General features: G+C 71.6%; 44 protein-coding genes and 2 tRNA genes (2 of these 46 cut by a window edge). 18 read left to right on the forward strand and 28 right to left on the reverse strand.

Annotation, left to right across the window (positions count from 1 at the left end; all coding sequences use genetic code 11):
- Positions 1–252, reverse strand: partial view of a valine--tRNA ligase gene (locus ACQEU8_RS30060; RefSeq protein ID WP_433106612.1) — the start only. 2,382 nt of this gene lie to the left of the window's left edge; only the first 252 of its 2,634 coding nucleotides appear in the window; the start codon lies at positions 250–252; its stop codon lies off the left edge, out of view.
- Between the two features lie 132 nt (positions 253–384).
- Here ACQEU8_RS30060 and ACQEU8_RS30065 point away from each other — a divergent pair, with 132 nt between their 5' ends.
- From ACQEU8_RS30065 to ACQEU8_RS30075, 3 genes are all read left to right on the forward strand, one after another.
- Positions 385–1,404, forward strand: coding sequence for a hypothetical protein (locus ACQEU8_RS30065; RefSeq protein ID WP_433106614.1), 1,020 nt, complete (start codon positions 385–387; stop codon positions 1,402–1,404).
- A gap of 253 nt (positions 1,405–1,657) precedes the next feature.
- The gene (locus tag ACQEU8_RS30070; RefSeq protein ID WP_433106616.1) at positions 1,658–2,539 is read left to right on the forward strand and encodes a hypothetical protein; all 882 of its coding nucleotides are present in this window, start codon (positions 1,658–1,660) and stop codon (positions 2,537–2,539) included.
- Positions 2,540–2,546: 7 nt separating this feature from the next.
- A complete protein-coding gene (locus tag ACQEU8_RS30075; protein ID WP_433106618.1) occupies positions 2,547–3,329 on the forward strand; it encodes a hypothetical protein in 783 nt (260 codons plus the stop codon).
- A 106-nt stretch (positions 3,330–3,435) separates the two neighbouring features.
- Here the strand turns inward: ACQEU8_RS30075 and clpX are convergent, their stop codons facing one another.
- From clpX to ACQEU8_RS30100, 5 genes are all read right to left on the reverse strand, one after another.
- Positions 3,436–4,719, reverse strand: coding sequence for an ATP-dependent Clp protease ATP-binding subunit ClpX (clpX, locus tag ACQEU8_RS30080; protein ID WP_433106620.1), 1,284 nt, complete (start codon positions 4,717–4,719; stop codon positions 3,436–3,438).
- Between the two features lie 182 nt (positions 4,720–4,901).
- Positions 4,902–5,561 carry an ATP-dependent Clp protease proteolytic subunit gene (locus ACQEU8_RS30085; RefSeq protein ID WP_433106622.1) on the reverse strand — a complete coding sequence of 220 codons (660 nt, stop codon included), beginning with the start codon at positions 5,559–5,561 and terminating at the stop codon, positions 4,902–4,904.
- 70 nt (positions 5,562–5,631) lie between these two features.
- The gene (locus ACQEU8_RS30090) at positions 5,632–6,237 is read right to left on the reverse strand and encodes an ATP-dependent Clp protease proteolytic subunit (RefSeq protein ID WP_209238803.1); all 606 of its coding nucleotides are present in this window, start codon (positions 6,235–6,237) and stop codon (positions 5,632–5,634) included.
- A gap of 246 nt (positions 6,238–6,483) precedes the next feature.
- Positions 6,484–7,884: a trigger factor gene (gene tig / locus ACQEU8_RS30095; protein WP_433106624.1), complete on the reverse strand. Its 1,401-nt coding sequence runs from the start codon at positions 7,882–7,884 to the stop codon at positions 6,484–6,486.
- Between the two features lie 101 nt (positions 7,885–7,985).
- A tRNA-Pro gene (locus tag ACQEU8_RS30100) sits at positions 7,986–8,062 on the reverse strand.
- 69 nt (positions 8,063–8,131) lie between these two features.
- Between ACQEU8_RS30100 and ACQEU8_RS30105 the strand changes: the two genes are divergently transcribed.
- A tRNA-Gly gene (locus ACQEU8_RS30105) sits at positions 8,132–8,202 on the forward strand.
- A gap of 188 nt (positions 8,203–8,390) precedes the next feature.
- On the opposite strand, the gene ACQEU8_RS30110 is transcribed toward ACQEU8_RS30105, so the two are convergent.
- Positions 8,391–8,585, reverse strand: coding sequence for a hypothetical protein (locus ACQEU8_RS30110; RefSeq protein WP_209238784.1), 195 nt, complete (start codon positions 8,583–8,585; stop codon positions 8,391–8,393).
- Positions 8,586–9,213: 628 nt separating this feature from the next.
- On the opposite strand from ACQEU8_RS30110, the gene ACQEU8_RS30115 reads away from it, so the two are divergent.
- Positions 9,214–10,413: an acyltransferase family protein gene (locus ACQEU8_RS30115; protein ID WP_433106627.1), complete on the forward strand. Its 1,200-nt coding sequence runs from the start codon at positions 9,214–9,216 to the stop codon at positions 10,411–10,413.
- 208 nt (positions 10,414–10,621) lie between these two features.
- Here the strand turns inward: ACQEU8_RS30115 and ACQEU8_RS30120 are convergent, their stop codons facing one another.
- Positions 10,622–11,785, reverse strand: a complete 1,164-nt coding sequence (locus tag ACQEU8_RS30120) for a PP2C family protein-serine/threonine phosphatase (RefSeq protein ID WP_433106629.1) — start codon at positions 11,783–11,785, stop codon at positions 10,622–10,624.
- 148 nt (positions 11,786–11,933) lie between these two features.
- Between ACQEU8_RS30120 and ACQEU8_RS30125 the strand changes: the two genes are divergently transcribed.
- Positions 11,934–13,187: a GNAT family N-acetyltransferase gene (locus tag ACQEU8_RS30125; protein ID WP_433106631.1), complete on the forward strand. Its 1,254-nt coding sequence runs from the start codon at positions 11,934–11,936 to the stop codon at positions 13,185–13,187.
- A gap of 6 nt (positions 13,188–13,193) precedes the next feature.
- On the opposite strand, the gene ACQEU8_RS30130 is transcribed toward ACQEU8_RS30125, so the two are convergent.
- Both ACQEU8_RS30130 and ACQEU8_RS30135 read right to left on the reverse strand, forming a co-directional pair.
- Positions 13,194–14,027: an Fpg/Nei family DNA glycosylase gene (locus ACQEU8_RS30130; protein WP_433106634.1), complete on the reverse strand. Its 834-nt coding sequence runs from the start codon at positions 14,025–14,027 to the stop codon at positions 13,194–13,196.
- Between the two features lie 3 nt (positions 14,028–14,030).
- Positions 14,031–14,516, reverse strand: coding sequence for a ribose-5-phosphate isomerase (locus tag ACQEU8_RS30135; protein ID WP_433106636.1), 486 nt, complete (start codon positions 14,514–14,516; stop codon positions 14,031–14,033).
- Between the two features lie 205 nt (positions 14,517–14,721).
- Between ACQEU8_RS30135 and ACQEU8_RS30140 the strand changes: the two genes are divergently transcribed.
- Positions 14,722–16,269, forward strand: coding sequence for an amino acid permease (locus ACQEU8_RS30140; RefSeq protein ID WP_433106638.1), 1,548 nt, complete (start codon positions 14,722–14,724; stop codon positions 16,267–16,269).
- 62 nt (positions 16,270–16,331) lie between these two features.
- On the opposite strand, the gene ACQEU8_RS30145 is transcribed toward ACQEU8_RS30140, so the two are convergent.
- Positions 16,332–16,937: a biotin transporter BioY gene (locus ACQEU8_RS30145; RefSeq protein ID WP_433106640.1), complete on the reverse strand. Its 606-nt coding sequence runs from the start codon at positions 16,935–16,937 to the stop codon at positions 16,332–16,334.
- Positions 16,938–17,300: 363 nt separating this feature from the next.
- Between ACQEU8_RS30145 and ACQEU8_RS30150 the strand changes: the two genes are divergently transcribed.
- Positions 17,301–18,755, forward strand: coding sequence for an amino acid permease (locus ACQEU8_RS30150; RefSeq protein WP_433106642.1), 1,455 nt, complete (start codon positions 17,301–17,303; stop codon positions 18,753–18,755).
- Between the two features lie 172 nt (positions 18,756–18,927).
- A complete protein-coding gene (locus tag ACQEU8_RS30155) occupies positions 18,928–19,575 on the forward strand; it encodes a superoxide dismutase (RefSeq protein ID WP_433106645.1) in 648 nt (215 codons plus the stop codon).
- Between the two features lie 125 nt (positions 19,576–19,700).
- Here ACQEU8_RS30155 and ACQEU8_RS30160 read toward each other — a convergent pair whose 3' ends face one another.
- The gene (locus ACQEU8_RS30160; protein ID WP_433106647.1) at positions 19,701–20,330 is read right to left on the reverse strand and encodes a mycothiol-dependent nitroreductase Rv2466c family protein; all 630 of its coding nucleotides are present in this window, start codon (positions 20,328–20,330) and stop codon (positions 19,701–19,703) included.
- Between the two features lie 189 nt (positions 20,331–20,519).
- Here ACQEU8_RS30160 and pepN (ACQEU8_RS30165) point away from each other — a divergent pair, with 189 nt between their 5' ends.
- Positions 20,520–23,174 (forward strand): aminopeptidase N, encoded by a 2,655-nt coding sequence (pepN, locus tag ACQEU8_RS30165; RefSeq protein ID WP_433106649.1) that lies wholly within the window; start codon positions 20,520–20,522, stop codon positions 23,172–23,174.
- A gap of 185 nt (positions 23,175–23,359) precedes the next feature.
- Here pepN (ACQEU8_RS30165) and ACQEU8_RS30170 read toward each other — a convergent pair whose 3' ends face one another.
- Entirely contained in the window at positions 23,360–24,334 is a 975-nt protein-coding gene (locus ACQEU8_RS30170) for a LysR family transcriptional regulator (protein ID WP_433106651.1), read from the reverse strand.
- Between the two features lie 244 nt (positions 24,335–24,578).
- Between ACQEU8_RS30170 and snpA the strand changes: the two genes are divergently transcribed.
- Complete coding sequence (gene snpA / locus ACQEU8_RS30175) at positions 24,579–25,271, forward strand: snapalysin (protein WP_433106653.1); 693 nt, start codon at positions 24,579–24,581, stop codon at positions 25,269–25,271.
- Positions 25,272–25,389: 118 nt separating this feature from the next.
- On the opposite strand, the gene pepN (ACQEU8_RS30180) is transcribed toward snpA, so the two are convergent.
- The gene (gene pepN / locus ACQEU8_RS30180) at positions 25,390–28,020 is read right to left on the reverse strand and encodes an aminopeptidase N (protein ID WP_433106655.1); all 2,631 of its coding nucleotides are present in this window, start codon (positions 28,018–28,020) and stop codon (positions 25,390–25,392) included.
- A 187-nt stretch (positions 28,021–28,207) separates the two neighbouring features.
- On the opposite strand from pepN (ACQEU8_RS30180), the gene ACQEU8_RS30185 reads away from it, so the two are divergent.
- Complete coding sequence (locus ACQEU8_RS30185; RefSeq protein WP_433106657.1) at positions 28,208–30,076, forward strand: TIGR03767 family metallophosphoesterase; 1,869 nt, start codon at positions 28,208–28,210, stop codon at positions 30,074–30,076.
- A 34-nt stretch (positions 30,077–30,110) separates the two neighbouring features.
- Here ACQEU8_RS30185 and ACQEU8_RS30190 read toward each other — a convergent pair whose 3' ends face one another.
- Positions 30,111–30,998 (reverse strand): LysR family transcriptional regulator, encoded by an 888-nt coding sequence (locus ACQEU8_RS30190; protein ID WP_433106659.1) that lies wholly within the window; start codon positions 30,996–30,998, stop codon positions 30,111–30,113.
- Positions 30,999–31,072: 74 nt separating this feature from the next.
- Between ACQEU8_RS30190 and ACQEU8_RS30195 the strand changes: the two genes are divergently transcribed.
- Positions 31,073–31,987, forward strand: coding sequence for a DMT family transporter (locus ACQEU8_RS30195; protein ID WP_433106661.1), 915 nt, complete (start codon positions 31,073–31,075; stop codon positions 31,985–31,987).
- Between the two features lie 11 nt (positions 31,988–31,998).
- Complete coding sequence (locus tag ACQEU8_RS30200) at positions 31,999–33,144, forward strand: serine hydrolase domain-containing protein (RefSeq protein WP_433106663.1); 1,146 nt, start codon at positions 31,999–32,001, stop codon at positions 33,142–33,144.
- 17 nt (positions 33,145–33,161) lie between these two features.
- Here the strand turns inward: ACQEU8_RS30200 and ACQEU8_RS30205 are convergent, their stop codons facing one another.
- The 4 genes from ACQEU8_RS30205 to ACQEU8_RS30220 form a co-directional block, all read right to left on the reverse strand.
- On the reverse strand, positions 33,162–34,067 hold the full coding sequence (locus tag ACQEU8_RS30205) for a hypothetical protein (protein WP_433106665.1): 906 nt from the start codon (positions 34,065–34,067) through the stop codon (positions 33,162–33,164).
- A gap of 160 nt (positions 34,068–34,227) precedes the next feature.
- Entirely contained in the window at positions 34,228–34,461 is a 234-nt protein-coding gene (locus ACQEU8_RS30210) for a hypothetical protein (RefSeq protein WP_433106667.1), read from the reverse strand.
- Between the two features lie 185 nt (positions 34,462–34,646).
- Positions 34,647–36,902, reverse strand: a complete 2,256-nt coding sequence (malQ, locus tag ACQEU8_RS30215; RefSeq protein WP_433106669.1) for a 4-alpha-glucanotransferase — start codon at positions 36,900–36,902, stop codon at positions 34,647–34,649.
- Positions 36,902–37,183 carry a hypothetical protein gene (locus ACQEU8_RS30220; protein ID WP_433106671.1) on the reverse strand — a complete coding sequence of 94 codons (282 nt, stop codon included), beginning with the start codon at positions 37,181–37,183 and terminating at the stop codon, positions 36,902–36,904. The genes malQ and ACQEU8_RS30220 overlap by 1 nt, the downstream gene beginning before the upstream one ends.
- 571 nt (positions 37,184–37,754) lie before the next feature.
- On the opposite strand from ACQEU8_RS30220, the gene ACQEU8_RS30225 reads away from it, so the two are divergent.
- Complete coding sequence (locus ACQEU8_RS30225) at positions 37,755–41,057, forward strand: beta-N-acetylglucosaminidase domain-containing protein (protein WP_433108825.1); 3,303 nt, start codon at positions 37,755–37,757, stop codon at positions 41,055–41,057.
- A gap of 119 nt (positions 41,058–41,176) precedes the next feature.
- Here ACQEU8_RS30225 and ACQEU8_RS30230 read toward each other — a convergent pair whose 3' ends face one another.
- Entirely contained in the window at positions 41,177–41,716 is a 540-nt protein-coding gene (locus ACQEU8_RS30230) for an HNH endonuclease (RefSeq protein WP_433106673.1), read from the reverse strand.
- A 274-nt stretch (positions 41,717–41,990) separates the two neighbouring features.
- On the opposite strand from ACQEU8_RS30230, the gene ACQEU8_RS30235 reads away from it, so the two are divergent.
- Entirely contained in the window at positions 41,991–42,974 is a 984-nt protein-coding gene (locus tag ACQEU8_RS30235; protein WP_433106675.1) for a mechanosensitive ion channel family protein, read from the forward strand.
- Positions 42,975–43,150: 176 nt separating this feature from the next.
- Here the strand turns inward: ACQEU8_RS30235 and ACQEU8_RS30240 are convergent, their stop codons facing one another.
- The 8 genes from ACQEU8_RS30240 to ACQEU8_RS30275 all read right to left on the reverse strand — a co-directional run bounded on the left by ACQEU8_RS30240 (position 43,151) and on the right by ACQEU8_RS30275 (position 56,284).
- Positions 43,151–45,022: an FHA domain-containing protein gene (locus ACQEU8_RS30240; RefSeq protein ID WP_433106677.1), complete on the reverse strand. Its 1,872-nt coding sequence runs from the start codon at positions 45,020–45,022 to the stop codon at positions 43,151–43,153.
- A 118-nt stretch (positions 45,023–45,140) separates the two neighbouring features.
- Positions 45,141–46,496: a vWA domain-containing protein gene (locus ACQEU8_RS30245; RefSeq protein ID WP_433106679.1), complete on the reverse strand. Its 1,356-nt coding sequence runs from the start codon at positions 46,494–46,496 to the stop codon at positions 45,141–45,143.
- Between the two features lie 169 nt (positions 46,497–46,665).
- Positions 46,666–48,261, reverse strand: coding sequence for a protein phosphatase 2C domain-containing protein (locus ACQEU8_RS30250; protein WP_433106681.1), 1,596 nt, complete (start codon positions 48,259–48,261; stop codon positions 46,666–46,668).
- A 2-nt stretch (positions 48,262–48,263) separates the two neighbouring features.
- Complete coding sequence (locus ACQEU8_RS30255; protein ID WP_433106683.1) at positions 48,264–51,047, reverse strand: tetratricopeptide repeat protein; 2,784 nt, start codon at positions 51,045–51,047, stop codon at positions 48,264–48,266.
- Positions 51,044–52,342: a hypothetical protein gene (locus ACQEU8_RS30260; protein WP_433106685.1), complete on the reverse strand. Its 1,299-nt coding sequence runs from the start codon at positions 52,340–52,342 to the stop codon at positions 51,044–51,046. The genes ACQEU8_RS30255 and ACQEU8_RS30260 overlap by 4 nt, the downstream gene beginning before the upstream one ends.
- Positions 52,343–52,439: 97 nt before the next feature.
- Positions 52,440–53,504: a glutamate ABC transporter substrate-binding protein gene (locus tag ACQEU8_RS30265; protein WP_433106687.1), complete on the reverse strand. Its 1,065-nt coding sequence runs from the start codon at positions 53,502–53,504 to the stop codon at positions 52,440–52,442.
- Between the two features lie 14 nt (positions 53,505–53,518).
- Positions 53,519–54,979, reverse strand: coding sequence for a hypothetical protein (locus tag ACQEU8_RS30270; RefSeq protein ID WP_433106689.1), 1,461 nt, complete (start codon positions 54,977–54,979; stop codon positions 53,519–53,521).
- Positions 54,980–55,315: 336 nt separating this feature from the next.
- Positions 55,316–56,284 carry a methyltransferase domain-containing protein gene (locus tag ACQEU8_RS30275; RefSeq protein WP_433106691.1) on the reverse strand — a complete coding sequence of 323 codons (969 nt, stop codon included), beginning with the start codon at positions 56,282–56,284 and terminating at the stop codon, positions 55,316–55,318.
- A 71-nt stretch (positions 56,285–56,355) separates the two neighbouring features.
- Between ACQEU8_RS30275 and ACQEU8_RS30280 the strand changes: the two genes are divergently transcribed.
- On the forward strand, positions 56,356–57,084 hold the full coding sequence (locus tag ACQEU8_RS30280; RefSeq protein ID WP_433106693.1) for an ABC transporter ATP-binding protein: 729 nt from the start codon (positions 56,356–56,358) through the stop codon (positions 57,082–57,084).
- On the forward strand, positions 57,081–57,671 hold the 5' portion of the coding sequence (locus tag ACQEU8_RS30285; protein WP_433106695.1) for an ABC transporter permease. It continues 486 nt past the right edge of the window; 591 of the gene's 1,077 nt are visible here — the first part of the coding sequence; the start codon lies at positions 57,081–57,083; its stop codon lies beyond the right edge, outside the window. The genes ACQEU8_RS30280 and ACQEU8_RS30285 overlap by 4 nt, the downstream gene beginning before the upstream one ends.

A 57,671-nucleotide genomic window follows, 5' to 3' on the forward strand; every position in this document is an offset into this window, starting at 1 on the left:
GGTGAGCGCGTCCATGAGGGTGTGCTGGAAGGCGTGCCCGAGGTGGAGAGATCCTGTGACGTTCGGGGGCGGGATGACGATCGTGTACGGCTGCTTGCCGCTCTTGGCGTCCGCCTCGAAGTAGCCCCGCTCTACCCAGCGCTCGTACAGCTTCCCCTCTACCTCGGCCGGCGCGTACTGGGTCGGCAGGTCTGCGGGAATGGCGCTGTTCGGCCCGTTCGCTTCCGGGCTCTGCTGAGTGTTGTCGGTCACGACGGCCAGTGTACGGGCGCCAATGTCCCGGTCTCGAATCGGTTTGAGGACCGGTGCAGCACTCCCGCGCGCCATCCGTCACTATGAGCGGAGCGCATTCGACAACTTGTTCACGGAGGGGAAGCGCCGCTCATGAGTAACAACCAGCCCGGCCCTTACGGCCAACAGCCAGGGCAGCCCGGGCCGTACGGCCAACAGCCGGGCCCGTACGGGCAGCCACCGCAGCAGGGTGGCCCCAACCCGTACGGCGGCGCCCCCGGCCAGCCCGGTTACGGCTACCCGCAGCAGGGCGCTCCGCAGCAGCCCCCGGGTCCGCCGCAGCAGGGCTACGGCTATCCGCAGCAGCAGGGCATGCCGGGCCAGCCCGGCCAGCCAGGGCCCTACGGGCAGCCGGGCCCGCCGATGCCTCCGCAGGGCGGCGGCAAGGGCAAGACCATCGGCATCGTGGTCGGCGCCCTGGTCGTCGTGGCCGCGGTGATAGGCGGCGTCGTCCTGTTCACCGGCGGCGACGACGAAGGCGGCGGTGGCAAGGACGGCAAGGGCGGCGGCTCCTCGGTCGCCGACGACGGCAAGAAGTACAAGCTCATCACGCCCGCCACGGTCGCCGGTGAGTTCGAGAAGAAGCCCGGCACGGAGAACAGCTCTTCCGGAGGGTTCAGCGAGTCGGACAAGCAGAAGTTCGAGCAGTTCGGCGTCAAGGACCCGAAGAACGTCAACGCCGGCTACAAGAGCGGCACCGGGGTGAGCACCAAGCAGCTCAACTTCGGTGGCGTCTACGGCGAGATCGCCAACCCCGAGGCGGTCGTCGACGCCGCGCTGATGATGGTGGCCAAGGAGGCCAAGGACGACCCCAACACCTCGGGCGGCGGCAAGGCCGAACTGGACGGCGAGCCGCAGGAGGTCAACCCCAGCGGCCTGGGCGACGACGCGATCATGAAGTGCCAGAAGGTCAAGTACACCGCGCCCCCCGGTGACACCTCGGGCATCGACGGCTTCACCATGCCGTTCTGCATGTGGGGCGACCACAGCACCATCGGCTTCGTGGTGACCGCCTCCTCGGCGGACGTGATCAGCGGCAAGTCCACCTCGGTCACGGAGGCCGGCGAGACGACCGCCAAGGTCCGCAAGGACGTCCGCGTCCCGATCAAGTGACGCCGCCCGCCCCGCGGGGCGACGGCGACGACGGACAGCAGACGACAGGCGACGGTGCCCGGCGAAGCTTCGCCGGGCACCGTCGACGTTCTGCGCGCGAGAACTTCCGAACATAACCGGACAACTCGCCGAGATTTCTTCACGATTACGTTCCCAGCGGGCTCCGATTCGACGCCCGGTGCGGCGCTCTCGTCGTGCATCCGTCAAGATGTCCGAGCGCGTTCAAGCACATCCACGGAGGGGAAGCGCCACCATGAGCCAGAACCAGCCAGGTCCCTACGGCCAGCAGGGGCCGTACGGACAGCAGCCGCAGCAGCCGGGGCAGCCCGGCCCTTACGGTGGCGCTCCGGGTCAGCCGCAGCAGCCGGGCTACGGTTACCCCCAGCAGGGCCAGCCGCAGCAGCCCGGTTACGGCTACCCCCAGCAGGGCCAGCCGCAGGGCGGTGCCCCGTACGGCCAGCCGGGCCAGCCCGGTCAGCCGGGCCAGCCGGGTCAGCCGGCGGGGCCGGGTCAGCCGCACCCGGGGATGCCGATGCCGCCGCAGGGTGGCGGGGGCAAGGGCAAGACCATCGGCATCGTCGTGGGCGCCCTGGTCGTCGTCGGCGCCATCATCGGCGGGCTGTTCATGTTCGGTGTCATCGGCGGAAGCGAGTACAAGCTGACGACCCCGGACACGGTGGCGAGCGAGTACAAGATCCAGGGCAAGGGCCGGACCTTCAGCGGCAAGAAGGGCTCGTTCGGCCAGAGCAAGGACAAGATCCCCGGCATGACGGCCGAAAAGGGCGTCGCGGCGAGCTACACGTCCGGGACCAAGAAGCTCTCGTTCAACGGCGCTTGGGGCTCGGTCGACGACCCCGACGCGGCGGTCGACTGGGTGCTCGACGAGGCGAGCAAGGGCGTCGGCTCCAGCGGCAAGTCGGGTGAGGCCAAGGACGTCTCCCCGTCCGACTTCGACGGCGACGCGATGAAGTGCCAGAGCTTCTCGATGATGAGCCAGAAGGCCGACCTGTGCGCCTGGGCCGACGGCAGCACGCTGGGCCAGGTCGTCATCATGGACCCGAGCGGCGGCGGCGACCTGGACAAGGCCGGCGAGACGACCGCCAAGGTCTTCAAGGACTCCCGCGCCGAGAAGTGAGCCGACGATGAGTCAGCCTCCCGGACCACCCGGACCCTACGGGGCGGGCGGGTACGGGCAGCAGCCACCGGGTCCCGGTGGCGGTCCCTACGGGCCGCCGCCGGGGCCCGGTTACGGCGCTCCCGGCCCCTACGGCGCCTGGCCGCCCGCTCCCCCACCGCGCCGCCGCGGGCTGGGCGGGGGCGCCATCACGGCCATCGTGCTGGGCAGCCTGGCGCTGGTCGGTGTGGTGGTGTTCGCGCTGGCCGCGCTGGTCAGGGCCGGCCAGCCGCAGGGCACCGAGAAGATCGCGTTCCCGGCCACGCTGGAGGACGGCAAATACCACCGCATGGACGGCAACGCCCAGGTGGAGGCGCAGGAACGGCAGCTGCAGGACGAGCTGCCCAGCGACGGCACCGCCAAGGTCGCCACCTACTCCGTCAGCTCGTCGGGCAGTCCGACGGCGGGCGGCCTGGCGATCTCCGGCGCGTACGGCGACATCGACGTCTCCTCCACGGAGATGCGCGACGACATGCTGGACGGCATGCGGCAGAGCCAGAGCGGCGAGGTCGTCGGGGAGCGCCGGGAGTTCACCCCGGGCTCGGGCGATACGGAGGTGTCCTGTCAGCTGACGCGGATCACCCGCGGCGGCACCTCGGTGTACGCGCCCGCCTGTGCCTGGGCGGACAACTCCACGGCGGCCACCGTGCTGGAGGTCAGCGTCGCCAACACCTCGCCGGGGGACGTCGATCTGGAGGAGTTCGCGAGCGTCACCGCGCGCGTCAAGGACGAGGTGACGGTGCCGAAGTAGCACCGCGGCAGACCGGCACCACGGCGAAGGCCCGTCCCCTCGCGGAGAGGGGGCGGGCCTTCGCCGTGGTCACGTCGCGGTCGGCCGGGGGCCGACCGCCGGGCGCTCAGGCGCTCTTCTCGTGGCGCTGCTGTTCGCCGTTGCCGCGGGCGCGCGGCACCAGGGTGGGGTTCACGTTGGAGTGCACGACCTCCTCGGTGATCACGACGCGCTCGACGTCCTTGCGCGAGGGCACCTCGTACATCACCGACTGGAGGACCTCCTCCATGATGGCGCGCAGGCCGCGGGCGCCGGTGCCGCGCAGGATGGCCTGGTCGGCGATGGCCTCCAGGGCCGGACGGTCGAAGTCCAGCTCGACACCGTCGAGTTCGAAGAGCCGCTGGTACTGCTTGACGAGCGCGTTCCTGGGCTCCATGAGGATCTGGAGCAGCGCCTCACGGTCGAGGTTGTGCACCGAGGTGATGACCGGGAGCCGGCCGATGAACTCGGGGATCATCCCGAACTTCACCAGGTCCTCCGGCATGACCTCCTCGAACTGGTTGCTCGCCTCGATCTCCCGCTTGGAGCGGATGTCGGCGCCGAAGCCGATGCCCTTGGCGCCGGCCCGGGACTCGATGATCTTCTCCAGTCCGGCGAAGGCACCGCCCACGATGAACAGCACGTTCGTCGTGTCGATCTGGATGAACTCCTGGTGCGGGTGTTTGCGGCCGCCCTGCGGCGGCACCGAGGCCGTGGTGCCCTCCAGGATCTTCAGCAGCGCCTGCTGGACGCCCTCGCCGGAGACATCCCGGGTGATCGAGGGGTTCTCGCTCTTACGGGCCACCTTGTCGATCTCGTCGATGTAGATGATCCCGGTCTCGGCCTTCTTGACGTCGTAGTCGGCCGCCTGGATGAGCTTCAGCAGGATGTTCTCGACGTCCTCGCCGACGTAGCCCGCCTCGGTGAGCGCCGTGGCGTCGGCGATGGCGAAGGGGACGTTCAGCATCCGGGCGAGGGTCTGCGCCAGCAGCGTCTTGCCGGAGCCGGTGGGGCCCAGCAGCAGGATGTTGGACTTGGACAGCTCGATGCCATCGTCCCGGCCCTGCCCGTTCTCGCCCGCCTGCACCCGCTTGTAGTGGTTGTAGACGGCCACCGAGAGGGCCTTCTTGGCGGCTTCCTGCCCGACGACGTAGCCCTCGAGGAACTCGTAGATCTCCCGCGGCTTGGGCAGCTCGTCCCACCGGACCTCGGAGGACTCGGCCAGCTCCTCCTCAATGATCTCGTTGCAGAGATCGATGCACTCGTCGCAGATGTACACACCTGGACCCGCGATGAGCTTCTTCACCTGCTTCTGGCTCTTGCCGCAGAACGAGCACTTGAGCAGATCGCCGCCATCACCGATGCGTGCCACGAGGAGCTTCCCCTTCGCCTGGGATCCGTCAGGGATACGGACCGAGGTACGTGCTCTCCGACGGTACCTTGCCGGACCGCCGGAATGGGCCCCCCTTGGAACGACCCGACCGACACTTGTGGCGCTGTGCCTGGTCGGTCCGAGCCGTGCCAAGGGGGCACGGGTTCGTACGTGCGGACCCGTCAGACTCCTACGGAGGTCTTCCGGGTGGAGACGATCTGGTCGATCAGGCCGTACTCCAGCGACTCCTCAGCGGTGAGGATCTTGTCGCGCTCGATGTCCTGCGAGATGATCTCGCGGTCCTTGGTGGAGTGCTTGTGCAGCATCTCCTCCAGCTGCTCGCGCATCCGCTGGATCTCGTTGGCCGCGATCTCCAGGTCGGAGACCTGACCGCGCCCCGTCTCGCTGTAGGGCTGGTGGATCAGGATACGGGCGTTGGGCAGCGCCATCCGCTTGCCGGGCGTACCGGCGGCGAGCAGCACGGCCGCGGCGGAGGCCGCCTGGCCCATGCAGACCGTCTGGATGTCGGGCTTGACGAACTGCATCGTGTCGTAGATGGCGGTAAGCGCCGTGAAGGAGCCGCCCGGCGAGTTGATGTAGACCGAGATGTCGCGGTCCGGGTCCATCGACTCCAGGCACAGCAGCTGCGCCATGACGTCGTTGGCCGAGGCGTCGTCGATCTGCACACCGAGGAAGATCACGCGCTCCTCGAAGAGCTTCGCGTACGGGTCGTACTCCCGCACGCCCTGCGAGGTGCGCTCGACGAAGCGCGGCACGACGTAGCGGGACTCGGGCGCGATGCCGGTGAACTCGGCCCGGGGGCCCGTGGGAAATGAGGTCATCGGGAGGTTCTCCTGGAGATGAGCTGGTGGCTGCGGTAAGGGCGTGTGCCGTACGGCGCTGTGGCGGGGCTCACGCGCCCGTGCCGCCACCGCCGGGGAGCTGCGCGGCGTTGCCGTAGACCTCGTCGATGAGGCCGTACTCGCGCGCCTCCTCGGCGGTGAACCAGCGGTCGCGGTCCGCGTCGCGGGTCCACTGCTCGACCGTCTGACCGCTGTGCGCGGCCGACAGCTCCGCCAGCCTCTTCTTGGTGCGCAGCAGCTGCTCGGCGTGGATCTTGATGTCGGTGGCCGAGCCCGCCAGGCCCGCGGAGGGCTGGTGGATGAGGATGTCGGCGTTCGGCAGCGCGAACCGCTTGCCGGGCGTGCCCGCGGTCAGCAGGAACTGCCCCATGGAGGCGGCCAGGCCCATGGCGATGGTGACGACATCGTTCTTGATGTACTGCATGGTGTCGTAGATCGCCATGCCCGCCTGGACCGAACCACCCGGGCTGTTGATGTACAGGAAGATGTCCTTGTCCGGGTCGGCGGCAAGGAGCAGAAGCTGGGCGGTGATCTTGTTGGCGATATCGTCGTCCACCGGCTGGCCGAGGAAAATGATGCGCTCGTCGAGCAGCCGGTTGTAGACCTGGTCGCCGAGGCCACCACCGAAGTTGGGCTCGCCGGCGGCGGAAGGCATCGGAAGCGTCACGTGTCCACCTGCTCGTGTCCGGACGGCCACGCGAAGCTGGCCGTCACTGGGGTCTTCGTCTACTGGGGACCCTAACGCGCCGGTCGTCGGCCGCCATCCCGGTCAGAGCGCATTTCGCTGTGAGCGCAGGTGCCCCGGACGGTCACCGACGTCGCGGTCAACAGCCGAACGGGGGGCGCCCGGGCGTGCACTCGCGCGCCCCGGCGCCCCCCGTTCGCGGGTCGGGCGGGCCGGTCAGCCCTCAGCCTTCTCGTCGGCGTCGGCGGCCTTCTCGGCGTCCTCGGCGGCGGCCTCGGCGGTCTCGGCCTCCTCGGCGTCCTCGTCCTCGTCACTCAGGTCGACGACCTCGCCGTTGGTGTCCTTGACGGTGACGGCCTCGACCACGGTGGCCAGCGCCTTGCCGCGGGCGACCTCACCGACGAGGACCGGCACCTGGCCGCCCTCGACGACGGCCTGCGCGAACTGGTCGGGGCTCATACCGGAGGACTGCGCGCGGCGCATCAGGTGCTCGGTCAGCTCTTCCTGGCCGACGTTGAGCTTCTCCTTGCTGACCAGCTCGTCGAGGACGAACTGGGTGCGGATGCCCTTCTCCGCCTGCTCCTTGAGCTCGGCGTCGAAGTCTTCCTCGCTCTTGTCCTGCATCTTCAGGTAGGAGCCGAGGTCCAGGCCGAGCTGGGCGAGCTGGTGGTTGACCAGGTTGTGCTTACGGCTCTCGATCTCGTCCGCGAGCAGCTTCTCGGGCACGGGAACCTCGGTGAGCTCCAGGAGGGCGTCGAGCACCTTCTCCTGCGCCTGGGTGGCCTGCTCGTGCTGCTTCTGGTCGGTCAGCCGCTTGCGGCTGTCCTCACGCAGCTCCTCCAGCGTGTCGAACTCGCTGGCGAGCTGGGCGAACTCGTCGTCCAGCTCGGGCAGTTCGCGGGCGGAGACGGACTCGACGGTGACGGTGACCTCGGCCTCCCGGCCGGCGCCCGAGCCGCCCTTCAGCTCGGAGGTGAAGGTGGCGGTGGCGCCCGCCTCCAGGCCGGTGACGGCCTCGTCGATCCCGTCCAGCAGCTCGCCGGAGCCGATGGTGTAGTCGACACCCTTGGCGACGCCGTCCTCCAGGACCTCGCCGTCGATCCGGGCCTCGAGGTCGACCTTGACGACGTCACCCTCGGCGGCCGGACGCTCGACCACCGAGGTGGAGGCGAAGCGCTCGCGCAGCTGCTCGACTGCGGCGTCGACGTCCTCGTCGGAGACCTCGGCGGCCTCGACCTCGACCTCGATGCCGGAGTAGTCCGGGATCTCGATCTCGGGCCGGACGTCCACCTCGGCGGTGAAGGCCAGCAGCTCGTTGTCCTTCAGCTCGGTGATGTCCACCTCGGGCTGGCCGAGCACGTTGAGCTCGCCCTCCTCGACGGCGGACTGGTAGAGCTTCGGAAGCGCGTCGTTGACGGCCTCCTCCAGGACGGCACCGCGGCCGAAGCGCTGGTCGATCAGGCGCGCAGGGATCTTGCCCTTGCGGAACCCGGGCACGGTGACCTGCTGGTTGATCTTCTTGTACGCCGCGTCGAGGCTGTCCTTGAGCTCCTCGAAGGGCACCTCGACAGTGAGCCGAACCCGGGTGGGGTTCAGAGTCTCCACGGCGCTCTTCACGGTCGGTCTCCTTGGGGCTGGCATTGGGGGTTCTGCTGATTCTTGGCTGCGCCCCGTATGCATGCAGACACGACACAGGCACGCGCGTCTTTCATAGTACGTGGTCGGGGTGGCCGGATTCGAACCGACGACCTTCCGCTCCCAAAGCGGACGCGCTACCAAGCTGCGCCACACCCCGTCGGTGCGACACGTAGAGTACATGTCGTAGGATGCGGGCTGTGCCGATCCGGCCGCCGATCCGGTTCACGCGGGCGTAGCTCAATGGTAGAGCCCTGGTCTTCCAAACCAGCTACGCGGGTTCGATTCCCGTCGCCCGCTCGCACGCACGAAGGCCCGGCCCCCGCGAGGGGCCGGGCCTTCGTCGTTCCGTCAGTGGGTGGTCACGCTGAGCACCGGGCGGCGCAGCAGGAGCACCGCGCCCGGGCGCCGGAGGCCGCGGCGGGGGCCTCGGGGTGATCGCGCCGGGCGCCGGGGCCGGAGGTGATCCGGTGGCAGTGATCCGGCGACTAGAAGCTGATCTGGTTGATCGTGTCGGCGACCGAGTTCAGGAACCGGTTGATGGACGGGGCCATCCCGGTGGAGGCGAGGAAGAAGCCGAAGAGGACGGCGACGACGGCCGGGCCCGGCTTTATGGACTTGCTCCGGATCATCACCACGAGGATGACCGCCAACAGCAGGACTACGGACAGCGAGATGGCCACAACTGCTCACACCCTCATGGTCGGAACGCCTCACCCGGCCTTGGGGGTCTGCCACCGTGGCCGCACCCCCGCGCGCACAGCGCGCACCCATCGTGCCACCAACTCCGGTGCGGGTGGAGCGGGGTGAGCGGCCGGCGGCGCCATCATCGGGTAAATACTGAGCGCCGGACACGGACACTACGGGACTCTTGGGGCGTAGTCGGCGTAGCCGACAAGCCGTCGGGCGTACCGGGAAATCCAGCCATCAATTCGGCTTGATCAATGCGCAGCAGCTTGACGAATGCGATGAATGCACTGCGTGGTTCGGCCCACAGGATGTGCACCTGGTGCATAAAGTCCGGCACGCGGTGCCGACCGGGGTCAAGCGCCCGGAAATCACCCGCGCGTCGGAAATGCTGCGGCACGACAGTGAATTGTGGCCTCGCTCACAGCCCGCGCGGAGGGCTCCAACAGGCCGGTACCTGGCGCCTCAGAGGTCTCCTACGCCCCGCTTAGGTGGGACATCGGGCGTCAGACCGAACATTCGCGTCACGCCCCGTCAGCTCGGTTCCGTATGCAGCAGGAATAGCGCGGGCGGGAGGGGAAGGAGGAACGAGGCGAGAATTTACGGCTCACATGTTCAACCGCTATGGTGCGGCAGATGTTGCACGCTGGTTATGAGCGGGCGCCGCTCCCCCCCGTCCGCCAGGAGTCCCCCTCCCAGACGCCACCGGCGTCCGTGGAGCAACCTGCGAAGTCGCAGCCCGCGAAGGCGCAGAAGAAGCCAGCAGCCCAGCAGCGGGACCCGTTCTTCGACAACGCGAAGTACCTGACGATCGTGCTCGTCGGGATCGGCCACGCGTGGGACCCGCTGCGCAGCGACAGCCGTGCCACCGAGGCGCTCTACTACGTCCTCTACACGTTCCACATGCCGGCCTTCATCATCATCTCCGGCTATCTGTCCAGGAGCTTCGAGGGCAAGCCCAAGCAGGTCCAGCGGCTGGTCACCGGGGTCGTGGTGCCCTACCTGGCGATTCAGTTCGCCTACACGTACTTCATGCGGTGGGCCAACGACGACCCTGACCGTGAGTTCCACTTCCAGGAGCCCGGGTTCGCGCTGTGGTTCCTGTGCGCGCTGTTCCTCTGGCGGCTGACGACACCGCTGTGGAAGAGCCTGCGCTGGCCGGTGCCCGTCGCGCTGGCGATTGGCGCCGCCGCGAGTGTGACGCCGTCCATCAGCGGTGACCTGAACCTGATGCGGGTGGCGCAGTTCCTGCCGTTCTTCGTCCTCGGCCTTCAGCTGCGCCCGCACCACTTCCAGCTGGTCAAGCGCAAGCAGGCGCGGTATCTCGCGGTGCCGGTGACGCTGTGCACGATGGTCTTCGCCTATTGGGCTGTGCCCCGGATGTCCAAGGCGTGGTTCCTGCACGACAAGGCGGCTGCCGACATGCACGTCCCGTCCTGGGCCGGTGCGGTGATGTATCTCGCGCTGTTCGGCTGCGGCCTGGTGATGACGGCCTGCTTCCTGTCCTGGGTGCCGCGGCGGCTCATGTGGTTCACGCCACTGGGCGCCGGCACGCTGTACGCCTATCTGCTGCACATCTTCTTCATCCAGAGCTCGCGGCAGTTCGACTGGTACGAGATGGACTGGGTCGACCACCCGCTGAGCCGGGTCGCCATCACGCTGCTGGCGGCCACGATGATGACGGTGCTGTGCACGCCGTGGGTGACCCGGATGTTCAAGTTCGTCATCGAGCCGAAGATGGACTGGTTCTTCAAGCGGGACCCCGGTGCCATGGCCCGCCGCAGGGAGTCGGGCAGGCCCGTCGCCTCCCACCGCAAGAAGTAGCCCCGCGTCCGGGTGTGTTCCGGCCCTCTTCCGCAACTGCGGGAGGGGGCCGCTTCGTTGGTCGCGCTGGTCGCTTCGTCAGCCCTGCCGATAGAGCTTCGTTGGCCCTGCCGGTCGCTTCGTTGGTCCCGCCGAGCGGCGCTTTCGAACGTCAGGACAGCGGGTGATCCGGAACACCGCCGTTTGCCGGAGTCGGCGTGAGCTGCCGTCAGTCGCGGCAGATCAGCAGCAGCGCCCGGTCGTCGTTGACGTCCCGTGCCACCGACTCGATCAGGTGCCAGGCCGCGCCGTGGAAGCTGGAGGCGACGTAGCGGTCGGCCTCACCGGTGAGCCGGTCCATGCCCTCGGTCAGATCGCGGTCGGCGGTCTCCACCAGGCCGTCGGTGAAGAGCATCAGCACATCGCCGCGCCGCAGCGTCCCTTTGACCGGGTCGAACTCGGCTCCGTCGTACACCCCCAGCAGCGGGCCCTCGGCGGCCTTCTCCTCCCATTTGCCGGAACCGGCGTTGAGCTGCATCGCGGGCACGTGCCCCGCGGACAGCAGCTCGTAGTCGCCGCTCTCCAGGTCGAGGACGAGGTGCACGGAGGTGGCGAAGCCCTCGTCCCAGGACTGGCGCAGCAGATAGCCGTTGGCGGCCGGCAGGAAGGCGTGCGGGGGCAGCGAGCCCAGCAGTCCGCCGAAGGCGCCGGACAGCAGCAGCGCCCGGGACGCGGCGTCCATGCCCTTGCCGGACACATCGGTGAGCACGACTTCCAGGGTGCGGCGGCCCGGTCCGGTGCGGGCCGCGACGACGAAGTCGCCGGAGAAGGACTGCCCGCCCGCCGGGCGCAGCGCCATCTCGTGGTGCCATCCCGCGGGCAGTTTGGGCAACTTGCTCTGCACCCTGATGCGTTCGCGCAGGTCGAAGAGCATGGTGCCGCCGCGCCGCCAGGGCACCCCGACCCGGCTGCGGAACTGCGCGATGAGCAGCCCGGAGAGCCCGGCGGCCGCCACGACCAGGATGGTGCCCGGCGTGACGCGTCCCGCGCCGTCGGCCATCTCCCACGGCCTCAGCAGCAGTGACTCGACCATCAGCGCCACGGCGGCGGCCGCGTACAGCGCCAGCAGGCTGGCGGGCCGCAGCAGCAGTCCGCCCGCGATCAGCGGCAGCACCAGCGCCTCGGGGGCGCACCACAGCGGGGTGAGGATGGTGGCGCAGGCCAGAGCGGGGACGGTGAGCAGGAGACCGGCCAGTGCGACCCAGTCGGAGGCGCCGCCCCTGAAGTAGTCGACAGCGGACTTGCGCAGGTTGGTGCGGACCCGGTGCCATGCCTTGTGCGCCTGGTGCGACCGGGCCGTCGCTGCAATGAGTCCCGCACGGCGTTCCGCCATGGTCAGGGAGCCTAGCCACCCCTTCGGCGGCCCGTCGATTCCCGGCACCGGCCAGGGGGCGTGCGGGCGGTCCGCGCGCACAGGGGGCGGCGCGCCCGCGGGTGAAAAACGTTCGCCCGCGTTCGAACTGCCTGCTAGGGATGGCTGTATGACAAGTGAACCGCAGGTTCTTCAGCCGTCGGAGTGGGACGCCTGGTACGACGTGTTGCTGAGCGCCTTCGCCTCCGGGGAGTCGTCGGAAGAGCGGGAGCTGTACCGGGCGCTGACCGAGGTCGAGCGGTCGATCGGGATCTGGGACGACGACCGGCCGGTGGCCACGGCGGGGCTGCTGTCCTTCCGGATGACGGTGCCCGGCGGCGCCGTTGTGCCGACGGCCGGGGTGACGATGGTGAGTGTGGCGCCCACGCACCGCAGGCGGGGTCTGCTCCGCTCGATGATGCGGCGGCAGCTGGAAGAGCTGCGGGCCGCGGGCGAGGAACCGCTGGCGGTGCTCACGGCGTCGGAAGCGGCGATCTACGGCCGATTCGGGTACGGGCTGGCGGCGCAGTGCCTCTCGGCCGAGATCGACACCAGCAGGGTCGCGCTGGAGCTGCCCGCCGGCCTGGCGGCCGAGGCGGACGGGCTGCGACTGCGCCAGTCGGACGATGCCGCGTCGCTGCTGGAAGAGTGCGAGACCGTCTACGCCCGTGCGGTGCCCAGGCGTCCGGGGATGCTCCAGCGGCGCCCCGGATGGGAGCGGATGCCGCTGCTCGACCCGGAGCGCAGCCGGGAGGGTGCCTCGCCGCTGCGCTGTGTGGTGGCGCTGCGCGACGGGGAGCCGGTGGCGTACGCCCGCTACGCGGTGAAGATGCAGTGGACCGAGACGGACGCGCCGGACGGCGAGGTACGGCTGCGGGAGCTGGAGGCGCTCGATCCGGCTGGATATGCCGCGCTCTGGCGGTTTTTGTGGGGCATCGACCTGACGACGTCGATCGTCACCGACAACCGGCCGCTGGACGATCCGTGGCTGCACCTGGTGAGCGATCCGCGCCGGTGCGGGACGGCTGTCGGGGACTCGCTGTATCTGCGTCCGGTGGACGTCGGCGCCGCGCTGGCGGCCCGCTGCTATGCGGCCCCGGTGGATGTGGTGCTGGAGGTCGAGGACGCCTTCTGTCCGTGGAACACCGGGCGATGGCGGCTGTCGGGCGACGAGAAGGGGGCGGTGTGCGAGCCGACCCGGGACGCGGCCGATCTGTCGCTGTCCGTACGGGAGTTGGGCCGCGCCTACCTGGGCGGTGCCTCGCTGACGGCGCTGGCCGGGGCCGGGCTGGTGCGTGAGGAGCGGCCCGGTTCGGGGGCGCTGCGGGCGACGGCGGTGTCCTTCGCGAGCGAGCTGCAGCCATGGCTGCAGCACGGGTTCTGAGGCGGGTCAGGACCGCTGGCAGGTGGGGCACCAGAACAGGTTGCGGGCCGCGAGTTCGGCGGTGGCCACCGGGCTGCCGCACACCAGGCAGGGCTGGGTGGCCCGGCGGTAGACGTAGACCTCGCCGCCGTGGTCGTCCACGCGCGGCGGGCGTCCCATGGCCTCGGGGGTGTGCTCGTCGCGCACGGTGTCGATGCGGTTCTTGCGCACCCCGTCGGTCATCAGCGTGACCAGATCCGACCAGATGGCTTCCCATTCGGCGCGGGTGAGATCGCGTCCCGCGCGGTACGGGTCGATGCCGTGCCGGAAGAGCACCTCGGCGCGGTAGACGTTGCCGACCCCGGCGACGATCTTCTGGTCCATGAGCAGCGCGGCGATGCTGGTGCGGCTGCGGGAGATCCGCGCCCAGGCGGCCTCGGGGTCCGAGGCGGGGCGCAGCGGGTCGGGCCCGAGCCGGTCGCTGATCGCCTGCTTCTCGGGCTCGGCCAGCAGTTCGCACCGGGTGGGGCCGCGCAGCTCGGCGTAGCGCAGCGGCCCCTCGGGGTGGGCGCCGGGGCGGGTGGCGAGGCGTAGCCGGACCTGTCCCACGGGTGCGGGCGGCGGGCCCTCGCCGAAGCGGAGGGTGCCGTACAGGCCGAGGTGTATGTGCACCCAGCCGAGCGGGCCGAAGCCCAGGAACAGATGTTTGCCGTGCGCCTCGGTGGCGGTCAGCGCAGCGCCGTCCAGCAACGCGGCGCCGTCCGCGAACTTGCCCTGCGGGCTGGAGGCGTCCAGCGGGTGCCCGGCGAACCGGTCCGCGACATCACGCGCGAGCCGGTGGATGGTGTGACCCTCGGGCACGGCTCAGGACTGCGGGTGGTGGGCGGGGACGGGCGGCAGCTCACCGGTGCGCTGGTAGTCGGCGAGCATTCCGATACGCCGCTGGTGGCGCTCGCCCTCGGAGAAGGGGGTGTTCAGGAAGGTCTCCACGAAGGAGACGGCCTCCTCGGTGGTGTGCATCCGCGCACCCACACTGATCAGGTTGGCGTCGTTGTGCTCGCGTGCCAGGGCCGCCGTCTCGGTGCTCCACGCGAGGGCGCAGCGGGCGCCGGGGACCTTGTTGGCGGCCATCTGCTCGCCGTTGCCGGAGCCGCCGATGACGATGCCGAGGGAGCCGCTGTCCGCCACGGTGCGCTCCGCGGCGCGGAGGCAGAAGGGCGGGTAGTCGTCTTCGGCGTCGTAGATGTGGGGGCCGCAGTCGACGGGCTCGTGGCCCGCGCCCTTGAGCCACTCGACGAGGTGGTTCTTCAGTTCGAAACCGGCATGATCGGAGCCGAGGTACACGCGCATGAGGCAGAAGTGTGCCATCCCCGCCGGCCCGCGAGCCGCGCAGGGCGCGTTACGAGGCGTAGCAGGATGTGTTTCTCAGCCGTACGCGCCGTTTCCTCGATGTTCCTTAGGCAACAATCGGGATTCACCTCTTCCGTAGGGAGCGGTACGGGCCGTTTCATGTGATCGCTCAATCCGTGAACGACGCATAGGAGCCGGCTGCCCCATGAGTTCTCAGCACACCCCGCGTACGTCGGGGGAGCCGCCACAGAGCCCGCCGTCGACCCGGAACGGCGGCGACGGCCTCCAGGCGGGCCTCAAGAACCGCCATCTGTCCATGATCGCCATCGGCGGTGTCATCGGCGCCGGACTGTTCGTCGGTTCCAAAGCCGGCATCGCGGACGCGGGCCCCGGCATTCTGCTGTCCTACGCGCTGGCCGGGCTGCTCGTCGTCCTGGTCATGCGGATGCTCGGCGAGATGGCCGCCGCCGATCCGACCTCCGGGTCGTTCTCCACCTACGCCGACCGTGCGCTGGGCCGCTGGGCCGGGTTCTCGATCGGCTGGCTGTACTGGTTCTTCTGGTCCGTGGTGCTCGCCGTGGAGGCGACGGCGGCCGCGGAGATCCTGGAGGGCTGGGTGCCCGACGTACCGCAGTGGGGCTGGGCCCTGCTGGTGATGGTGGTGCTGACCGGCACCAACCTGATCTCCGTCGGGTCCTACGGCGAGTTCGAGTTCTGGTTCGCGGGGATCAAGGTCGTCGCGATCGTCGCGTTCATCGTCGTCGGCCTGATCGCCTTCGTGGGCCTGCCGCCCGCCGACCACTTCGCCGGGCTGGAGAATCTGACCGGCAACGGCGGATTCCTGCCCAACGGTCCGGGGGCGATCCTCTCCGGGATGCTGCTGGTGGTCTTCTCGTTCATGGGCAGCGAGATCGTCACGCTGGCCGCCGCCGAGTCGCCCAACCCGGTCACCGCCGTACGCAAGGCCGTCAACAGCGTGATCTGGCGGATCGGCCTGTTCTACCTCGGCTCGATCTTCGTGATCGTCTCGCTGCTGCCGTGGGACTCCAAGGCGATCGCCACCGAGGGCCCGTACGTGGCCGTGCTCAATGCGCTGGACATTCCGTACGCGGGCACCGTGATGGACATCGTCGTGCTGACCGCCGTGCTGTCCTGTCTCAACTCCGGCCTCTACACCGCCTCGCGGATGGCCTACTCGCTGGGTGAGCGCAAGGACGCGCCGGCCTCCTTCGGCCGCACCAACGCGCGCGGCGTGCCCACCACGGCGATCCTGGCGTCGGTGGCCTTCGGCTTCGTGGCGGTGTTCTTCAACTACATCGCCAAGGACACCGTCTTCGAGTTCCTGCTGAACTCCTCCGGCGCCGTCGCGCTCTTCGTCTGGCTGGTGATCTGCGCCTCGCAGCTGCGGATGCGGCGCCGGATCGAGCGGGAGACGCCGGAGCTGCTGACGGTGCGGATGTGGCTGTACCCGTATCTGACGTACGCGACGATCGGGCTGATCGTCTTTGTGATCGGCTACATGTTCACCGATCCCGACGGGCGCACCCAGATGCTGCTCTCGCTGGCCGTTGCCGCCGTTGTGCTGGTGGCCTCGCTGGTCAAGGACCGGGTCCAGCAGGGGGCGGCCCGGCAGCCGGGCTCGCCGGGTGCCGCAGCGGCTGGTGCAGTTGTCGGCCCCGAGGCGGATGGCCCGGCGGACGCCCGGGTGCCGGAGCCCGCCGCCGAGCCGGACCCGCAGGGCACCAAGCGCTGAGCCCGGCAGCACGGATGAGGGCCCGGCGCCGTACGACGCCGGGCCCTCATCACGGACGGATGTCAGCTCTTGCGGCCCGCGAGCTTCCAGGCGGCGGGCAGCGCGCCCATCGCCAGCGCGGCCTTGACGGCGTCACCGACCAGGAACGGCACCAGCCCGGCAGCGACCGCCTCACCGGCCGACATACCGGTGGAGACCGCCAGGTAGGGGACGCCTATCGCGTAGGTCACCGCCATGCCGACGGCCATCGTCCCCGCCGTACGCAGCGCGCCACGGTCACCGCCGCGGCGGGCCAGCGCGCCCACGGCGGCGGCGGCCAGCATCATGCCGAAGACATAGCCGAGCGAGGGCATCCCCACACCGGCGGAGGCCTCGGCGAACCACGGCATTCCGGCCATCCCCGCCGCCGCGTACAGCGCCAGGGCGAGGAAGCCGCGTCCGGCACCCAGTCCGGCGCCGACCAGCAGCGCGGCGAAGGTCTGACCGGTGACCGGCACCGGCGAACCCGGGATCGGCACCGACAGCTGGGCGGCCACCCCGGTCAGCGCGGCGCCACCGGCGACAAGGGCGACATCCCGGACCCGGGCGCGGGCGGCACTGGAGGCGGGCAGCAGATCCGCGAGCACGGCTCCCGGACGCGGCGTGGCTGCGGAAGTGAGGGCACTCATCTGGCATCTCCGTGAAGTGTGCGAGCTGGTAGAAGCAGGCACGGGCGCGCAGGACGACGGCCTCGTGCGCGTTGACGCTAGCCGAATCCGCTCGTGCGCCGAGCGTGAGCGGGGCGTGAGGTTGGCGACAGTGCGAGCGCACGCAGGCCCTGCTCACCCGGTTTCACCTCGGCTCACACCGGTCCGCCGCAGCCGGGCGCCGAAAAGCCACTGTCCGCAATGCGGAAAGCACTGCACGATTATTGCTGTGCCGGGGCAGCCTCACCAAGACTGTGCCGACAGCAGTCTCCCCCAAGGCTGCGGGGGCACACGAACCGCTCTGTTCCCCGTTCACCACCTCACACACCCCAGGAACGGCCACTGATGACGCGCACCGAGACCTCCGACGCGCCACACTCCCCCGGCGAACCCACCCGGCCGGCCGGACCGCCGGACGGCACCGATCCGACCCGCCGCACCCTCGCGCACGGCCTCAAGCAGCGCCACCTGTCCATGATCGCCCTGGGCGGTGTCATCGGCGCGGGCCTCTTCGTCGGTTCCGGCGCGGGCATCGCCGCCGCCGGGCCCGCCATCGTCCTCGCGTACGCCGCCTCCGGTGCGCTGGTGATGCTGGTGATGCGGATGCTCGGCGAGATGTCGGCGGCCCGCCCGGCCTCCGGCTCCTTCTCCGTGCACGCCGAGCGGGCCCTAGGACCTTGGGCGGGTTTCACCGCGGGCTGGATCTACTGGACGCTGCTGTGCGTGGCCATCGCCACCGAGGCGACGGCAGCGGCGAAGATCATGACGGGATGGCTGCCGGAGACCGAACAGTGGATGTGGGTCGCGCTGTTCATGCTCGTCTTCTGCGCCACCAACCTGGCGCAGGTGCGCAACTTCGGCGAGTACGAGTTCTGGTTCGCCGCGATCAAGGTGCTCGCCATCAGCGCCTTCCTGGTGCTGGGCGTCCTCGCGATAGCCGGCCTGCTGCCGGGCACCGACTCGCCGGGGGCCGGCCATCTGACCGGCGACGGCGGCTTCTTCCCCACCGGCGCCGACGGACTCATAGTCGGGCTGCTCGCCTCGGTGTTCGCGTTCGGCGGCCTGGAGACGGTGACGATCGCGGCGGCCGAGTCGGAGAAGCCGGTCTCCGGCGTCGCCAAGGCGGTACGTACCGCGGTGTGGCGGATCGCGCTGTTCTACGTCGGCTCGATGCTGGTGATCGTCACGCTGATCCCGTGGAACGACAAGTCGGTGCTCGCCGGTCCGTACGCCGCCGTGCTGGACTACGTCGGCATCCCGGCCGCCGCGCAGATCATGAATGTGGTGGTGCTGATCGCGCTGCTGTCCGCGATGAACGCCAACATCTACGGCGCCTCGCGGATGTCCTACTCCCTGGTGGAGCGGGGCGAGGGCCCGGCGTTCCTGAACCGGGTGAGCGCGCAGGGGGTGCCGCGCTACGCGGTGATCGCCTCGTCCCTCTTCGGTTTCGTGGCGGTGCTGTTCAACATCTTCTGGGAGAAGACGGTCTTCCAGTGGCTGCTGAACATGGTCGGTGCGGCCACGCTGGTGGTGTGGGGCTTCATCGCCGTCTCGCAGCTCATCACCCGCAGCAGGCTGGAGCGTGACGCGCCCGAGAAGCTGGTGGTGCGCATGTGGCTCTTCCCCGGGCTGACCATCGTCGCGCTGGCGGGCATCGCGGCCGTACTGCTGCTGATGCTGCGCGAGGGCGACACACGCACCCAGCTGGCCTTCACCGCAGGTCTGACGGTGGTGCTGGCCCTCGCCGGATATCTGCGGCAGCGCAGGCGGCCGAGTACGGCGATTCCGGAGGACGCCTGACCCGGACAGGAACTGACGGTGCCTTAGCAGCCCGGCAGGGCCTAGGACTTCGGGCCGAGAGCACAGCGAGCGGAGCGCCCCCGACGGCGGGGGCGCTCCGCTCTTTCGCGTCCTGTTGCTGCTACGTTCTTGTTGCAAGTAATATGCAATAGCGAGCGAAGGGCGAGAGGGCATGTCGACAGCGACCTACACCTTGCCGGAGCTGCCGTACGACTACTCCGCGCTGGAGCCGGTCATCAGCGGCGAGATCATCGAGCTGCACCACGACAAGCACCACGCCGGGTATGTGAAGGGGGCCAACGACACCTTCGAGCAGCTGGCGGAAGCCCGTGACAAGGACCAGTGGGGGTCGATCAACGGGCTGGAGAAGAACCTCGCGTTCCACCTGTCCGGGCACATCCTGCACACCATCTACTGGCAGAACATGACCGGCGACGGTGGCGGCGAACCGCTGGAGAAGGACGGCACCGGCGAGCTGGCGGACGCCATCGCCGAATCCTTCGGCAGCTTCGCCAAGTTCAAGGCCCAGCTGTCCAAGGCGGCGGCCACCACCCAGGGCTCCGGCTGGGGCGTGCTGGCGTACGAGCCGGTCACCGGACGGCTCATCGTCGAGCAGGTCTACGACCACCAGGGCAACGTCGGCCAGGGCTCGGTGCCGATCCTCGTCTTCGACGCGTGGGAGCACGCGTTCTATCTCCAGTACCGCAACCAGAAGGTCGACTTCGTCGAGGCCATGTGGCGCGTCGTCAACTGGCAGGACGTCGCGGCCCGCTACACCGCCGCGAAGGAGCGCGCGAACAACCTGCTGCTGGCGCCGTAGCCGAGCGGCGCCGCCATGGACTTCCTCCCTCGTGATCGTCTTCTCACCGTTCCGGGGGCGGAAAACAGCGAGGGCCCCTGCGTGGACGGGACACGCAGGGGCCCTCGCACTCCGGGCGAGCCGGCTCAGTCGAAGATCGGGCCGATGTCGCGGGTGCGCTTGAGCTCGAAGAAACCGGGGGTGGAGGCCACCATCAGGGTGCCGTCCCACAGCTTGGCCGCGGCCTCGCCCTTGGGTGCGGGGGTGACCACCGGGCCGAAGAAGGCGATCCGGTGGCCGTCCGCACCCGGCACGGCGATGACGGGCGTGCCGACCTCCTGGCCGACCAGGCCGATGCCCTCCTCGTGCGAGACGCGCAGTGCCGCGTCGTACGCGTCCGAATCGGCGGCGTCCGCCAGCGAGGCGGGCAGCCCCGCCTCCTCCAGCGCCTCCAGGATCACCTCGCGGTCCAGCGACCGCCCGCCCGGGTGGGCGCGGGTGCCGAGCGCCGTGTAGAGCGGCCCCAGCACCTCGTTGCCGTGCTCCTGCTCAGCGGCGATGCAGACCCGGACCGGCCCCCAGGCGCGGCCCAGCATCTCGCGGTAGTTCTCGGGAAGCTCGTCCAGCCGCTTCTCGTTGAGCACCGCCAGGCTCATCACGTGCCAGCGGACCTCGACCGGCCGTACCTTCTCGACCTCCAGCATCCACCGGGAGGTCATCCACGCCCACGGGCACAGCGGATCGAACCAGAAATCGGCAGGCGTCTTGTCCGGCATGCGTTCTCCTCCGCAGTGCGACGGTGTTCGGCAGTTTCAAACGTGGTCTCGAACGGCGACAACGTACCGGGCGGCCGATCGCATTCCCGGGTATGCCGTGTCGGTACCGCGTGCGATCCTGAGCAGGTTGTCGACCATGCGGTCCGCCCTGCCGGCTGGGCCGCAGCCGATGAGGAGAGGGAGCCCGGCGTGCCCGGAGAGAACCTGACCCGCACCGAGGCCCGGCAGCGGGCGGCGCTGCTGACCGTGAGCGGGTACGACGTGGCGCTGGACCTGCGCTCGGCCATCGAACCGCCCCCCGCCACCGGACCGCGCACCTTCCGCTCGACGACGACGATCACGTTCGAGTGCGCCGAGGAGGGCGCCACCACCTTTGCCGACCTGGTGGCCCCGCACGTCCACTCCATCACCCTCAACGGCGAGTCGCTGAACGTCGAAGAGGTCTTCGACGGCGCCCGGGTCACCCTGCCCGGACTGCGCGCCTCGAACGAGGTGACGATCGACGCGCAGTGCGCCTACAGCCGCACGGGCGAGGGCCTGCACCACTTCCTCGACCCCGAGGACGGCGAGGTCTACCTCTACACCCAGTACGAGCCGGCCGACGCGCGCCGCGTCTTCGCCAACTTCGAACAGCCCGATCTCAAGGCCCCGTTCGACTTCACCGTCACCGCACCGGCGAGCTGGAAGGTGCTGAGCAACGGCGCACAGCAGGGTGAGCCGCGTCCGGTCGACGACGGCGGGTCGGCGCTGTGGCGCTTCGCCCGCACCCAGCCGATCTCGACGTACATCACCGCCGTCGTCGCGGGCCCGTACCACTACGTCGCCGACACCTACCGCCGCACGTTCGGGGACAAGAGGGGCCTGAGCGAAGCTCAGTCCAGTGTGGGCGGTGGCGGGCGACGGGCGGGCGAGCTGGAGATCCCGCTGGGCGCGCTGTGCCGCAAGGGGCTGGCGCGGCACTTCGACCCCGACGACATCTTCACCATCACCAAGCAGGGGCTGGACTTCTTCCACGACCACTTCGACTACCCGTACCCGTTCGGCAAGTACGACCAGGCGTTCGTGCCGGAGTACAACATCGGCGCCATGGAGAACCCCGGCTGTGTGACCTTCCGCGAGGAGTTCGTCTTCCGCGGCAAGGTCACCGACGCCTCGTACGAGGGCCGCGCCAACGTCATCCTGCACGAGATGGCCCATATGTGGTTCGGCGACCTGGTCACCATGGAGTGGTGGGACGACCTGTGGCTCAAGGAGTCGTTCGCGGACTTCATGGGCGCCTTCTCGCTGGTGGAGTCCACCCGCTTCCGGGACGGCTGGATCACCTTCGCCAACCGCCGCAAGTCCTGGGCCTACCGCGCCGACCAGCTCCCCTCCACCCACCCGGTCACCGCCGACATCCGGGACCTGGAGGACGCCAAGCTCAACTTCGACGGCATCACCTACGCCAAGGGCGCCTCCGTCCTCAAACAGCTCGTCGCCTACGCCGGCAAGGACGCCTTCCTGGAGGGCGCCCGGCGCTACTTCAAGCGCCACCAGTGGGGCAACACCCGGCTGGAGGACCTGTTGTCCGCGCTGGAGGAGACCTCCGGACGCGATATGGCCGAGTGGTCCAAGGCGTGGCTCCAGACCGCCGGGGTCAACACCCTCACCCCGCAGCTCACCTACGACGCGGGCGGCCGGGTCACCGGGCTCGCCGTCCTCCAGGAAGCCGAGTCCGAGGCACACCCCACCCTGCGCCCGCACCGGGTCGCCGTCGGCCTCTACCGCCGCGATCCGGCCCGCGGCGCCCTGGAGCGGTACGCACACGCGGAGGTCGACGTGGCGGGCCCCCGCACCGAGGTCGGCGAGCTGGCCGGCGCCGAGCGGCCCGATCTGGTGCTGGTCAACGACGCGGACCTGACCTACTGCAAGATCCGCTTCGACGAGGTCTCCCTGGCGACCCTGCGCGACCACCTCGGCGAGCTCACCGACCCGCTGGCGCGGGCGCTGTGCTGGTCCGCGGTGTGGAACCTCACCCGCGACGGGCTGATGCCGGCGCGGGACTTCCTGGACCTGGTGCTCAGGTTCGCCGGACGGGAGACCGAGATCGGCGTCCTGCACATGCTGCACGGCCAGGCGAAGCTGGCCCTCGACCGCTACACGGCGCGCGACTGGCGTGCCAAGGGCGCCCGGCTGCTGTCGGAGGGCGCCGTCACCCAGCTGCGGCAGGCCGAACCCGGCAGCGGGCATCAGCTGGCCTGGGCCCGCTTCCTGGCCTCCGTCGCCTCCGGCGAGCAGGAACTGCGCCTGCTGCGAGGGCTGCTGGACGGCACGGCGCGGATCGACGGCCTGGAGGTGGACCAGGAGCTGCGCTGGACCTTCCTGGAGCCGCTCGCCGCCGAGGGCTCGGCGGACGAGTCCGTCATCGACGCCGAGCTGGCGCGGGACGACACCGCCTCCGGCAAGCGGCACCAGGTGCGGTGCCTGGCCGCCCGGCCCTCCCCCGCCGTGAAGGCACAGGCGTGGGCCTCCGTGGTGGAGTCCGACGCGCTGTCCAACGCCCTGGTGGAGGCGACGATCTCCGGTTTCGACCAGCCCGGGCAGGCCGAGCTGACCGCGCCGTACGCGCCGCGGTACTTCGAGGCGCTGGAGTCCGTCTGGGCCGCGCGGTCGATCGAGATCGCCATGGCCATCGTGCGGGGCCTGTTCCCCGCCTCGCAGGGGGACCAGGCCACGTTGGACGCCGCCGACGCATGGCTGGCCGGGCATCCGCACGCCGCGCCCGCCCTCCGGCGCCTCGTCGCCGAGTCCCGGGACGACCTGGCCCGCGCCTTGCGCGCCCAACGGGCGGACGCGGGGGTGTAACCGGCGGAGGGCGCCCGCGCTCGGGCCGTCGCGGGGAGCCCGGGCTTCTGTTCGGGCCATCACGGGGAGCCCGGGCTTCTGTTCAGCCCATCACGGGGGCCCGGGTTCTGCTCAGGCCACCACCGGGGGCCCGGGTTCTGCTCAAGGGAGCCCGGGTTCTACTCAAGGGGCCACGGGGGTTCTGCTCAAGCCACCACAGGAAGCCCGGAGTTCTGCTGGGCGGACAGCCAGCGGGCGTAGGCCGGGCTGCTCCGGGCGATCTCCTCGTAGGAGGCCCGCAGGTCGTCGAAGACGGCATCGCGCTCGGCGCCCGGCCCCCATCCCGTGCGGAAGCCCACCACCAGCCGGACGCCGAGCGGATCGCCCGCCAGCGGGACGATGGACATCCCCGGCCGCGGCTGGGACGTCGGCTGACAGGGCGTGACGACCTCCCCAGCGGCGACAAGATCGCCGGCGGACAGATAGTCGCCGTACACCACCCGCGGATCGATCCGTGCGGCGGCGAACACCCGCCGCAGCCCGTCCCAGTCGCCGTCGACCGACGGATCGACCATCCACTTCTCGTCCGCGAGCTCGGCGACGGCGACGGCCCGCCCGGCCCGCGCCGCGGGATGGGTGGCGGGCACGGCGACGAACTGCGGTTCGCGCCGCACCAGTACGCGCAGTTCGACACCGTCGGGCACCCGCAGCGGTGAGCCTTCCACCTCGTGCACGAAGGCGACGTCGAGCTGGTTGCCCGCGACCATCCGCAGCAGCGTGTTCGCGGAGACGTTGGTCTGGAACGTGATGTCGGCGTCCGGCAGCCGGTTGTGCAGCCGGCGCAGCCAGCCGGGGACGGCTCTGCTGCCGGTGCTGCCGAGCCGCAGCCGGGCACCGGGTCCGGCCTGGCCGAGGCCGGCCGCGTCCTTGGCCTCGCGGATCAGCTCGGCCATCTGCGCGACGATCGGCCGGGCCCGGTTGAGGACGGTGCGGCCGAGAGGGGTGGGCCTGCTGCCGGTTCGCTCACGGTTGAAGAGCTGGCCACCGACGGCCTGTTCGATCCGCCTGAGCTGGGTCGTCAGCGAGGGTTGCGTCATGCCGAGCTGGCGGGCCGCCTTGTGCACGCTGCCCGTGTCGGCTATCGCACACAGCGCACGAAGGTGCCTCACTTCGAGCTCCACACGCGGAGCATAACGGCGGTGTCGCACACCACACCAGACAGCTGCGTGCTGGTGAACGTACCGCGAACGCCCCTGCGGCACGGGGGGATTCACCGGTCCTATCGGGAGTTGGCATCATTCCGGAACGCCGCGCGCTCGAACACACTCTCCCGCAGCAGGAATCCGTCCGGAGGGACCGGCGGCGCCCCCCACGCCAACATCCCAGAGCGGCGCCGGTTCCTCGGAATTCGAGGAGAGACCCCCCATGAGATACCGCAGATCGGCTCTTTCGGCGGCGCTCGGCCTGGGCGTGACCGTCGCTCTCGGCCTGGGTGCCGCACCCGCAACGGCCCTTGACGACGGTGCCTCCACCGCACCCGCCACCCGCTCCGACGCGGCCTCCCACGCCACCCCCACCACGCAGGGCTTCGTCGGCGAGAACCAGCGCGACAACGAGAAGTTCTTCAAGCTCATCGTCAGGGAAGCGCTCAAGAAGCAGGCCGAGAAGCCCGGCATCCAGCAGGTCACCATCAACTACGACGCCAGCGGCGCGCCCACCTTCCGCAACCAGATAGCCAACAGCACCAACGTGTGGAACTCCGCCGTGCAGAACGTGAAACTGGCCGAGGGCGGCGGCGCCACCTTCGACTACCGCGAGGGGAACGACCCGCGCGGCAGCTACGCCTCCACCGACGGGCACGGCAACGGCTACATCTTCCTGGACTACGCGCAGAACCAGGAGTACGACTCCAACCGCGTCGTCGCACACGAGACCGGCCATGTGCTCGGTCTGCCGGACCACTACGAGGGCCCGTGCAGCGAACTGATGTCCGGCGGCGGCCCCGGCCCGTCCTGCACCAACGACAAGCCCGACGCTGCCGAGCGCGCGAAGGTCGAGCAGCTGTGGGCGAACGGCGTCGCCGACGTCACGTTCGAGAACCTCGCTCTGTTCAAGTGAGCCGCACCGCTCTGTTCAAGTGAGCCGCACCGTCGGCTGAACCTCCCCACACACCGGTCCCCGGCCAGTCGGCCGGGGGCCGGTGCACGAGTGCCGCCCCACCGCGGGGCGGCATGCGTCAGCCGGCGGTGCCTGCCGCCTCGTCGGCTGCCTGGGCCCGCAGCGCCCGTTCGACGCCCGCCCGGGACTCGGTCACCAGACGGCGCAGCGCGGCACCGGGCTCGGCCGAGGCGAGCCAGGCGTCGGTGGCCTCCAGGGTCTCCTGGGAGACGTGCAGCGCCGGGTAGAGCCCGATGGCGACCTGCTGGGCCATCTCGTGGCTGCGCTGCTCCCACACGCCCTTGACGGCGGCGAAGTAGCGCTCGATGTAGGGCGCCAGCAGGGCCCGCTGGTCGGTCTGGACGAAGCCGGAGATGACGGCCTCCTGGACCGCGTTGGGCAGAGTGTCACTCTCCACGACGGCCCGCCACGCCTCCGCCTTGGCCTCCGGTGTGGGGCGCGCGGCGCGGGCCGCGGCGGCGTGCCGTTCGCCCGCCGAGGTGGCGTCCCGCTCCAGCTCGGCGCCGATCTCCGCCTCGTCGGCCCGGCCGGTGGCGGCGAGCCGCTCCAGGAACGCCCAGCGCAGCTCCGTGTCGACGACCAGGCCCTCGATGGTCTCGCTGCCGTGCAACAGCGCGGCGAGCAGATCGAGCTGGGCGTCCGTACGGGCCACGGCGGCGAAGGCACGGGCCCAGGCGAGCTGGTGGTCGCTGCCGGGCGCCGCGGCGCGCAGCTGCTCCAGCGCTGCCTCGGCCCAGCGGGTGAGCCCGGTCTCCCGCCAGGCCGGTGCCGCGTACAGATCGAGGGCGAGCTTGACCTGGCGCTGGAGGGACTGGACGACGCCGATGTCGGACTCCTTGCCGATACCGGAGAGCACCAGATCGAGGTAGGAGCGGGCGGACAGCTCGGCGTCGCGGGTCATGTCCCAGGCCGAGGCCCAGCACAGGGCGCGCGGCAGCGGGTCGGCGAAGTCGCCGAGGTGCTGGGTGACGGTGGCCAGCGACTGGGGGTCCAGCCGGACCTTGGTGTAGGTGTAGTCGCCGTCGTTGAGCAGCAGCACGTCGGGGCGCTTGCGCTCGCGGGGCAGCGGCACCTGGGTCAGCTCCCCCTCGACGTCGAGTTCGACGCTGTCGGTGCGGACCAGCTTGCCGTCCACCAGGTCGTAGAAGCCGACGCCGACGCGGTGCGGGCGCAGTGTCGGCTCACCGGTGGCGCCGGCGGGCAGTGCGGGGGCCTCCTGGCGGATGGCCAGCGCGGTGAGGGTGCCGTCCTGGGTGGTGGTGAGCTCGGGCCGCAGGACGTTGATGCCGGCGGTCTCCAGCCACAGCTTCGACCAGGTCTTCAGATCGCGGCCCGAGGTCTCCTCCAGCGCGGTCAGCAGATCGCTCAGCCGGGTGTTGCCCCACTCGTGGCGCTTGAAGTAGGCGCGGACGCCCTGGAAGAACTCATCCATGCCGACGTAGGCGACGAGCTGCTTGAGGACGGAGGCGCCCTTGGCGTAGGTGATGCCGTCGAAATTGACCAGTACGTCGTCCAGATCCCGGATCGGGGCCATGATCGGGTGGGTGGACGGCAGCTGGTCCTGGCGGTAGGCCCAGGTCTTCATCTGGTTGGCGAAGCTGGTCCAGGCGTGCGGCCAGCGGCTGCCCGGGGCGTGCGCCTGGCAGGCGATGGAGGTGTAGGTGGCGAACGACTCGTTCAGCCACAGGTCGTTCCACCACTCCATGGTGACCAGGTCGCCGAACCACATGTGGGCCAGCTCGTGCAGGATGGTCTCGGCGCGGCCCTCGTAGGCGGCGTCGGTGACCTTGGAGCGGAAGACGTACTGGTCGCGGATGGTGACCGCGCCGGCGTTCTCCATGGCGCCCGCGTTGAACTCGGGCACGAAGAGCTGGTCGTACTTCTCGAACGGGTACGCGTAGTCGAACTTCTCCTGGAACCAGTCGAAGCCCTGGCGGGTGACCTCGAAGATCGCGTCGGCGTCCAGATACTCGGCCAGCGAGGGGCGGCAGTAGATCCCCAGCGGCACGCTGCGGCTCTCGCCCTCCCGTCGCCCGCCACCGCCCACACTGGACTGAGCTTCGCTCAGGCCCCTCTTGTCTTCCCAGCTGCTGTGCACCGAGTGGTACGGGCCGGCGATGATCGCGGTGATGTAAGTGGAGATCCGCGGCGTGGGGGCGAACCGCCACGTGTTGTCCGCAGGCTTCGGAGTCGGAGAGTTGGAGATCACCGTCCAGCCCTCGGGGGCGCGCACCGTGAACTGGAAAGTGGCCTTCAGGTCCGGCTGCTCGAAGGTGGTGAAGACCCGGCGCGCATCCGGCACCTCGAACTGGGTGTAGAGATATGCCTGGTCGTCGACCGGGTCCACGAAGCGGTGCAGACCCTCGCCCGTGTTGGTGTAGGCACAGTCCGCGACGACGCGCAGCTCCTGGGGGCCGGGGCGCAGTCCGCGCAGGGCGATACGGGAGTCGGCGAAGACGGCGGCCGGGTCGAGGGATTCACCGTTGAGGGTGACCTCGTGCACAGTGGGCGCGATCAGGTCGGCGAAGGTGTCGCCCGCCTCGGCCGCGTGGAAGCGGACCGTCGTCACGGAGCGGAAGTTCCCCCCGTCCTGCGCACCGCTGAGGTCCAGCTCGATCTCGTACGAGTCCACGGTGAGCAGCCGGGCCCGCTCCTGGGCCTCTTCGCGCGTCAGATTCGTGCCAGGCACTTCGTTGGTCTCCCCACTCTCGCGGATCTCGGCGCTGTCGTAGTGATTGCTGAAGCCATACTTGCACGCGGTTGTGACAGCTGGTGGCGGACGTTCCCCCGCAGTTCAGACAGGGGTCATCCGGATCGCCGATGAAACGGATGAGGGGGTTCCCCGCCCCCTGGAAACTCCGCTACCGGGAGACCGAATGCCCCGTCGCAGCCGCTTCTGGCCCGCCGACTCCGCTCCCTCTTCCGCTTCCCCCACCGACTCCATTTCCCCCACGGATTCCGCTCCCCCAAGGGATTCCGCTTTCCTCACGGATTCCGCTTCCCCCACTCACCGCACCGATCCCCCGTCCCGTACCGACTGCGCTGCCGCCGCGGCCCGGCTCCACCCGCCCTCGCACGGCCTCGGGCGCCGTCGGGTGCTGGGGCTCGCCGGGTCCGCGGGGGCCGCGGCGACGCTCGCGCTGGTGACCGCACCGGCGCCCGCGCGCTCCCCTGTCCCCCCGCCCGCCCCCGGCAGGTCCGTACGCCGCGCCGCGCACGCCCCGTCCACCGGGGACGAGCCGGGCGCCGGCACCACCCTCACCGAGCTCGCGGTGCCCTCAGGGGACGGACCGTACAAGCGGCTGGTGACCGGGCCGGGCTGGCGCCGTGTCGTACGTACCGACCTGGCGCCGGCCGACCGGCAGCGCGCCGCGAAGGCCGTACCGCTGGCAGCGTTCGTGCAGTTCACGGACCTGCATCTGGTGGATGTGCAGCACCCGCTGCGCTACGAGTATCTGCGCGCGGAGACCGCCAGCGCGTGGCGGCCGCAGGAGGCGCTGTCGGTCGCCGGTGCCGTCTCGCTGGTCGAGCGGGTCAACGCGCTGACCGGCGGGCCCGCCACGGGCTCCCCGCTCTCCTGCGTCGTCACCACGGGTGACAACACCGACAACAACTCGATCGCCGAACTGGAATGGTTCGTGGAGGTGATGAGCGGTGGCCGGATCACCCCCAACACCGGCGAGCCCATGCTGTACGAGGGCGTGCAGGACTCCGGGCTGCGGGATTTCTGGCAGCCGGACTCCGACGTGCGTGACCGCGACAAGAACGTGGGTTACCCCCGGATGCACGGCTTCTTGCGGGCCGCTGTCCGGCAGGTGACCAGCCCTGGTCTGAAGCTGCCCTGGTACGCCACGGTCGGCAACCATGACGCCCTGCCGGGCGGCTGTTTCGCCGCCGGGGACGCGCGCGGCTTCTTCGCCGACTTCTCCGTCGGTGACCGGAAGCTGATGGACCTGCCCAAGGCGCAGGCCGGGCAGCTGTGGCGGGCCGTGGACAAGGGCCTCGACCCCAAGGGGAAGCTGTTCGAGGAGATGCTGCGCTCCGAGCGGCGCCGGATGCGCACCGTCACCCCGGACCCCAAGCGCGCTCCGGTCACCCCGCGCCAGTACCTGCGCACCCTGGCACGCCCGCACGCGAAGGGGCGGGGCCCGGCCGGGCACGGGTACACGGAGGCGAACGCCGAGGACGGCACGCTGTACTACACGTTCCGGATATCCGACGACGTGATGGGCTACAGCCTGGACACCACCCGACGCGACGGGCACTACAAGGGCCGCGTGGGCAGGGCGCAGCTGCGCTGGCTGAAGAGCAAGCTGGCGGAGCACGACGACATGTACGCGCTCATCTTCAGCCACCACACCAGCACCACCACTCCGGAAGGCGGCGAGGAGCTGCTGTCGCTGCTGCGGGACACCCCGCACGCGGTGGCCTGGATCAACGGGCACAGCCACCGCAACCGGATCACCCCGCACGGCACGTTCTGGGAGATCAGCACGGCCTCCCACATCGACTATCCGCAACTGGCGCGCACCGTCGAGCTGGTGGACAACAAGGACGGCACCCTCTCCCTGTTCACCACCCTCATCGAGTCGGCGGCACCGCACCGTACGGACTTCACCGATCTGTCGCAGACCGGGCTGGCGGCGCTCTACCGGGAGCTGGCGTTCAACGCCCCGGGAACGCGCCGTGGGCTGGAGGGCGGCGAAGGGGACCGCAACACCGAACTGCTGCTCCGCAAGCCGTGACCCGGTGGCCGTTTCACTCCCGTCGGTGGCCGTTTCACTCCCGCACCGGAAGGGCCGCCAGGCACGCCCGTACGGCAGGGCTGTCCCCTCCCGCCCGCCAGGCGGCCCGCACCTCACGCCGCAGCGGCGGCCGTACGGAGACGAACCGCACCCCGGACGGGCAGGGCCGCCGGGCCATGCCGGGGACGAGGGCGGCGGTCAGCCCGCCTGCCACGAAGGCGAGTTGGGTGGCGTACTCGGTCACCGCATAGCGCACCTTCGGCTCGACGCCGCGTGCCCGCAGGGCCTGTACCAGCGCTTCGTAGGGCTCGGTGCCGACGGGGCAGCTGGACCAGCTGGTGCCGTCCAGCTCGGCCAGGTCCAGCGTGTCCCGGCCGGCCAGCGGATGCCGGGCCGGGAGCGCCACCTGCACCTCCTCCACCGCGAGCGTCCTGACCCGTACGCCCTCGGGCAGCGGCATGGGGCGGCTGTGCCAGCTCTCGATCAGCAGCAGGTCCAGTTCGCCGGACAGCAGCAGCGGCACCAGGTCGACGGCCTCGCCGTCCACCACGGTGGGCCGCAGCCGGGGGTGTGCCTCGGTGAGCGTGGCGAGTACGTCGGGCAGCAGGGCGCGCAGACAGCTGCCGACGCCGCCGAGCCGGAGCGGGCCGAGGACCTCGTCGCCGAGGTCGGCCAGGTCGGACTCGGCCGCGGTCAGCTGGGCGACGACGCGGGCCGCGTGCTCGGCCAGCACCCGGCCCGCGTGGGTGAGGCGGACCCCGCGTCCCTGCGGCTCCAGCAGTTTGTGGCCCGCCTCGCGCTCCAGCTTCGCGAGCTGCTGGGAGACCCCGGAGGGCGTGATGTGCAGGGCGGCCGCAGCGCGGGCCAGCGAGCCGTGCACGGCGACCGCGTCGAGCGCGCGGAGTCTGTCGGAACTGAACACCCAAGCAATGCTAATGAGTATCCCATACAAATCGTCGCTTTTGCTTGAGAGTGATGACCGGCAGAGTGGCTGTCATGACCACCACCGGGAAGGGGGCCCAGAGGGCCGAGCCACGTGCTGGACTGGCCGGGCGCAGCCCGGTGCTGCTGGCCGTGGCCGCGTCGGCGTGCATCTCCGCCTCCGCGATGTTCGTGAAGCTGTCCGGGGTCAACGCGGGCACAGCCGCCTTCCTGCGCTGCCTGCTCGCGCTGGTGGCGCTGCTGCCCGTCGCACTGCTGGAGCGGCGCCGGCTGGGGCCACGACCGGCCCGCGCGCAGCTGTTCGACCTGGTGGCGGGCGCGCTGCTGGGCGTCGACTTCGTCTGCTGGGCGCAGAGCATCCACGACGTGGGCTCGTCCATCGCCACCGTGCTGCTCAACATCCAGATCGCCGTCTTCCCGCTGCTCGCCCTCGCCGTCACCGGCACCCGACCCGGCACCCGCTACTGGCGCACACTGCCCGTGCTGCTGCTCGGCGTCGCGCTGGCCAGCGGTGCGATCGGCCACCCGGAGCCCGGCAGCAGCCCGGTCTCCGGAGTGCTCTACGGCGCCGCGGCCGGGGTGGCGTTCGCCGGCTATCTGTTCCTGACCCGGCTGGGCGGCGGAGGGCAGCACACCGTCCAGCCGGTATGTCTGTCCACCATGGCCGCCGGTGTCACCTCCGGCGTGCTGGGTGCGCTGTGGACCGGTGTCGACCCGGCGCCCGGCTGGGCTCCGCTGGGCTGGCTGGCGGTGATGTCGCTGTTCGGGCAGGTGCTGGCCCTCGTGCTGATGGGGCCCGCACTGGCGCGGCTGGCGCCGGTGACGAGTGCCGCGCTGCTGCTGCTCCAGCCGGTGCTCGCCGTGCTGCTGGGCGTCGTCTTCCTCGGGGAACGGCCCACGGTGACCCAGTTCGCCGGGTGCGTCCTGGTCGTCCTCGCCGTATGGCACACCAGTCGGCGAGATCACTAAAGTCACCGTCCATGCACCTGCCACGCCCCTTCCTCATAGGGCTGATCGCCGTCGTGACCACGTGCGGGCTGGCAGTGAGCTCCTCCACGGCCGCCGACGGGGGCCATACGCGCACCCGCGAGGCCATGGAGGCCATGGTCGAACGGGACGGCGCCCCCGGAGTGCTGGCACAGGTGGAGGACGGCGCCGGAGTGTGGATCGGCAGTACGGGCACTGCGGACTACAGCACCGGGCGCGCCCGGCTGGCCAGGGACCGCTTCCGGATCGGCAGCCTCACCAAACCGTTCGTGGCGACCGTGCTGCTCCAGCTCGCCTCGGAGGGCAGGCTGCGGCTGGACGACCCGGTGCGCCGCTGGCTGCCCGACCTGCGCCTGGGCCGGTACGGCGCGGCCGCGGGCGGTCCGGGAGCTGCGGTCACCGTGCGCCAACTCCTCGGCCACACCAGCGGTATCCCGGACTACATCGCCGATCCCGTGCTGCGCAGGGACTACTTCAGCCCCCGCTTCCTGACCCACCGTTGGCGTTCCCACACCCCCGAGAAGCTGGTCGAGCGCAGCCTGTCCCGGCCGCCGCTGTTCCGCCCGGGATCGCGGTGGAGCTACTCGAACACCAACTATCTGCTGGCCGGCCTGGTCATCGAGCGTGCGACAGGGCACTCCTACGCGACGGAGATCGAGCGCCGGGTGCTGCGCCCGCTGAAGCTGCGCGACACCTCGCTGCCCGGCAGCTCGTCCCGCATCCCGGGGCAGCACGGCAAGGAGTACTCCACGCTGTTCGCGCCCGGGGCACACCCTCCGGTACGGGACGTGACCTCGCTCGACCCGTCGCTGGCCGGCGCCTCCGGCGAGATGATCTCCTCCGACCGCGATCTGGTGCGCTTCGTACGCGCCCTGGTCACCGGACGGCTGCTGCCGCCCCGGCAGCTGGCCGAGATGAAGACCACCCGCCGAGCCGGCTCCGGCAACCGCTACGGGCTGGGCCTGACCGGGCGCACCCTCTCCTGCGGCGTCGAGGTGTGGGGCCATGAGGGCACCATCCACGGCTCCATCACCTCGGCGTTCAGCACACCGGACGGCACGCACACGGCCGCCTTCAACATCAACGGCGACTGGTCGGGCGACACCGACGACCTGGTCGAGGCGGAGTACTGCGACTGAGCCGCCCGCTGCGCCGGTCAGCGCGGCAGGACGGTCACATACTCCGCGGGCTCCAGCTCGCAGGCCGCCATCAGGGCCGTTCTGACCACGGCGGCCTGCTGCGCGAGGGAGTCGCGCAGCTTCTCCGGGGTGACGTGGACGACGGTGATGCCGAGCTGCTCCAGGGACTCGCGCTTGTGGGTGCAGGCGTCCCAGGCCGCCTCCGCACCGGCCCGTGGGGTACGCGCGTCGATCTCCACCGCGACGGCCTGGTCGGGCCAGTAGGCGTCGACGGCGCCCAGATGCGGCCCGCCGGGGACGCGTAGTTCGACGTTCCAGCAGGGGTCGGGCAGCCCATGGCCGAACACCATCTCGTACAGCAGGCCCTCGGTCAGTGCGCGCCCCTCCGCCAGCAGGCTCTCCACGGCGTCCGCGACATACGGCAGCCCCAGCAGCCGGGCTCTGGTCAGCTCGCGCACCACCGGCTGCGGCTCGCAGTGCCCGCCGCGCACCGCCTCGATCAGCAGCCGCCGCACGTCGTCGGCGTCGGCCAGCCGGGCTACGGCGTCGGCCAGCGCACGCGGTACGGGCGCCACTGGCAGTCCGGTGATCTCCTCGGGCTCGGGCAGGATCCGGGTCCGCACCAGGTGCGCCGAGGTGTACGCGCAGCCCGCCGGGAGCGGCGCGCGGGCGCCCGGTCCTGTGGGCTCCCCCAGATCCGGGACGAGGACGTCGATCCGCTCCAGGTCGAGCAGGGAGGGAGCGGCGGAGAAGCAGTGCAGGGCGAGCGCGGCCAGCCCCGTGATCATCGCGCGGCGGGACGACCCGGGCCGGGCGTCGGGCGGCGCGGCGGCGTCGCTCTGCGCGTACAGCAGCGCGGCACGCAGCCGTTCCTCGCTGGTGGGCAGGCCGGTACGGGGCGGGAGTGGTACTTCGTGCGTCATGGTGTGGGCGATTCCCCACTGCCCGCGGGGTGCCAACGTGTGTGACAGAGCTGTCGCCGAATGCGGACAACCCTGTACTAAAGCACGGCAGTTCGACTGCCGATAACGGTCCGCCGGTGCCGGGTGCGCGGTGCGGTCCCGTACGGCGGGCCGTGCGGCGTCAGCTCTTCTTGTTCCGGTCGCCCAGCGAGACGAGTCCGGCGATCACCAGGAAGAGCACGATCGGCGCGGCAACGTACAAGCCCAGGGTCTCGGCGATGCTCAGGCCGGGGCCCGGCTGGTCGCCGTCGTCGGGCGCTACCGCGAATGCGGGCGACGACAGCAGCAGCGTCAGCGTCGCACCAGCGGTGACCGTGCCTGCGCGCAGGGCGTTCTTGTTGACCTTGTTGCTCACACAGCCAACATATCGGACGGGTGATCGGGCCGCGCGCCGGGGTGGTGCTACCGGGAGTTCATCGCATCAGCTGCCGGACGACGCGACAGCAGTCGGACGGTGCAGCAGCGTCGGGCAGTGCGCCAGCCATCGGACGGTGCAGCAGCAGTCGGACGGTGCGACAGTGCCGCCCGCGCCGGGTGCACTCACCCGCCGTGCGGGGTGCCCGGCTCGGCCAGGGCCCGGCGGAGCTCCGCGAAGAGTTCGTGGGCGCGCGGGGAAGCCGCCAGTTCCTCCAGCGTGCGGGGCCGCCCTTGCGCGTCGGCCACCGGGAGCCGCCAGTTGGGGTACTCGTCGCTGGTGCCCGGCACGTTCTGCGCGCGCCGGTCGCCGACCGCGTCCGGCAGCCAGACGCCGACCATCCGCGCGGGCGTCCTGGCGAGGAACCGGTAGACCGCCTTGATCGCGCCCTCCTCGTCGCCCCGTCCTTCCGGCAGCAGCCGCAGCCGCTCGAACAGGGCGAGCCACTCGGCGAGTTCGGCCCGGTCGGCGGCGTGCTCGGCAGCGGCCTCGTGCGCCAGCATCCCCAGCCGCCGGCGCAGCTCGACATGGGCGCCGGTGAGCCGCGCCGCGGTGCTCGGCAGATCGTGCGTGGTGGCCGTCGCCAGACAGTCGGCCCGCCACTGCCGCGGCAGCAGCGGCGCGGCCCGCCCCTTGCCCGCCCGGTGCGGCCCCCGCTCGGCGCCGCCCGCACTGCTGCCGTGGACGCCGTGCTCCGTGGCGTCGCCCTCGGTTCGCCCCGCGGCGGCGTCGCTCTCGCGGCCCTCCGCTGCTCCGGTCCCGTACGCGCGCTCGAACCACAGCACCGAGGTGCCCTGCACCCGCCGGGCGGCCAGTTCCTCGCGGACGCCCGGTTCGACCGTGCCCAGGTCCTCCCCGATCACGGCGGCGCCCGCGCGGTGGGCCTCCAGGGCGAGGACGCCGTGCATGGCCTCGCTGTCGTACCGCACATAGGTGCCCTCGGTGGGCGGACGGCCCTCGGGGACCCACCACAGCCGGGAGTGGCCCATGACATGGTCGAGGCGCAGCGCGCCCGCGTGCCGGAAGAGCCCGGCGAGGACCTCGCGGTAGGGCGCGTACCCCTCCCGGGCGAGGGCGTCGGGGCGCCAGGGCGGCAGTCCCCAGTCCTGGCCGCGGGCGTTGAACTCGTCGGGCGGGGCGCCGACCGTGATGCCCTGGGCGAGGATGCCCTGGTGCGCCCAGGCGTCGGCGCCGCTGGGGTGCACGCCGACGGCCAGATCGTGCACCAGGCCGATCGCCATCCCCGCCGTGCGCGCGGTCCGCTGCGCGGCGGCGAGCTGGCAGTCGGTGAGCCAGGCGGCCCAGCTGTGGAAGTCGATCCTCTCCTGGTGCTCGTCACGCGCGCGTGCCGTACGCGCCGAGCGCGGATCGTCCAGTCCGGCGGGCCAGGAACGCCAGTCGGGGCCGTGCAGTTCGGCGAGGGCGCACCAGGTGGCGTGGTCCTCCAGCGCCTGTCCGCGCTCGGCGAGGAAGTCGCAGTAGGCGGCCCGGCGCCCGGGGCTCAGCGGGACGGTGCGGACCAGCTCAAGGGCCGCGCGCTTCAGCTCCCAGACGGCGTCCCGGTCGATGTGCGCGTCCTTGTGCAGTACGGCGTCGCGCAGCGCCGCGGCGCGGGCCAGCAGGCCGTCGGCCGCCCGGCGCTCGGCCGGGCCGAGATAGGCGTACTCGGGGATCTCCTCGATCCGCAGATGCACCGGGTCGGGGAAGCGGCGGGAGGAGGGGCGGTAGGGCGAGGGGTCGGTGCGGCCGCCCGGTGCGGCGGGGACGGCGCTGTGCAGCGGGTTGAGCTGGACGAAGTCGGCGCCCAGGCAGCGGCCCGCCCAGCCGGCGAGCTCGCTCAGATCGGCGAGGTCGCCCATGCCCCAGGAGCGGCTGGACAGCAGCGAGTAGAGCTGGAGGAGCAGCCCGTACCCGCGCGTGGTGCCGGGGCGGGTCCGGGGCGCGGGGAAGAGGTCGGGGGCGACGATGAGGAAGCTGTGCGCGGAGCGCTCGTCGGGCGCGTGGGCCAGCAGCGTGTGGACGCCGGGCGGCAGCGCGGTCCCCGGGCCCCAGTCGAGGGTCTCACCGCTCTCGGTGACGACCCGCAGGGCGGTGCCGTCCGGAAGTCCGGAGCGGCTCGGGAGGCCGGATAAGCCTGCCCTGGTGGCCGACCCGGAGGGCGCGCCGGAGCGCAGCACGACGGTGGGCGGCAGCAGTCGGCGGCTGTCCCACTCGTGCTGCTCCAGCGCGGCACGGACGGCGCGCGGCGTCGAGGCGTCGACGCCCAGGGCCGCGAGCACGGAGACGACCGTCTCCTCGGGGACCCGGATCTCCCGGCCCGGCGCGGGCTCGTAGGAGAGCGAGACCCCGTGTGCCGCGGCGAGCCGCGCGAGGGGGGTCATCAGATGTCCGCCGGCTCCGTACCGTAACCGACCCCGGTGGGTTCGCTGGTCAGTGGCGCCTCGGCGAGCGGGGGCTCACTGGTCAGCGGAGTGGCGTCGGCGAGCGGGGGCTCGCTGGTGAGCGGCGCGTCGGCACAGCCGCAGCTGCACGAGCCGTCGAGTCCGGAGTCGGGGTCGGACACACCGGACAGGTCTACCGGCTCGTGCCCTCGTTTGGAGAGTGCGCGCTGTTGGGGGAGCGGGGTGAGGGCGGAGATCAGGAGTTCAGCGGACGCGGCCACGGGGGCCTCCGTTCGTTGACGAAAGGATGGACAGGACTCGCCCTACCCAGTCGACGGGCGTGCAGACGTGTCCGAAGAGGGAACGTGTCCCAGCTCACGTCGGTTCCCGCGGCGAATCGGCGACAGCTCCGGCTCGGGAAAGAAGAACCAACGGCAAAACGGTCATCCAGCGCGAGTTTTTGCGGACCCGCGAGTAAGCGTCGGCTCCCCGTGCGCGCCGCCCGCGGTGCCGCGACGGACGACTGCGGCCAAAGTCCGCGACGGCCGCGCCGCCGAACCATAGAATCCGCAGGCGCCCGCGTTGTGCGGCAGCACACCAGTGGCCGCCCACGGTGCGCCGGTTGGCGACGCCGCCCCTGTCGAACCGGCCGGTCACAGCACGTACAGCGACCCGTACGCTACGCACGGCAGGCGCGCGACAGCGACGTACGCGCTGGACGGAGGGGTTCCGGTCGAACATCGGGAGGAAGCGGTGGGGACAGCGCGCGGCGAGGGCGACCAGGGGACGCCCTGGGCCGGTACGGGCACCGTTCCACCCACGCGCCCCGGTGTGCCGGGCGGCTGGGGCCGGATGAGCGCTGCCGCTCTCACGGCGGCGGTCGTCTCGGGCCTGCTCGGCGGCGCCCCGGCCGCACAGGCCGCTCCCCCGCCCGCACCGGACGGCCCCGCCGCCGGAAGCCTGGACGACGACAGCGCACGCGAGGGGCTGCCTCCGGTCTGGCCGCGCCCTCAGACGATGCGCGCCCAGGGCGAGTTCGTCCCGGCGGGCTCCCAGGCCACCCTGATCGTCGACAAGGACGCCGACGAGTACGCCCTCCAGGTCGTCCGCGCGACACTGCGCGAGGCAGGCGTGCGCACGGTGCACGAAATAGGCCCGGAGCGCGGCGACCGGTCCACGCGGGCGTCCGTGCGCCCCGGCGACCTGGTCGTACGGGTCGGCACCGAGTCGGCGGCGCCCGCCCTGCGCGATCTGCGCGCCCCCGCACGCAGCGACCTGCCCCCCGGCGGCTACCGCCTGGCAGCGGGGCACTCCGACGGGCACTACACGGTGGCGCTCGAAGGGACGGACGGGGACGGGCTGTTCCACGCCGCGCAGACGCTGCGCCAGCTCGCCACCGAGCAGGGCGGCCGACGCGGCTTTCCCGGCGTCCTGGTGCGCGACTGGCCCACCGCCTCCGTACGCGGCACGACAGAGGGCTTCTACGGCCAGCCCTGGACGCAACAGGAGCGGCTGAGCCAGCTGGACTTCCTGGGCCGTACGAAGCAGAACCGCTATCTGTACGCACCGGGCGACGACCCGTACCGCCAGGCGTCCCGCTGGCGCGATCCGTATCCGGCCGCGCAGCGCGCCGACTTCCGCGAACTGGCCGAGCGCGCCAAGCGCAACCACATCACGCTCGGCTGGGCGGTCTCGCCGGGCCAGGGGCTGTGCTTCTCCTCGCCGGACGACCGCAAGGCACTGCTGCGCAAGCTGGACGCTATGCGCGCCCTGGGAGTGCGCGCCTTCCAATTGCGCTTCGAGGACGTCAGCTACAGCGAATGGCACTGCGACAAGGACGCGGACACCTACGGCACGGGCCCGCGGGCGGCGGCACGCGCCCAGGCGGAGCTCGCCAACGCGGTGGCCGACCATCTGGCCGCACGCCATCCGGACGCCGCGCCGTTGTCCGTGGTGCCGACGGAGTTCTACCAGAAGGGCCACACGGAATACCGGTCCGCGCTCGCCGAGAAGCTGGACGACCGGGTGGAGATCGGCTGGAGCGGTGTCGGCGTCGTACCCCGCACCATCACCGGCGCCGAACTCGCCCGCGCACGCGGCGCCTTCCCGCGCCACCGGCTGGTGACGATGGACAACTATCCGGTCAACGACTTCGCGAGCGACCGGATCTTCCTCGGCCCCTACCAGGGCCGCGACCCCGCCGTCGCCTCCGGCTCGGCCGCGCTGCTGACCAACGCGATGAAGCAGCCGACGGCCTCCCGCATCCCCCTGTTCACGGCCGCCGACTACGCCTGGAACCCGCGCGGCTACCGCCCCAAGGAGTCGTGGCGGGCAGCCGTCGACGACCTGGCGGGCGGGCGCGACAGCGCGTCCGGCACCAGGGCCGCCGTGCACGCGCTGGCGGGCAACGACGCCTCCTCGATGCTGGGCAGCGACGAGTCGGCGTATGTCCGCCCGCTGCTGGACGCCTTCTGGCGCGCCTACCGGCAGGGCGAGGGCCCCGAGCTCGACCGGGCCGCCGGCAAGTTGCGCCGTGCGTTCACCACGATGCGCACAGCCCCTTCCCGGGTTCCGGACGGGCTGGGCAAGGAGGTCGAGCCGTGGCTGACCCAGCTGTCGCGGCTCGGCGCGGCGGGCGAGCGGTCTGTCGACATGCTGCTCGCGCAACTGCGCGGTGACGGAGCCGCCGCTTGGAAGGCGCAGTTGGAGGTGCGGCGGCTGCACGCCGAGAGCGCCAAGAGCAAGGTGACCGTCGGCAAGGGCGTGCTGGCGGACTTCACGGACAAGGCACTTGAGCTGTCCGACGAGTGGACAGGCGCGCAGCAGCGCAAGCCCGGGCCCAAGGCCAAGACCAAGCCGAAGGCCGGGCCGGGAGGCGGGCACGGCCGGCGGCTCCCCGTGAGCGGTGGCCCGGAAGGCACCCCGCGCCATCCGCTCTCCGCGGCCGCCGACGGCGACCCGAGCACCTCCTACCGGGCGGCAGCCGGCCCGGCCACCGGCACCTTCACGCCCGATCGCCCGCCCATGCTCGTCCCGCCGTCCGCGGCGGCCAACGCCGCGAATGACGCTGATGCCGCCGAAGCGGCCGGGAAGCGTGGTGACGGCCACCCCGAGCGCTCCGCGGAGGCACTGACCGTGCGGCTGCCCAAGCCGCGCCCGCTGCGTGCCGTCACGGTGCTGACCGGCCCGCACTCGGGCACCCGGGGCACCATCGAGGCGCACATCCCCGGCAAGGGCTGGCAGCGGCTGGGCACGCTCTCGCAGACCGGCTGGACGCAGCAGACCGCCGGCCGGTACGGCAACGAGAAGGCGGACGCGCTGCGGCTCGTCTGGAACGAGGAGACCGAGCCGCCGGTCGTCCACGAGATCACTCCCTGGTACGCCGACACCCCCGCGGCCTCGCTGTCGCTGCCCCGTACGACCGTGGACACGGCGATCGGCGGCGGTGCCACCCGGGTCACCGCGCGACTGACCGGGAACCGGCCGACGGACGTACGCGGCAGGATCACCGCGAAGGCCCCCAAGGGCTTCACCGTGCGGACGCCGCTGCGCACCACCGTGCGACGGGGCAGCACGGTGGACGTGCCGCTGCGGATCACCGCCGACAGCTCGGTCAGGACGGGCAGTTACCGCATCCCCGTCTCGTTCGGCGGGGAGCATCTCACGCTCACCGTACGGGCGTTCCCGCGCACCTCGGGGACGGATCTCGCCCGGCACGCGCGCGTGACGTCCTCGGCGGACGAGACGAAGGACTTCCCCGCCGCCGCGGTGGCCGACGGCAAGCGCGACACCCGCTGGTCCTCACCCGCCAAAGACGGCGAGTGGGTGCAGCTGGAGCTGGCCGAGCGGACCCGCGTGGGGCGGGTCGTGCTGCGTTGGCAGGACGCCCACCCCTCGCGCTACCGCATCCAGGTCTCCCCCGACGGCAAGCGCTGGCGCACCGCGGTCACGGTGCGGGACGGCAAGGGCGGCAAGGAGTCGGTCCGGATGGACACCCCCGGCGACACCCGCTATGTGCGCGTGGTCGGCGACAAGCGGGCCACACGCTTCGGGATCTCGCTGTGGTCCGTGGAGGTCTACGGCGTGGACACCACAGGCCAGGCCAAGCACGCCCGGCGGGACGGCGACCGGGACGCCGGCTCCCGGGCGGAGTAGCTCAGGGGAACGGGGGCTGCCGGGCGGCACCCCCACCGGCCGTCCTCACAGCGGGTCGCGCGTTCGTCACAGGCGCCGGTGCGGGCACAACCTGGTGCGGGCATAACAAAGCCCGGGTCTCAGGCAGTGGATCTGCCGTCGATCCGGGCGAGATCATCGTCCGCGCCGTATGGCTGGAGGTAGGGCAGCCAGCGCGGGTCCCTATGCCCCGTGCCGATGATGCGCCACGCGAGGCCGGAGGGCGGGGCGGGTTGGTGACGCAACCGCCAGCCCAGCTCCGCGACATGGCGGTCGGCCTTCACATGGTTGCAGCGGCGGCAGGCCGCCACCACGTTCTCCCAGGCGTGCGCCCCGCCCCGACTGCGCGGGATGACATGGTCGACGCTGGTTGCGATACCACCGCAGTAGGCGCAGCGGCCGCCGTCCCTGGCGAACAGGGCGCGGCGGGTGAGGGGAACACTGCCGCGAAAGGGCACCCTCACGAACCGCTTGAGACGGACGACGCTGGGGGCGGGTATGACGCGGGTCGCGCTGTGCATCAGGGCGCCGGAGTCCTCCAGGCTGATCGCCTTTCCGTTGAGAACCAGTACGAGCGCGCGGCGAAGCGGTACGACGCCGAGCGGCTCGTACGACGCGTTGAGGACCAGGACATGCGGCACGGTGCCTCCTTGTACGTCGGCGGCGCGTGGCTCGCGCCGTGACGATCTCCCCTCAGTGTGTCCCGTGCCCTGGTGACTTCGCCACCACGACCGGGCAACCCACTGAGCGTGTTTTGGACCACACCGGCTGTCTCCCCCCTGGAACAGTCTTCTCACTCGAACATGTGGCCTCATACTGCTCGGTGGCACCAATTGTGAAGGCCCTGCGCCGTTAGTGTGGTCCTGGCATTCGTACGGGTGCCTTGCGGATGTGTCTCGCACGGAAGGTCAACCTGTGTACTGGCTGCTCAGCGCCTCCCCCTCGCCCGACGGCCCTCAGCCGCCGAAGTCCTTGGAGGACGCTCAGGACAGCGCCGGAGAAGCTGCCGGATGGGTCCAGGAGCACTGGTCGGACTGGCTCGCCACGGGTCTGCGCATCGTCTTCATCTGTGCCGTCGCCATAGTGCTGCGCTACCTCATCCGCCGCGCGATCACCCAGCTCATAACGCGGATGAACCGCAGGGCCGAGATCACCGACAGCGGCAACGCGCTGCGCGGGCTGCTGGTGAGCGGGGAGCGCCGCAGACAGCGCTCCGAGGCGATCGGCTCCATCCTGCGCAGCGTCGCCTCGTTCGTGATCATGGGCACCGCCGCGATGACGGTGCTCTCCGGGCTCGGGATCAACCTCGCTCCGCTGCTGGCCAGCGCCGGCGTCGCGGGCGTAGCACTGGGCTTCGGCGCCCGCGACCTGGTGAAGGACATACTCGCGGGTATGTTCATGCTCCTGGAGGACCAGTACGGGGTCGGTGACCGGGTGGACGCGGGAGAGGCGTCCGGTGTCGTCCTGGAGATCGGGCTGCGGGTGACGCAGCTGCGCGGCGACGACGGTGAGATCTGGTACATCCGCAACGGCGAGATCAAGCGCATCGGCAACCTCAGCCAGGGCTGGTCCATGGCGGCGCTCGATGTCCGGGTGCGCGCGGACGAGGATCTGGAGGAGGTCAGGGCAGCCGTCGTCAAGGCGGGCGAGGAGATGGGCAAGGAGAGCCCCTGGGACGAGATCCTGTGGGAGCCCGTACAGGTCCTCGGCCTGGACGAAGTGACGCTGGACTCCATGGTGCTGCGGGTGTCTGTCAAGACGATGCCCGACAAGAACCTGCCCGTGGAGCGGGAGCTGCGCTGGCGCATCAAGAGGGCGCTGGACGCACGCGGCATCCGGATCGTGGACGAACCGTCCCTCGCGCTCGAGTCCGTGCGGACCCCGTCGCTGAAGAAGTAACCCTGAAGTCGCTGAAGAAGTAGCCCCGAAGAACCCGGAAGCGGCCCTACGCGGCAGTCGCCGACTGCCCTCGCGAGGGCCGTTATCCCGTGCCCGTGAAGCGGCTTCCCGTGTCCGCGCCGGTGCCGGCCGCGTGGGCGTGCGCTGTGGCACGCCCACGCGCTGCCGGGCCGAAGTTACCGGCGTACCAGGGTGATCGTCGTCCATGCGCCCACGTGCACCCGGTCGCCCTCCTTGAGCGGGACCGGCACGAAGGGCTGGATCGGGTCCTCGGCGCCGTTGATGGTGGTGCCGTTGGTCGAGTCCTGGTCGACGACGGACCAGCTGCCGTCCGGCTGCTGCACCAGCACCGCGTGCTGGTGCGAGACCCCGGGGTCCTCCGGAGGGCGGCCCAGATCGATGTCCGGGGCCTCTCCTGTGGAGGCACGGCGACGGCCGATGGTGATCTGCGGGCCGGTGAGCGGCAGCTGCTGCTCCGGGGAGTACGCGGGCAGATTGAGCGCCGCCGCCTCGGGGCCGCTGCGCTGCATCATCGCCGCGAAGTACTCACGGTCCGGCCCGATCATCGCCGTCCACGCCCCGCCACTCTGCGGAACGCCCGCGCCCTGCCGGCCGTAGTCCTGGCCGGGCGGCGGGCCCTGCTGGTGGCCGTACTCGGGCCGGCCGGGCTGCTGCCGGCCGTAGTCCGGGCCGGGTTGCTGCTGGCCGTAATCCTGACTTGGCTGCTGCTGACCGTAGTCCTGGCCCGGCTGCTGCTGGCCGTAGTCCTGAGCCGGCTGCTGTTGGCCGTAGTCCTGGCCTGGCTGGTGCCGGCCCGGGGCGCCGTGCTGGCCGGGCACGCCCGGGGCCGGGGGGCCGGCCGTGCCGGGTGGCGGGGGCGGGCCGGGAGGGCCGTCGGGTGACTGCGGCGGCGCCTGGGGTGCGCCCAACTGCTGTTCGGCAGGGCCGGGTGGCGAGAGCTCCCAGTCTCCGCCGGCGGGCTGCCCGGACGGGCTGCCGTACGGCTCGGCTCCGGGGCCGGGCGGGTAGGGCTGTCCCTGCCCGGGGAAGCCGCCGGGGGCGCCTGGGCCGGGGCCGTCGAACGGTCCGGGGCCGCCAGGACCGGGTGCGGGTGCACCGGGGCCGGTCTGCTCGCCGGACCCACGGCCGTCGGTCCCGTAACCGTGGCCCGGGCCCTGGGAGCCGGGCATTCCGGGGGCACCGGGCTCGCCCGGACGCCCGCCGCCGAGCCCCTGCGGGCCGGGCCAGCTGGGGACGTTCGAGCCGGGCTGCTCCGGACCGGCCGGGCCGCCGGGTCCCCCCGGCTCACCGGGGCCGGGGCCACCGTGCGGGCCCTGCGGGAACCCGCCACCGGGACCCTCGGGGCCGGGGCCGGGACCACCGGGGCCGCCGAGATCACCGGGACCAACAGGACCGCCGGGGCCACCGGTACCACCAGGTCCGCCGGGACCAACGGGCCCACCGGGCTCGCCCGGACGGCCAGGGCCCTGCGGGCCGGGGCCGGGACCGCCGAAGCCGGGGCCGCCCGCACCGGGACCCTCAGGGACACCGGGCGGCGGGGGCCCGCCCGGGGCTCCCATACCGGGGCCACCGGGACCGGGTTGGCCGCCAGGACCACCAGGACCGCCCGGGCCACCCGGACCGGGGGCGCCCTGCCCGTGGGGCGGCGGGAAGCCGGGACGGCCGGGCTGGGACTGCTGGTCCGGCGGGACGTACGTCGTCGGCGAGTGGGTCAGGAAGTTGTAGCGGCACTCCTCGCAGAACGGCGCCACGGACTCGCGGGGGGTGCCGCACTGGGGGCACAGTTCGGGCGGTCCCGAGTCGGGGCCCGGATAGCCGTAGCCCTGTCCGGGCTGCTGACCCTGGCCCTGACCGGGGGCCGGCGGCGGACCGGGCGGGCCGGGATAGCCGTAGCCGCCGGGTGCGGACGGCTGAGGGGGCGGCGGTACGGCACCAGCGGGCGACGCAGGTGCGCCGGTCATGCGGTGACCGCAGACCTCGCACCAGTCGTCGGCCGCAGACTGGTGGCCGTTCGGGCAAGTCGGCATGGTGAGTGCCTCCCCCTCCGTGCTCCTGCTCTTCGGTACCTGCTTGGTACGGATCGTGCCGGTTGTGCGGGCTGTGTGGGTTGTGAAGTTCGTTACGGAAGTGCCGCAGCCGGTGCGGCTAGCGCTTCACGCGAACCGTCTTGGTGGACCGCGTCTCCAGCGTCATCTCATCGGCCTCGGCGACCTTCGCCTTCAGTCGAACAGTACCCGTCGCGGCATCCACCACGTCGACCACCTTCGAAAGCAGTTTCGCAGTATCCGCGTTCCCCGACTCGCTCGCCAGCTGTACGGCTCGTCCCAGTTTGGCTGTTGCGCCTGCTTCGTCCCCGGCCTTCCGGAGTTCGAGGCCCGTCTGGATCGCCTGGGCCAGTTCGGCCTGCCCCGTGTAGTGCGCGACCTGCGGGTTGATGGAGGTGGTGGCCACCATGTCGTCCGTCCACACCGCGCGCACCAGCCCCTGCCCGAGCGTCTTCGGGGTGCCGCCGTCGGGTGCCGGGAGGATCAACGAGACGCGCGCTGCGAGCATCTCCTGGCCGACCTCGGCCGCCGGCACCTCCACACAGACGTGGTAGTCCCGGGACTCGTCCCCCCATGACCCTGTCGGGTAGTCGCCGGCGCGCGGCCCGGTCTCCGTACGGCGGTCCGTCAAGTCCTCGACCGTGGGCGCCACCTGCTTGACGAACTTGACCCGGGTGCTCTGCGGCGTCCACAGGCGCAGCGCCACATCGGCGACCTCCTTGCCCATGGCGTTCTCCATCAGCTGTGTGAAGTCCGCCGCCAGTCCGTCCGGATCGGCCACGATGTCCGCACTGCCGAGCAGTGCGGAGGCGATCCCGGTGACCTCCTTGACCTCCCAGTCGGTGCCCACTCCCCGTGCGTCACAGGTGAAGTGGCCCGCGCAGGCGTCCAGTGCGGCCTGCAACTGCTCGGGCTCCTCGTGCTCGTTGCGCCCGTCGGTGAGCAGGATGCCGTGCCGGATGGCGACGTCCGCCGTGCTCAACAGCTGGTCGGCCAGGCGCAGCCAGGTGCCGATGGCGGTGCCGCCGCCCGCCGACAGGCCGCGCAGTGCGTCCTTGGCCTGGGCGCGGGTGGTGGCGTCGGCGGTGGCGAGCGCCCCGTTGCCGGGGAACACCTCCTTCGCCTTGTGGGTGCCCGCGACGACGGCGAACAGGACGCCGTCCCTGAGGGTGTCGATGGCGGCGGCCGTGGCGCCGCGCGCGTTGCGCATCTTGGTGGGCGGATAGTCCATGGAGCCGGAGCAGTCGACCATGATGACGACTGCCGCGTCAGCGCCTTCGCCCACCGGACTGCCGCCCGGCTCTGACACCGGCAGCGGGAGGCCGCCGGTGGTGCCGCCGCCCGTGGAGGTGACGGTGACGATGGCGTTGACCTCCCGGGCACCTTCGGGCAGGAACTCGTTCTGGTAGACGTCCACCGAGAAGCGCGGCGCGTTGGACTTGGAGAAGTTGGCCATCTCTTCCGCTCCTGTTGTGCTCTACAGCTGTGGTCTCTACAGCGACACGTAGACAAAGGGGCGGGTGGAAGTGCGGTGGTGCTCGCGGCCCTTCCCCCGGACAGCGTCTTCGTCGTCCCCCGGCACCGCTGCTGCGGTGTTCACCAAGGCCCCCCGCGGCGTGCTCGACTCAGGCCGATCCTGCCCCTCCCGGCGGTGCGGGGAACGGCACCACCGCCACCGTTACGTTGTCGTGCCCGCCGCCGTCCAGGGCGTAGCCGACCAAATGCTGGGCGGACTGGAGCGGGCGGACGAGGGCGTCCGGCGGCACGGCGGCGGCCATCTCCTCGGCGGACTCGGCGTAGTTCCACAGCCCGTCCGTGCACACCACGACGACGCCGGGCTGGTCGGGCTTGAACGAGGCCGTGTGCGGGTCGATTTCGTACGCGTCAGCGCCGAGCCAGCCGGTGATGGCGTGCGCGCGGGGGTCGGCGTACGCCTCGGCCTCGTTCATCAGCCCGGCGGCGACCATCTGCGCGGCCCAGGAGTCGTCCTCGGTCAGCCGCGCGGGGGCCGCCGTACGGTCGTCGGGCACCCAGTAGACCCTGCTGTCGCCGATCCAGCCGACGGTCAGGATGCCGTCGGCGCTCAGCGCGCTGACGACGGTGCAGGCGGGCGCGTTCTTGGACGGTTCGACAGGCGCGTCGGCGGCCAGTGCGTTGACCGCGTCGGAGGCGGCCACCAGCGCGTCGTACATCGCCTGCTGCGGGTGCCTGCCCAGCGGCAGTGCCTGGCACAGCGAGGCGCTGGCCGCCTCGGCGGCCGCCGCTGACGCCTCGTCGGGACGGGTGGCCGAGGAGACGCCGTCGCAGATGACGGCGAATGTCGCCGGTGTCCCCTGGGACGTGGTGGTCTCCGCGATGGCGAAGAAGTCCTCGTTGCGGTGGTGCCGCAGTCCCCGGTCGCTGGCCGCGGCGACGGTGTCGAGTGCGTACTCCATGTGGTCGCGGTCCCGGGGCTGTTTGTGGCCGCAGTGCTCGCAGTAGCCGTCGCTGTCGATCGTGCCGGTGCCGCAGGCCACACAGATGGGGCCGGACGGCTCGATTCCGGCAGCGGCTCCGGTACGGCCACCGGCTGCCTCGTGCGCCGCCGGCTCGTCCCGTACGGTGCGCGGGTCGGGCCCGGTGGGCGAGGGCGCGTAGGTGCCCGAGGGGTCGACAGGTGGCGCCGAGGCTCCAGGTGACGCGGGGGTCGCGGGGCCTCCGGTTGCCGCAGGGGTCGCGGTGGCCCCTGGTGCCGCGGGGGTCGCGGGGGCCCCGGGTGCCGCGGGCGCGTCCGGCGGCGCCGGTGCGCCCGGGTGCCCGAGTGCGGGCGGCAGGGCGAAGTCGGGCTCCGCCGGCTCCGGTCCGCGCTCGGCGGTGGTCGGTACGGAATGTGTCGGCGGGGGGCCCTGTTCGGTCACTCCGTCGACGGCCTCCCCCGGTGCCACGGGGAACGCCTGGCCGGGTCCGGCCGCCGCCCCGGCCTGCACCTGCGTGGGCGGGGCCGGCGGGGCAGCGGGGGGTGGAGGCGGGGGGTAGCCGTAGCCGCTCGCCGGGAGACCGTCCGGGAGAGTGGGGGTGCGCGGTGCGGGGGGTGCGTCGCCGGGCGCTGCGGGGCCCCGCGCCGCAGCCGCGGCGGCTGCCGCGGCCTCGACGTTCGCGCCGCACGCGCCGCAGAAACGGTCACCCTCCTCGAGCGGTTCCGCGCAGCTCGGGCAGGCGGAGAGTTGGTCCAGCTGAGGCATGGTCACACCCACGTCCGGGGGCGGAAGCGGTTGGCCCGTTCCACCAGTTCGATCCTCTCGGTTCCGCTCTGCGCGAGCCGGGCGAGCAGCCGGTAGGAGCGCTCCAGGCCGAAGCGCAGCCCCTCCTCGGTGAGCGGACTGTCCAACAGCCGTACCCCGGCACCGGGTGGCGACCCCGGCGCACCCGCAGGCGCGGACCCGGAGGCGGCCCCCCGGGCGGGAACAGCCTGGCACAGCAGCCAGTCGAGTGCGCAGCCGAGTACCTCGCAGGTCAGCTCGTGGCGGCGTACCGCGTCCAGCCCGACGTGCTCCAGATCCGCCACCTGCCGTGCGGCCGCCTGGAGGTCCTCCAGCAGCGGCTCCTGCGGCGAGCGCTGCCGCAGCCGTGCGCGGACGGCCGCAACCCGCGCAGCGGTGTAGTGGATGGACGACTCCGGCACCGACTCCAGCACCTGTACGGCGCCCTCACGGTCGCCGGTGGCGAGCCGTACCCGTGCCAGGCCGAACGCGGCACTCACGTACGAGGGGTCCGTCGTCCACACCAGCCGGTAGTACTCCGCCGCGTTGTCCAGTTGGCCGAGCACCTCCGCGCAGACTCCCAGCGCGAGCTTGGGCGCCGGCTCGCCGGGGAACGCGTCGTAGACCGCGTCGAAGGACAGTGCGGCGCTCTCCCGGTCGCCCGTCACCAGTGACGCCAGGCCGCGGTACCAGACGACGCGCCAGTCGTCGGCGTGCCGGGCCTCCAGCGCCTCCAGGGCTTCCAGCGCCGGCTCGGCACCGTCCCGCCCCTCGTCCGTCTCCAACAGCGCGCGCAGCCTGCGCAGCCGCAGCTCCGGCGAGTCGGCGGCCGCCCCCTCCAGCGCGGTCAGCAGATCGGCGGGCGACGAGGCCATCAGCCCGGCGAGGAAGCCCGCGTTGGGGTCGGAGGGGTCGACGCGCGGAACGGGCAGCGCCAGCGCCGTCTGCCGCAGCCGCAGCGGGGCCAGTGCGATACCCGCGCCGGCGGCCTCCTCGGTGCCGCCCGGCGGTACGGGGAACGAGGCCAGCGGCGCGGGCGGCGCGGTGCGGGCCGGTGGCGCCGCCGTCGCCACCGCGGAGGACGCGGCCGCTGCCGTGCCGGTCCCGGCCGGTGCGGCCGTTCCGGACGCGGACGCGGACACCGCGGCGGAGGCAGGGACCGCGGCGGGGGCAGGGCCGGTGGAGGGCTGGGCCGGGACCGCCGCCTGCGCCTTTCCGGTGCGACGTTTCTTCCCCGCCGTCTTCCCCGCCGGTTCGCGCGCGCCCAGCAGCGAGGCGTCGCCGACCTGGGGGGCGAACAGTGCGGTGTCCACGACGCGCAGTTCGGGCCCGAACAGGCTGGACAGTGCGGGGTGCGGCTTTCCGGTCTGTACGGCCACGACCTCGCGCAGCACACCCAGCAGTTGGTCGGACATCTCCTGTGCGGAGGCGAACCTGCGCCGCGGGTCGGGGTCGGTGGCGCGCACCAGGAGCCGGTAGAACGACTCGTACCGCTGGAAGACCTCGATGTTCTCCGGGTTGGGCAGGCTGTCGACGTAGACGTTGGTGTAGCCCTGGAAGTCGAAGGTGAGCACGGCCAGGGTGCGCGCCACGGTGTACAGGTCGGAGGCGACCGAGGGCCCTTCCTCCGCGACCTCGGGGGCCTGGTAGCCGACGGTGCCGTAGATGGCGCTGTCGTCGTCGTCCATCCTGCGCACCGCGCCCATGTCGATCAGCTTGAGCTGGTCGCCCTGCTGTATCGCGTTGTCGACCTTGAAGTCGCAGTAGAGGAGGTTTCGGCTGTGCAGGTGCCCGAGGGCCTCCAGGGCCTCGATGCCGTAGGCGCACGCCTGCTCCACGGGGAGCGGATCGCGCTTGCCGTCCGGGGTGCGGCGCGCGTTGGCGATCTGTTTGAGCGAGCTGCCGCCGACGTACTCCATCACGATGTAGCCGTCGAGGCTGCCGGTGCGCTGGTCGAGGTGTTCGACGAAGTTGTAGATGCGCACGATGTTGGAGTGCTCGATCTCCGCCAGGAAGCGCCGCTCGGCGATCGCGGCGGCCATCGCGTCCTGGTCGCCGGTGTCCAGCAGGCCCTTGAGGACGACCCAGCGGTCGGAGACGGCGCGGTCGACGGCCAGATAGACCCAGCCCAGCCCGCCGTGCGCCAGGCACCCGGCGACCTCGTACTGGCCGTGCACTATGTCGCCGGGGCGCAGTTTGGGCACGAAGGAGTAGGGGTGTCCGCACTGGGTGCAGAAGCCTTCCGTGCGGCCCGGCCTGTCACCGCGTGCGCGTCCCACGGGTGCGCCGCAGTCGCTGGTGCTGCAGAAGCGCTTGCGCTCGGGTACTTCGGGGTTCTCCAGTACGACACTTGCCGGGTCCGGCTTGGGCACCTGGGGGATCTGCACCAGCCCGGCCCCCAGCCGGCCCCGGCTGGAGCTCTCGCCCGAGGAGCGGGCGCTGCGCACGGACACCGAACGTTCGGTGCTCCGCCCGGACAGCGAGCGGGAGAGCCGCCCGGAGACCGAACGGCGCGATGACTGGGAGCGCCCGGTGGTACGTGAGGAAGCGCGCGAGGAGGAGCTGGAGCGGGCGGAGCCGGAGGAGCGGCTCTCGCGCCCTGGGCTGGTCATCCCCGTCGGTGCCGCGCCCAGCAGCCCGCCGGGCGCCACCACGGGGGCGAGCCCGCAGGTGTTGCAGTACAGCTCGCCCTCTCCCATGTCCTCGTATGTGCCCTCGCACTGCGGCCGTTGGCACGGCCGGTTCTGTGCGCTCGACTGCTCGCTCACTCTGCCCCCATGTTCATCGCTCCGCCCGCGGCGTCCCGAGCGTCCTGCTGCCGCTGCTGCAGCGCCTCCTGCGCGGCCCACTGGTAGCGCAGTACGGCGTCCTCGGCCGCCCGCAGATCGCAGGGAGCGCTCCACAGCATCCTGCGCGCCACGTCGTAGCGCTCGATCAGCAGGCGGTCCTCGGCCAGGCCGTTCTGTGCCACCTTCGCCTTGTACGCGTCCAGGCGGCCGCGCAGTTCCGCGCGGACGGCCAATGGCGCGGTGACGGCCGACAGTTCGGCGCGGGCCCGCTCCAGCTCCTCCTCCGCGCGCTCCTCCAGGCCCTCCAGCAGCGGGGAGAGCCGGTGCCACTGTGCGTGTCTGCGGTACTCGGCGGCGGTGGCGAGCTGTTCCTGGAGCACGGTGGGCGGTCCGCTGACGGCGGGCACCTCCGAGGCGGCGATCTTCGCCAGCACCTCGCCGCGTGCCGCGCGGGCCTCGGCGAGGGTGCGGTCGGCGCGGGTGAGCAGGTCGCGCAGTTTCATCAGCCGCGCTTCGGCGTCCTGCCGTACGGCGAGCACGGCGTCGATCTCGCGCCGTACGTCCTCCAGGGCGCGGGCCGCGCTGTCGTAGCGGGTGGTGTCGGGCCGGCCGCCGCCAGGGGCGCCGCTGCCGCCGGTCGGCGTCCAGAAGGCGAGCGGGTCCTGGACGACCTCCTCGCGCAGGGTTCTGAGTTCGGCCGTGGTGCGTTCCAGGTCGTCGGCGGCCGGATGCTCGCCGGGGCGCACGCCCACCGAGTGCGCCAGGGAGCGCACGCGGCCCAGTTCGGCGGCGAGCAGGTCGATACGGGCGGGCAGCGCGGACCATACGGAGTCGGCGGCCGCCACCACGTCGAGGGCCTGCGCGTACCACTCGTTCATCCGCTCGACGAGCTGGGCGAGCGTCAGCTCCTCGGCCAGCTTGGGGGTCTCGGTGAGGCTCGCGCCCGGGGTGCCGGGCAGCGCCCCGCCGGGGACGGTGAGGGTGCCGCGCAGCAGGCGGGTCAGCTCGACCAGATCGTCACGGCTGGGCCAGCGGCGGCGGGCCCGCAGTTCGCGGGCCTGGTGCAGGGTGCGTGAGTAGACCTCGAAACCGTTCCACAGCGAGGTGATGGCCGCCTCGGCCCGTGCCCAGCGGTGCGCGGTCGTCCCGGCGAGCTGTGCGCCCTCCAGGAGCCTGCGCCCTGCGTGGTCCTGGAGCGCCAGCAGGGAGGACTCCACCGCCTCGTGCTCGGCGTCCAGCCGTTCCAGCACACGGTCGGCCTCCTCCCGGCTCATCACCTCTCCGGCGGCACCCGCGGACCCCATCGATCACCTCGCTGTTCGACTCGTACTCACGGACCGGCACATCGGCAACGCGACCACGGCAACTGGTTCAGTCACGGTAGAGCGGCTTCGGCGGTGCGGGTTTCTTCCCTTCCGTACCCATCATGTCGTCGGCAAGCCAGCGGTCGTAGGAAGACTTCCACTTGTCCTTGCGGTAGTCCTCCAGAACCTTGTTGACCCTGCGGACGAGATCCTTGTCCTCGACGTTCATCGCGACACCGTACGGCTCCACCGTCTCCGGCTCACCGATGAGTTCGACAGAGGGGTCCTGTGCGGCCTGTCCCGCGCCCAGGGCGCTGTCGGTGACCGTGGCGTCCGCCTCGCCCAGCTGGAGACGCACCAGGCAGTCGAGCTGGTTGGGTACGACGACGGGCTCGGCGCCCAGCTCCGCGTAGGCGGGGGACTTCATCATCTTCTCCGCCGTGGAACCGGACGCGTAGCACACGCGTTTGCCGCGCATGCTGCTGTCGAAGCCCTTGACGCGTGCGCGTTTCTTCGGCACGAGCAGCTGCTGGCCCGCCTCGAAGTAGGCGGTGGAGAAGGCGACCTGACCGGCGCGTTCGCAGTTGATCGTCATGGTCCGTACGACCATGTCGACATCGCCGTTCCGGATGGCGGGGATGCGCTGGTCGGTGGGGATCGTCCGGTAGGTGATCTCGTCCGGCCCGTCGCCGCCGAGCAGATCGCGGGCGATGGCCTTCACCAGGTCGATGTCGAAGCCCTCGATCCTGCCGGTGGCCGGATCGCGGTAGCCCCACAGATAGCTGTTCTGGTCGACGCCGACGACCAGTTTGCCCTTCTTCTTGATCCGCTCGACCGCGTCACCCGACGCACCGGAGGGCTTGAGGCTCTCGGCGGGGTTGCGGCCGTCCTCGCACTTCTCCGGCTTCGGCTCGGCCCCGGGCTCGGTGGCCGACGCGGGCCGCCCTGACGTGCTGCCGGGGCCGCTCCGCGCGTCGCCGGGCCCGGTGGCTGCTGTGGATCCGTTCGGTCCGGTGGGCAGCACCGTGGACACCAGGACCGCCGCTGTGACCGCCAGGCCACCCGCGGCAACAGCCCACGGCCTGCCGTGCGTCCCGTGCCGCGGCTCACGCCCGCTTCGGCGCTCCGACATGGCGCTCCCCCTCCTCACCTGTACTCCGCGAGCCTGCGCCCGATGCCCAGTACGGCAGCCGCAGCGCCGAGCACCGCCAGCACCAGGGCTCCGACCACCAGCCCGGCGAACCAGTCACGCCCCGCGTCGGCGGCCTTCTCGAACTGCCGCTGCTCGTGCGCTCCGGCCCGGCTGAGGCTCCGGTCCACCTCGTCGAAGCTCTCGCGCGTGCTGTCCTTCGCGCCGATCACCCGCGCGACAGCGTCCTCGTAGTTGCCGCCGTCGTCCTCGGCCCGCGCCTTTTTGTGCCGCTGCTGCCAGGTACGGACGGCGTCCTGGGCCTCCTCCACCGCACTGCTGCCCGCGCGGTCGTCCGCAGCGTCGCGGGCGTTGTCCAGCAGTCCGCTGCCGGCGCCCCGCTCGCTCCTGCCCGCGACCCGGGCCATCTGCTTCTTGTAGCTCTCCTCGTACACCGCGCCGCCGCCCCGGGCGACCAGCGTCATGTTCTCGTCCCCGCGCGCCTGGAGGGTGCCTATCCGCGCCTCGTTGAGGGCGTGCAGGGAGCGGGCGCCCTTGGTGTCCGACTCGTTCAGCCCGGAGCGCGCCATCGCGTGCCCTGCTGTGAGCCACACCAGGAGGGCGAGCGAGACGGCGGTCGCGCCGAGCAGACCGCGGTTGAACACCCGGTTGGTGCGGCGGTAGTTGCGGCGCTGCGCCCAGCCGAGCGCGGCCAGCGCCACGACACCGGTGCCCACGGCGAGCAGCGGCCAGCTCTTGGCGTCCTCGTAGTCGCCGCCCAGCTGCCTGGTCTCCGCGGTGTACAGCTTGCGTGCCGCGGGGAGCAGTTCGCCGCGCATCTTCTCGTTGGCGTAGCGCAGATAGGCGCCGCCCAGGGGCAGCCCTTGCCGGTTGTCGGCGCGTGCGGACTCCACCAGTCCGGTGTAGACGGGCAGACCGCGGTTGAGTACGGCGATCTGGCGCTGCGCGGTGCGTGAGCCCTGGGAGTTGGCCGCGGCGCTGGCGAGCAGTTCGGACGCCTCGCGGATGTCCTTCTCGTAGCGCCGCCGCTCCGAGCGCGGCTCGTCACCGCCCGCCAGGAAGCCGCTGGAGGCAGAGGTGTCGGCGTCGGCCAGCGAACGGTAGATGTGCGCGGCGTCCGCACTCAGCGGCTGGCTGTGGTCGACCACGGCGTCAGCGGCGGCCACCCGGTCGGAGATCTGCCAGGCCGTCACGGCGCCGAACAGCAGGACGAGAGCGGCCAGTACGGCACCGACGGCGCGCAGCCGCCCTGGCTCGGTGGTCGCCGCCGCACGCAGCCGCCGTACGCCCTCGGACCACGCCGTGCGGCGCGGGCCAACGGGAGAGCCGGAAGCCGCCGCTCCGGGCTGCGCCGTGGCGCTACCGCCCGGCTCCTGGCCGACCCCGGTGTCGGTCCCGTCGGGTGGTACGGCGGGCACGGGCGGCGGGGTCGGTGGCGCGGTCGGCGGCTGTGTCACGGCTGGAGCCCTCCCCCTTGGTCGCTGGCAGACACCCTGCCGGTGCTTCGCTCTGCTCCCTTCCGTGCAGTCCCTCGGCTCCCCTGCCCGGGTCTGCGGGCGGCAGAACGCCCCGGCGGCGGTGCCCAGGCCAGCAGTATGGCCGCAGCAGCCGGTACCCACAGCGGCTTGGCCGGGATCTTGTTCGGATCGCGACCAAACCTCCGACCCGCGGGGCGGCCTCGCGGCCTGCCCGGTAACTACTGCGCCCTGATGCCCTCCTGTCGCACTCCTGTCCTCCCTCACGCGCCCCAGGGGCCCGCGGTTCCCGGGCTCGTCGGGCCGCTGCCGGGCCGGTCACTCGTCGTCCGGCCCGCCCAGCGGCCAGGTGTGCGGGCCCTCCGGATCGTCCAGCCAGGCCCACTGGCGGCCCTCCCGGACAGTGACGCCGTACCGCTCCCGTTCCGGATGCCCCGTACGGCCCCACAGTGCGTACGCCTCGGCGGGCGCCAGGTGCCCGTCGGTGAGGGCCAGCAGGAAGAGGAACCGGTCGTCGTCCAGTGCGCGCGGGGGCACACCGCGGGGGAGGCCGTCCGCGCCGCTGTCGGACCGTGCGGCTGCTGTGCCGCGCAGCGGGACGAAATAGGCGGGCGTGCTGTGGAAGGCGCCCGCTGCGCTGCCGTCCGCCGCCACCCGCAGCCCGAGCAGCCCTGTCGCCAGTGGCGTGAGAATCAGCGCACCGGGGGCGCACTGGGCCGGCCAGGCGTCGGGGACCCGTGCCACCGCGCAAGTGGCGATGATCCGGTCGTAGGGCGCGTACGCCCGGCAGCCCTGCGCGCCGTCGCCGGTCACCACACGGGGCCGGTATCCGGCCTCGGCGAGGTGGCCGCGGGCGGCGTCGGTGATGTCCGGGTCGAGATCGACGGTGGTCACCTGGCGGTCGCCGAGCCGGTGGCTGAGCAGCGCCGCGTTGTAGCCGGGCCCGGTGCCGATCTCCAGCACGTTCATGCCGTCGGCGACCTGGAGGTGCTCCAGCATCGTCGCCATCAGGGAGGGCTGGCTGCTGGAGGAGAGCAGCCGGCCGTCGCGGACCCGGGTGGCCAGTGGCTGGTCGCTGTAGACGCCGTCCCGCCAGCGGGCCCTGCGGTCGGGGTCGGGATCGTCGCGCCAGAGCCGGTCCATCCGGCCGCCCGGCCCCGGCACGTAGAAGAACGGCACGAACGCCGCGCGGGGCACCTGCGCGAAGGCCGCACGCCAGGCCGGGTCACGCAGCCCGCCCTGAGCCACGATCTCCCGGACGAGGTCCGCCGGCGACGCCGATGCCATGTCTCCACTGTGCGCCGATCCAGATGTTCCCGCGAGACCGGAATACGGGATTCAGCCGCTAGCCTCCGCGCATGTCCGACAACGCGATCACAGCCGAGGGGCTGCGCAAACGGTACGGGGAGACGCAGGCCGTCGACGGTGTCTCCCTCGAGGTGAGGCGCGGCGAGTTCTACGGCATCCTCGGGCCGAACGGGGCCGGCAAGACCACCACCATGGAGATCCTGGAGGGACTGCGCGAACCCGACGAGGGAACGGCGCAACTGCTGGGACAGCCGTCATGGCCACGCGATCCCGAACTGCTGCACCGCATAGGCGTGCAGCTGCAAGCGTCCGCGTTCTTCGAGCGGCTGACGGCCCGTGAGCAGATACGTACCTTCGCCGCCCTCTACGGAGTCGACGAGTCCCGCGCCGACGAGATGCTGGAGACCGTCGGACTGACGGAGAAGGCCCGCACCCGGGAGGACAAGCTCTCGGGCGGACAGGCCCAGCGGCTGTCCATCGCCTGCGCCCTGGTGCACGACCCGGAACTGGTCTTCCTGGACGAGCCGACCACCGGCCTGGACCCACAGGCGAGACGCAATCTGTGGGACCTGCTGCGCCGCATCAACTCCGCCGGCCGCACAGTGGTGCTCACCACGCACTACATGGATGAGGCCGAGACCCTGTGCGACCGGGTCGCCGTCATGGACAACGGCCGGGTACTGCGGGTGGGACCGCCGCGCGCGCTCGTACAGGAGCTGGGAGTCGACACCCTGGAGGACGTCTTCCTCCAGCTGACGGGGCGGGAGTACCGGGAGTGAAAGCCTTTCTCAACCTGTCGCTGGCGATGGCGCGCGGGCTGGCCCGCGACCGCGCGGCAGTGTTCTTCACGATGGTCTTCCCGCTGATGTTCCTGATGCTCTTCGGCGCGCTCTTCAAGGACCAGGGGGTCGGCCGGTCCGAGATCGTGCAGGTCGGCGCGGTCAAGGTGCTCGACGGCATGCCGGACAAGCAGCGCGCGTCCCTGCGCGACGTCCTGAAGATCGAGAAGACGGACGGCTCGGCGACGGCCCGCAAGGAGGCGCTGGAGAAGGTCCGCAAGGGCGACGCGGACGCGGCCGTCTTCCAGCGCGACGGCGAGATCGAACTGCGCTTCTCCGCAGCCGACCAGGTGCGCTCCGGCACCGTACGCGGAGTGCTCGACAGCATCGTCCAGCAGGCCAACCAGCGCGCCACCGGACAGCCACCCGCGTTCGCGCTGCGCACCGGCACCGTGGAGGACGAGGCCACCAAACCCATCCAGTTCCTCACCCCGGGACTGCTCGGCTGGGCGGTGGCGATGGGCGGCGTCTTCGGCTCCGCCTTCAACCTCGTCAGCTGGCGCAGAAAACGCATCCTGCGCCGCCTG

The organism is Streptomyces sp. CA-250714 (assembly GCF_050936705.1).
GTDB lineage: Bacteria > Actinomycetota > Actinomycetes > Streptomycetales > Streptomycetaceae > Streptomyces.

What these genes read in the sequence shown, in the direction of transcription:
- ACQEU8_RS30205 (WP_433106665.1), bottom strand. Translation starts at nt 34,067, where the DNA reads ATGACGCACGAAGTACCACTCCCGCCCCGTACCGGCCTGCCCACCAGC.
- malQ (WP_433106669.1), bottom strand. Translation starts at nt 36,902, where the DNA reads ATGACCCCCCTCGCGCGGCTCGCCGCGGCACACGGGGTCTCGCTCTCC.
- ACQEU8_RS30260 (WP_433106685.1), bottom strand. Translation starts at nt 52,342, where the DNA reads ATGAGCCGGGAGGAGGCCGACCGTGTGCTGGAACGGCTGGACGCCGAG.
- ACQEU8_RS30115 (WP_433106627.1), top strand. Translation starts at nt 9,214, where the DNA reads ATGGTGCGGCAGATGTTGCACGCTGGTTATGAGCGGGCGCCGCTCCCC.
- snpA (WP_433106653.1), top strand. Translation starts at nt 24,579, where the DNA reads ATGAGATACCGCAGATCGGCTCTTTCGGCGGCGCTCGGCCTGGGCGTG.
- ACQEU8_RS30135 (WP_433106636.1), bottom strand. Translation starts at nt 14,516, where the DNA reads ATGCGCGTGTACCTCGGCTCCGATCATGCCGGTTTCGAACTGAAGAAC.
- ACQEU8_RS30145 (WP_433106640.1), bottom strand. Translation starts at nt 16,937, where the DNA reads ATGAGTGCCCTCACTTCCGCAGCCACGCCGCGTCCGGGAGCCGTGCTC.
- ACQEU8_RS30240 (WP_433106677.1), bottom strand. Translation starts at nt 45,022, where the DNA reads ATGCCGACTTGCCCGAACGGCCACCAGTCTGCGGCCGACGACTGGTGC.
- ACQEU8_RS30185 (WP_433106657.1), top strand. Translation starts at nt 28,208, where the DNA reads ATGCCCCGTCGCAGCCGCTTCTGGCCCGCCGACTCCGCTCCCTCTTCC.
- ACQEU8_RS30140 (WP_433106638.1), top strand. Translation starts at nt 14,722, where the DNA reads ATGAGTTCTCAGCACACCCCGCGTACGTCGGGGGAGCCGCCACAGAGC.
- ACQEU8_RS30155 (WP_433106645.1), top strand. Translation starts at nt 18,928, where the DNA reads ATGTCGACAGCGACCTACACCTTGCCGGAGCTGCCGTACGACTACTCC.
- ACQEU8_RS30075 (WP_433106618.1), top strand. Translation starts at nt 2,547, where the DNA reads ATGAGTCAGCCTCCCGGACCACCCGGACCCTACGGGGCGGGCGGGTAC.
- ACQEU8_RS30160 (WP_433106647.1), bottom strand. Translation starts at nt 20,330, where the DNA reads ATGCCGGACAAGACGCCTGCCGATTTCTGGTTCGATCCGCTGTGCCCG.
- ACQEU8_RS30280 (WP_433106693.1), top strand. Translation starts at nt 56,356, where the DNA reads ATGTCCGACAACGCGATCACAGCCGAGGGGCTGCGCAAACGGTACGGG.
- ACQEU8_RS30065 (WP_433106614.1), top strand. Translation starts at nt 385, where the DNA reads ATGAGTAACAACCAGCCCGGCCCTTACGGCCAACAGCCAGGGCAGCCC.
- ACQEU8_RS30195 (WP_433106661.1), top strand. Translation starts at nt 31,073, where the DNA reads ATGACCACCACCGGGAAGGGGGCCCAGAGGGCCGAGCCACGTGCTGGA.
- ACQEU8_RS30070 (WP_433106616.1), top strand. Translation starts at nt 1,658, where the DNA reads ATGAGCCAGAACCAGCCAGGTCCCTACGGCCAGCAGGGGCCGTACGGA.
- ACQEU8_RS30265 (WP_433106687.1), bottom strand. Translation starts at nt 53,504, where the DNA reads ATGTCGGAGCGCCGAAGCGGGCGTGAGCCGCGGCACGGGACGCACGGC.
- ACQEU8_RS30250 (WP_433106681.1), bottom strand. Translation starts at nt 48,261, where the DNA reads ATGCCTCAGCTGGACCAACTCTCCGCCTGCCCGAGCTGCGCGGAACCG.
- ACQEU8_RS30085 (WP_433106622.1), bottom strand. Translation starts at nt 5,561, where the DNA reads ATGACCTCATTTCCCACGGGCCCCCGGGCCGAGTTCACCGGCATCGCG.
- ACQEU8_RS30125 (WP_433106631.1), top strand. Translation starts at nt 11,934, where the DNA reads ATGACAAGTGAACCGCAGGTTCTTCAGCCGTCGGAGTGGGACGCCTGG.
- ACQEU8_RS30200 (WP_433106663.1), top strand. Translation starts at nt 31,999, where the DNA reads ATGCACCTGCCACGCCCCTTCCTCATAGGGCTGATCGCCGTCGTGACC.
- ACQEU8_RS30275 (WP_433106691.1), bottom strand. Translation starts at nt 56,284, where the DNA reads ATGGCATCGGCGTCGCCGGCGGACCTCGTCCGGGAGATCGTGGCTCAG.
- ACQEU8_RS30150 (WP_433106642.1), top strand. Translation starts at nt 17,301, where the DNA reads ATGACGCGCACCGAGACCTCCGACGCGCCACACTCCCCCGGCGAACCC.
- ACQEU8_RS30245 (WP_433106679.1), bottom strand. Translation starts at nt 46,496, where the DNA reads ATGGCCAACTTCTCCAAGTCCAACGCGCCGCGCTTCTCGGTGGACGTC.
- ACQEU8_RS30120 (WP_433106629.1), bottom strand. Translation starts at nt 11,785, where the DNA reads ATGGCGGAACGCCGTGCGGGACTCATTGCAGCGACGGCCCGGTCGCAC.
- ACQEU8_RS30225 (WP_433108825.1), top strand. Translation starts at nt 37,755, where the DNA reads ATGAGCGCTGCCGCTCTCACGGCGGCGGTCGTCTCGGGCCTGCTCGGC.
- ACQEU8_RS30090 (WP_209238803.1), bottom strand. Translation starts at nt 6,237, where the DNA reads ATGCCTTCCGCCGCCGGCGAGCCCAACTTCGGTGGTGGCCTCGGCGAC.